The organism is Pseudomonas sp. FYR_7, from assembly GCF_043106155.1.
Classification (GTDB): domain Bacteria; phylum Pseudomonadota; class Gammaproteobacteria; order Pseudomonadales; family Pseudomonadaceae; genus Aquipseudomonas; species Aquipseudomonas parafulva_B.
Map to the genome: position 1 here is coordinate 1 of NZ_JBICMI010000075.1, position 57,671 is coordinate 57,671.

Below are 57,671 nucleotides of genomic sequence, written 5' to 3' on the forward strand. Positions count from 1 at the left end.
TCTTTATCACTCATACAGCAGGCCCTGCCCGTTTGCCAATGTGCCCTCAAGCCGTGTACAAACAGCCGTAGCAAATAAAACACAGCGATACAGTGCCCTGCGAAACCCCTTGCAACATCGCCGGGGGTGCCAAGCGGTTTCACCCCTTGGTTTCAGGCGACATTTAATTATAGTATTGCGCCTTTCCCTATTCGTCCGCCCCGTGCGGCTTACGCCGCAGGTCACCGCCGTTGTCAAAAAAAACCGCACGGTCGGCCTGCATACTGTTGCAGATAAGGTAGTCAATCATGAGCGCTAGGCACTTTCTCTCCCTGCTGGACTTCACCACCGACGAATTGCTCGGGGTGATCCGCCGCGGCATCGAGCTGAAGGACCTGCGCAAGCGGGGCGTGCTGTTCGAGCCGCTGAAGAGCCGTGTGCTGGGCATGATCTTCGAAAAATCGTCGACCCGCACCCGCGTGTCGTTCGAAGCCGGGATGATTCAGCTTGGCGGCCAGGCCATTTTCCTGTCCCCGCGCGATACCCAACTGGGCCGGGGCGAGCCGATCGGCGACAGCGCCATCGTCCTGTCGAGCATGCTCGACGTGGTGATGATACGGACCCACGCCCACAGCACCCTGACTGACTTTGCCGCCAAGTCCCGCGTACCGGTGATCAACGCCCTGTCGGACGAGTCGCACCCCTGTCAGCTTCTGGCCGACATGCAGACGTTCCTCGAGCACCGTGGGGCAATCGAGGGCAAGACCGTCGCGTGGATCGGCGACGGCTTCAACATGTGCAACTCGTACATCGAAGCGGCCCGGCAATTCGGTTTCCAGCTGCGCATCGCCTGCCCCGAGGGATATGAGCCCGACCCACGGTTCCTGGCCATCGGCGCTGAGCACGTGCAGATCGTGCGCGATCCCCGTGAAGCGGTAAAAGGTGCTCACTTGGTGACCACCGACGTCTGGACTTCCATGGGCCAGGAGGAGGAAACTGCTCGTCGCCTGGCGCATTTCGCGCCGTACCAGGTCACCCGCGACATGCTCGACCTGGCAGCACCCGACGTCTTGTTCATGCATTGTCTGCCCGCCCACCGTGGCGAGGAAATCAGCCATGATCTGCTCGATGACCCCCGTTCGGTCGCCTGGGATCAAGCTGAGAACCGTCTGCATGCACAAAAGGCACTCCTGGAATTTCTTGTCGAACCGGCTTACCACCACGCATGAGTCAACCTCTACTGCTCAACCTGCGCAACCTTGCCTGCGGCTATGGCGACCAGCGCATCGTCCAGAACCTGAACCTGCATCTGAATGCAGGCGACATTGGCTGCCTGCTGGGCTCGTCCGGCTGCGGCAAGACCACGACCTTGCGAGCCATCGCAGGTTTCGAGCCGGTGCACGAAGGCGAAATCCAACTGGCCGGCAACGTCATTTCCAAGGCCGGTTTCACCCTGGCGCCGGAGAAGCGCCGCATCGGCATGGTGTTTCAGGACTATGCCCTGTTCCCCCATCTGACGGTGGCGCAGAACATCGCCTTCGGCATCGCCAAGCACCCGCGCCAGGCGGCGGTCATCGACGAGATGCTGGACCTGGTCAAGCTGGGTGGGCTTGGTGGCCGTTACCCTCACGAGCTGTCCGGCGGCCAGCAGCAGCGGGTGGCACTGGCACGGGCGTTGGCGCCAGAGCCGCAATTGCTGCTTCTGGACGAGCCATTTTCCAACCTTGACGTGGAGCTTCGTCGCAGGCTCAGCCACGAGGTGCGGGATATCCTCAAGCAGCGCGGTACCAGCGCCATCCTGGTCACCCATGATCAGGAAGAAGCCTTCGCGGTCAGCGATCAGGTTGGGGTGTTCAAGGAAGGCCGGCTTGAGCAGTGGGATACACCCTACAACCTGTACCATGAACCGCAGACACCTTTCGTGGCCAGTTTCATCGGCCAGGGCTATTTTATCCGTGGCCAGATGACCAGTGTGGAAGCCGTCAGCACCGAGCTGGGCGAGCTGCGAGGCAACCGCGCCTATCGCATGGCTGCCGGCAGCTCGGTGGATGTGTTGCTACGTCCGGATGACATCGTGCATGCCCCCGACAGCCCGTTGCGCGCAGTGATCGTGGGCAAGAGTTTTCTCGGCGCCTCGACCTTGTACCGCCTGCAACTCCCCACCGGCAGCCAGCTCGAAGCGATCTTCACCAGCCATGTGGATCGTCAGCCAGGAGAAGAGGTGGGCATCGCAGTAAAAGCCGATCACTTGGTGGTGTTTCCGGTGCCAGGCAGCATTGCAACCCAGACGGTGCAGCAGGCAACAGGCGTTCGTCGCCACAGTGGGCCGAACTGACGCCAGGCCCGGGCTACGTCTTGAGCGGGCCCGCTACCGGCTCAACCCGAGCAGGTAGCAAGGATGAATGGGCATCACGTTCTGCCAATACTGGCAAAGGTGGCCTGGGTATGCTCGGCCAGGGTCGTTGCCGCCAGTTCCACCTCCAGCCCACGTCGCCCAGCGCTCACATGGATAGTCGCAAAACGCTGCGCCGCCTCGTCGATGAAGGTGCGCAGACGTTTCTTTTGCCCTAGCGGGCTGATCCCACCTACCAGATAGCCTGTTGCCCGCTGCGCCTTGACAGGGTCGGCCATCTCGCACTTTTTCACCCCCGCCGCATGCGCCAAGGCCTTGAGATCAAGGGTACCCACCACAGGCACCACCGCTACCAGCAACTCCCCTTTCTCGCTACAAGCCAGCAGCGTCTTGAATACCTGCTGCGGGTCCAGGCCGAGCTTATCTGCAGCTTCCAGTCCATAGGACGCTGTCTTGGGGTCATGCTCGTAGCTGTGAACGTGATAGTGCGCGTGATGCTTTTTCAGCAGGTCCAGAGCGGGCGTCATACGAAGTTCCGGTGTAAGACAGATCGGCAGCTACTTTAGGTCAATTCCCACATTCCAGCCAAGAAGCCCGTGCGCCCCGCTCTACGATGGGGCATCACGCTGGTGGCCGTTGCCCAAAACGTGACTGACCGTTCACTTTCGACCTTTGACATCAGCGTTTCTTGTCTATATTTTTTCGTTTCTGAATGCCGGGGGTGCACCTTCACGGTGCACCTCATATCCGCCCAGGACCATCCGGAAGGTCCGGGCCTTGCTGTCGAGCCCCGCGCGACTCACAACAAAAACAACGAGGTCATACATGACAATTGCCCAAGGCCAACCCACGCTGTCCAGTCAGTGCCTGGCCGAATTCCTCGGTACTGCGCTGCTGATCTTCTTCGGTACCGGCTGCGTCGCCGCGCTCAAAGTCGCAGGCGCAAGCTTCGGACTCTGGGAAATCAGCATCATTTGGGGGGTGGGAGTCAGCATGAGCATCTACCTCACCGCCGGGATCTCCGGTGCACACCTGAACCCTGCCGTCAGCATCGCGCTGACCCTGTTCGCCGGCTTCGAGCGGCGCAAGCTGCCTTTCTACATGCTTGCCCAAGTGTGTGGTGCCTTCTGCGGCGCGGCGCTGGTCTACACCCTCTATAGCAGCCTGTTCTTCGATTTCGAACAAGCGCACGCCATGCTGCGCGGTAGTGAATCCAGCCTGGACCTGGCAGCGGTTTTCTCGACCTATCCCCATCCTTCCTTGTCTACGGCGCAAGCGCTGCTGGTGGAGGTGGTGATCACGGCGATCCTCATGGCCGTCATCATGGCCCTGACCGACGATAACAACGGCCTACCCCGCGGCCCGATGGCGCCGCTGCTGATCGGCCTGCTGATCGCGGTGATTGGCAGTGCCATGGGGCCCTTGACCGGCTTTGCCATGAACCCGGCACGCGACCTGGGCCCGAAAATCATGACGTTCCTGGCAGGCTGGGGCGAAATCGCCTTTACCGGCGGCCGAGATGTGCCTTACTTCCTGGTGCCGATATTCGGCCCTATCATCGGCGCCTGCCTGGGTGCTGCCACCTATCGTGGCTTGATTGCCCGCAATTTGCCCGCAGCTCCAACGTCCACGCCTGCGGCAAGCGATGGTCGCCAAGGCGATACGCAAGTCAACTGAGCACGGCAGACAGACCCGCCACGACCCCTATTTTGCAAGGCCAACACCATGACAGACACTCAGGACAAGCAGTACATCATCGCCCTGGACCAGGGCACCACCAGTTCGCGTGCGATCATCTTCGACCGCGACGCCAATGTGGTCGGCACCTCCCAGCGTGAGTTCGTCCAGCATTATCCGCAGGCAGGTTGGGTCGAGCACGACCCCATGGAAATCTTCGCCACCCAGAGTGCGACCATGGTCGAAGCACTGGCCCAAGCTGGCATCAGCCATGCCCAGGTCGCGGCCCTGGGCATCACCAACCAGCGCGAAACGACCGTCGTCTGGGACAAGGAAACCGGCCGCCCGGTATACAACGCCATCGTCTGGCAATGCCGGCGCAGCACCGAAATCTGCGCCCAGCTCAAGCGCGACGGCTTTGAGGACTACATTCGTGAAACCACGGGTCTGGTCACCGACCCGTACTTTTCCGGTACCAAGCTCAAGTGGATCCTGGACAATGTCGACGGCGCCCGGGAACGCGCCGAGCGTGGCGAGCTGCTGTTCGGCACCGTCGATACCTGGCTGATCTGGAAGTTTTCCGGCGGCAAGGTGCATGTCACCGACTACACCAACGCCTCGCGAACCCTCATGTTCAACATCCACACGCTGCAGTGGGATGAAAAGCTGCTCGACATCCTGGGCATCCCTGCGCAAATGCTGCCAGAGGTGCGCTCCTCTTCCGAGGTCTATGGGCATACCAAAAGTGGCATCGCCATCGCCGGCATCGCCGGGGACCAGCAATCGGCCCTGTTCGGGCAGATGTGCGTGGAACCGGGGCAGGCGAAGAACACCTATGGCACTGGTTGTTTCCTGCTGATGAACACGGGCGACAAGGCCGTCACTTCCTCCCATGGCCTGTTGACCACCATCGCCTGTGGCCCGCGCGGTGAAGTGGCCTATGCCCTGGAGGGGGCCGTGTTCAACGGCGGCTCGACGGTCCAGTGGCTGCGCGATGAACTGAAGATCGTCAATGACGCGTTGGATACCGAGTACTTCGCCAGCAAGGTCAAGGACAGCAATGGCGTCTACCTGGTGCCTGCCTTTACCGGCCTTGGCGCCCCCTACTGGGACCCTTATGCCCGCGGCGCGCTGTTTGGCCTGACCCGCGGCGTCAAGGTGGATCACATCATCCGCGCAGCACTGGAGTCCATCGCCTACCAGACCCGCGACGTGCTCGATGCAATGCAGCAGGACTGCGGCCAACGCCTGTCCGAACTGCGGGTTGACGGCGGCGCGGTGGCCAACAACTTCCTGATGCAGTTCCAGGCCGATATCCTCGGCACGTGCGTCGAGCGCCCCAAGATGCGCGAGACCACGGCGCTGGGTGCAGCCTACCTGGCGGGCCTGGCTTGCGGTTTCTGGAGCAGCCTGGACGAATTGCGCAACAAGGCGATCATCGAGCGGGAGTTCAGCCCGCAACTGGATGAAGCGCAGAAAGAGAAGTTGTACGGTGGCTGGAAAAAAGCCGTCGATCGCACCCGCGATTGGGAAGAACACGACGCCTGATCACCGTAGGCAACGGCGCAGTCCGCTCCATGGCCTGCGCCGGATCCACCCTTCGGACGCCACGCTGGTCGTCATCCCCGTCCTACGGCATCATTGCAGCATTTGTCAGGCTGCTCCGAAGGACGTCCATGAATTTGCCTCCACGCCAACAACAAATCCTCGAACTGGTCCGCGACCGCGGCTACGTCAGTATCGAGGAAATGGCGCAGCTGTTCGTCGTTACCCCGCAAACGATCCGCCGCGACATCAATCAACTGGCAGAGCTCGACCTGTTGCGCCGTTACCACGGGGGCGCAGCCTACGATTCAAGCGTCGAGAACACGGCGTATGCCATGCGCGCCGACCAGATGCGTGATGAAAAGCAGCGCATCGCCGAGGCTGTCGCTCGGCAGGTGCCCGATCATGCCTCACTGTTCATCAATATCGGCACCACCACCGAATCCATCGCGCGTGCCTTGCTCAACCACAGCCAACTGAAGGTCATCACCAACAACCTGCACGTCGCCTCCATCCTGGCGGCCAAGGATGACTTCGAGGTCCTGGTGGCGGGCGGTACCGTGCGCCGTGACGGCGGCGTCGTAGGCCAGGCCAGTGTCGACTTCATCAATCAGTTCAAGGTCGATTACGCCCTGGTCGGTATCAGCGGCATCGATGAAGACGGGAGCCTGCTGGATTTCGACTATCAGGAAGTGCGCGTATCCCAGGCGATCATTGCCAATGCTCGGCAGGTGATCCTGGCAGCGGACTCCAGCAAGTTCGGGCGCAATGCCATGGTGCGCCTGGGCGCCATCAGCCTGGTCGACTGCCTGGTGACCGATCAGACCCCAACCCCTGCCCTGGTCCAACTGCTCAATGAACACAAGGTGCGTGTCGAAGTGGTTTAGGTTGTCTAGACCGGCACTGCAACTGTGGGCGCGGCACAAGCCCGCGCCGCACTGGCTTTTTTCGTTAATGTTCATTTGCTTGTCACCTGATCAGTATTTTCTATGAATACGGACTGGCGAGTCGCGTCCTCTTGCGCTAGTATTTTCGGAAACGAACATAAATGTTCACTTTCGATACAAATTGCTCCAGGAGGCCTTCCCTGTGTCCCAGCCCGATTCGACCAGCGCTCCCGTCGCCGATTGCTATGACCTGGTGGTGATAGGCGGTGGCATCAACGGTGTGGGCATCGCCGCCGACGCTGCCGGCCGCGGCCTGAAAGTCTTTCTGTGTGAAAAGGACGACCTGGCCCGGCACACCTCATCAGCCAGCAGCAAGCTGATTCACGGTGGTCTGCGCTACCTTGAGCATTACGAGTTTCGTCTGGTACGTGAGGCCCTGGCCGAACGCGAAGTCCTGTTGGCCAAGGCACCGCACATTGTTAAGCCCATGCGCTTCGTGCTGCCCCACCGCCCCCATCTGCGCCCTGCCTGGATGATCCGTGCTGGCCTGTTCCTGTACGACCACCTGGGCAAGCGCAAGCGCCTGGGCGCCTCGCGCAGCCTGCGATTTGGCGCGGGCTCCGCGCTCAAGCCGGCCATCACCCGCGGTTTCGAATATGCCGACTGCTGGGTTGACGACGCTCGCCTGGTGGTCCTCAACGCCATGGCCGCCCGTGAACATGGCGCGCATATTCACACCCAGACACTGTGCCTGGGCGCCAGGCGTGTCGGCGCCATCTGGGAAGTGGATGTGCAGCACGCCGACGGCAGCACCCGGATGGTGCGGGCCAAAGGGCTGGTGAACGCCGCCGGCCCATGGGTTGCGCAGTTCATCAAGAACGACCTGAAACTGGACGCTCCTTACGGCATTCGCCTGATTCAGGGGAGTCACCTGATCGTCCCCCGGCTGTATGAAGGCGAGCACGCTTACATTTTGCAGAACGAAGACCAGCGCATCGTTTTCTGCATCCCGTATCTTGATCGTTTTACGCTGATCGGCACCACTGACCGTGAATACACAGGCGACCCCGCCAAGGTAGCGATCACCGATCAGGAAACCGACTATCTGCTGAAGGTGGTCAACGCCCACTTCAATCACCAGCTGCAGCGCAGTGACATCTTCAGCACCTATGCAGGCGTTCGCCCCCTGTGCAATGACGAGTCGGACAACCCGTCGGCCGTTACCCGTGACTACACCTTGGCACTGTCCGCCGCCCACGGTGAAGCCCCCCTGCTCTCGGTCTTCGGTGGCAAGCTCACCACTTACCGCAAGCTGGCCGAATCGGCCATGGCCGAACTCAAGCCATTCTTCAGCCAGATGGGCGGCAGTTGGACGGCCGAAGCAACCCTGCCGGGCGGCGAGGACATGACCACGCCCCAGGCACTTGAAGAAGCCTTGCTTGCTCGGCATACCTGGCTCGCCCCGGCCATTGCCCAGCGCTGGGCACGCACCTATGGCAGCCGCGTCTGGACACTGTTGGCAGGCGTCGAAGGCCCGCAGGACCTGGGTCAGGCCATTGGTGCGGGGCTCTTTGCCCGCGAGGTGGATTACCTGTGCGAGCATGAGTGGGCAACCTGCCTTGAAGATATCCTGTGGCGTCGTACCAAGCTTGGGCTGTTTACCACGGAGGCGGAACAGAACACCCTCGCCCAGTACCTGAAAAAGGCAACGCAGCGCAGCCACGCCGCCTGACCCAGGTGCGCCGCCTGTCAGCCCATGCTCACAGGCGGTTGTAGGCCTCAATGGCGAGCTCATGGTAAAGCGCCTGCTCCTGGGCATCGAGTTCAGCCTTCAAGGCAGCAGCTTGCTGTAGATAGACCTGCTCCCCGTGCTCGCCGGCGGTGCGCTCGGCGGCCTCGAGCCGTTCGTGAAACGGTGCCGCCAGCGCCTCGAAACGTTCGCGATAATAGCTGCGCACAAACGACTGCCAGAACTCGCGTTGCGCCAGCGCTGCTGCCAGCACATCCAGACTTTCACCCGCCAGTACCCGGTCTCCGGCCAGCCTGACCTGCCGACTGATGACGTCGCTGAATTCCGGGTAGTTCATGTAGCTCGGCTGAGCCGGCAACCCCAAGCGACTCGCCAGATTGACCCGATAAGCCAGGTACACTTCGATGTCATCCACCATCGCATAGGGATCGCGTCGCATTTGCTCGATGTGCCGAGCGGCAATACTGTCCACCTGGTCCAGGCGGTACAGCGAACGGCCAAGTCGCAAGAGTTCGCGCTCAGTCTGCCCGGCACTCGTCCCAGCCGTATGCATGGCGATATGCGCCCTCACCTCCAGTTGACTGAGCAGCAGCAACAGACGGTCATCGCAGGTTTGCGGACCTTGGGTCTGCAAGTAGACCGATTCGCGGACATCCGTACTTTCAGCACACAACTCCAGGATGTGCCATATACGTGCGCGGTAGTACTGCGGCCGTTCGTCAAAATCGTCAGACTCGGCAAAGTCGGCGAGGAACCGGAACAGATCGGCCGACCCCTCATCGTCGAGCAAGGCGCTCCAGATGCGTTCATACCGATGGCGTATCTCTGGCTTGGCCGGCCCAATCCAGCTGTCTCGCAGTTCGTTGTCAACGGACACTCGGGCATGGTGGCGTGGGGCGCGTGAGCCCTCGTTTGCAGTGGCGAGTGCTTGCTGACTGGCTTCGTCCAACGGATTGTCGTGCAGGGACAGTTGCTGGATGCGGTCTCCAAGCGCGCGCAGGTGCTCGTTGACCTCACGAATCTGGTTTTCACGGATGTCCATCAGGCCGCGCCACAGCACTTGATGGGGCTGCGGGGGGTTCAACAGGCCCGTGTTGCGCAGTGAAATCGCACGCAGATGACGCAGGGCAGACAGGTTCGGTACGCGGCCGATCGGATTACCGCTCAAGCTGATGTGTTCAAGGTGGGTCAGCCCGGTCAGCACCGTGTCACTGTCGGGTTGCAGTACGATCCGATTGTCATCAAGGCGCAGTGTGCGCAACTGCCCCAGACCGCTGAGTCCTGTAGGCAGCTGCGTCAACTGGTTGCCGCGCAAATCGAGCACCTGCAAGTGCGGGAAGCGTCTGAGAAAGGCATCGCTGACATAGGTAAGCGCCAGGTTGCGCAAGGCCAGTTGCCGCACGTGATTGAAATCGATGTCACCAGGCAGGTCAGGTAGCGTGCCTACCTGCTCGCCCTCTAGACGCAGCACATACTCATCATTCTCGGACGCGACCGTCTTGCGTCGCCAAGCGCGACGAATGTGGGTGGCCACCCTGCGTCGGCGGCGCCGATCAATGAAGCCATTGCCCTGGCGCTCCCAGGAGGCGAGGGACTGACGCAGACGTTCCAGTCGCCCTTCGAGATCGCTCAGGTGGTCCCAAAGGTTCACGTCGCGCTCGATCAATTGCGCCAGATAAGCGTCCATCTGGTCATCGGTCAGTGTCGGGTAAATGCGGCGTATGCCCCGACGCAGTGCTTGCCGACTGCTCTCGCCCCGCCCGCTGAGGGGATAACCGACACGGCCATCCTGGAGTCGGCGAGGCGGATTGAAGCGACCACCCAGCGCCGTCATCCCCAGCGACTGGGCCGTCTTCCCACGGTCGGCAGCCGCCCTATGCAGCAGATCTGCCCCTAATTCGGCTGTCGTAACCGATGGGCCGCCGAAAGCGGTTTTCTGGGTTTCATCCAGGGTCTGCAGCAGGCATGCCAGCAGCCCTTGGTCCCGGGCCTGGATAGGATGTGCTTGCAACTGATATCCCCCGATGGTCTGCACGATCACCTCGGTGCGCTGTGCATCAGCCGGGCCGTGGAAGACCACTAGCTGGCCCTGAGCCTCCCCCAAACGCACCTCGATACGTGTTGACACGGGCCATGGCGATGTTTCATCGATCAGCGCCAGGGCCAGGCGCAGTGTGTCCAGGTTGGCGGCATGCTCATGCTCGAGCCCCAACAACGCGCGATCAATGCGGCTTTCACGCAAAGCCCAACGCGCTCGCTCAGCAAGCGGCAGGGGTACCTTGCCGCTCATCAGCGTCGCCAATTGTTCGGTGGTGGCGCACTCCACGATTTCTTGCGCCAGTGGCACTGACAGGCCGGTGAAGTCGCGAGTGAGCGTATCCACGCCAACGCCTGGCTCGCCCACTGAAAGTGCCAGCGCTTGCTCGACCAACAGCTCGGAGGTCGGCCCTTGGCTATGCAGCAGGTGCCGTGCCTGCGCTTCCCTGAGCCGTGCTGGCGCCGGCTCCTCGTGTAAACGCAAGCTGCGCAAGTGTTCAGGCGACAGACCCGTGACCTGCATCAGCACGTCGGCATCCAGGTTGGATACCTGCTCAAGATCGGCGCCAAAACTGCGCATCAATTCACCCGGATGCTCCAGGCTGTGGGCCGACGCCGGCATCTTTTTCAGACGCAACCCCCTGTTGGCCACCCTCACCGGCGTGAGGCCGTCGACCAAACCGATGCGCTCTAGCGCGCCGCCGATCGTAGACTGCGCAGCCCCAAGCACTGCGCCCGTGGCCACGACCTGCGCCACATTGAACACATGGGCCAGCGCTTGCTGCCTGTCGCCTATCTGCCAAGCCTCGTAACCGTCGTAGACTTCGCGCGCGACGTCTACGGCTGCCGCTACGAACAAAACTTCGCCCAAGCCGGGAACGAACTGCGCGGCCAGGGTGAGCGCATCGAGCCCTGCCCCTTTCAAGGCGTCGATGCGCTCGTGCCGCTCAAGTTGAGTCAAATCGCCCGTAGGGACGGCCAGCACCCGGGCATCGTCGATCATTGTATTGAGCAAGCGTTTACGCAGGCAGGCAAAGACAGAGCCTTTTATTGCGAAATGGCGACCATCGATGGCGAGCGGTGTAGATCCACCAGAGGATTTGTTCAATTGCGCCAACTGGGCCAGGAACGCAGGCTGCTCGCGCTGGGCGATCAAGCTGACGAAATACCGTCTATATTGACGCTCACGCAGCCGCTTGCCGAGGTGCTCGTAAAATCCAGCCCAGTCCGCATGCCGCCCGATGGGCTCGGCCGGGTCATCGGAAAACCAGCTTATCAAGCCGTGCATGGGCCCATTGGCCGCTGCGCGAAGCTCAATGACCAGGCAACGCTGAACGGGCTTGCCTAGGACAAATAGCTCGAACGGCTGGAACCCCTGAGTCACGGCCGGTACGGTCGGCTTCTGGGCTATCAGTGGCAGAAGTGCCAGGTAATCTTGCTCGGTCAACTGCCCTTTGAGCCTGGCCATCCTGACTGCAACATCGAGTGCCGCACGTAGACGCTCCTCGAAAATCTGTTCTACCGCACGCTGCCCAAAATCGGCGGGTGCTGGGGGGCGCGCCTTGGGGAACAAGCACGTACGCAGCTGCTGCTGGTACTGCCCGCCCAGGTCCAGCTGCCGGCAGAGCCGAGCAAACGCTTCGAAGGAGAGCGGCAATACAGTGCCGTTTGCCTCTTGCAAGTGAGCGCGCCGGTGCAGGCCGGGAAAGGTCTCGCTTTCATGAAAGTTGTGCAGCGCGGCCACCAGCAGCGACTCTTTGCTGTAAAGCGCTCTCATAGGTGTCTGCAGTCGAGGCGCGGCACTGGGTATCGCAACTTTGTCATGCAGCACCACCTGGGCGGTGTCTACATTCACCTCACCCAAGCCCCTGGCTCGCAGCGCCTCCTGAAGTAATGGGCGGGCAAAGGTCTCTAGCCCAGGCAACGTTTTCAAACGCGCCCTGACCGCCTCGCTCGACAACTGTTCAAGATCGAGCGCCCGGTGGAATGTGCTCAGCAGGTCCGGATCAGCGCTGGTCAGCCAAGCCGGCAACGCCTTCGCCACACATGCATCAACGGAAAGGTGAGGTAGTGCGTTATCTGCCACAAATCTTCCTCTGGTCTGGAAAATGGCGTAGCAGAACATCGGGCTGTCATGGGCAGGTGTTACATATGGCTGGGTACACAAGCATGAACACTCATTCGGATAACCGAACATGAAATTGAAGGTCATTCGAATTTCCGACTCTGTTGAAAAACTCGAATTAGTCGAACAAGGCTAACGCCCTCGCTTTCAGCGGGGCTAACATGCTTCACGGACCTTGGCACGACTTCTGCTCATATCCATCAACCGGATGCAACAGCTGCCGTATCCGTTGAACGAAAGAGTCCGCCAACGGCTCCATAAAAAAAACAAACACGTCGAGGAAAATTTGATGCGTATCGTTCGTCAATTGCTGGGCGCCGCCATCGCGGCTGCTGTAATCGCTTCGCCGGCCATGGCCGAAGAACTCACCGGCACCCTGAAGAAGATCAAGGATTCAGGCACCATCACCTTGGGCCACCGCGACTCCTCCATCCCGTTTTCCTACCTGGCCGGCAAGCCAGAGCCTGTAGGCTATTCCCACGACATCCAGCTGGCCGTCGTCGAGGCCCTGAAGAAGCAACTGGGTACCGACATCAAGGTCCGCTATAACCTGGTCACTTCCCAGACCCGCATCCCGCTGGTGCAGAACGGCACCGTCGACCTGGAGTGCGGCTCCACCACCAACAACGTCGAGCGTCAGCAGCAAGTCAGCTTCTCGGTGGGTATCTTCGAGGTTGGCACCCGTCTGCTGACCAAGGTCAAAGACGGTCAGCCGGCCTACAAGGACTTCGCAGACCTGGCTGGCAAGAACGTAGTGACTACCGCAGGCACGACCTCCGAGCGCATTCTCAAGGCCATGAACGCCGACAAGCAGATGAAGATGAACGTGATCTCCGCCAAGGACCACGGTGAAGCCTTCAACATGCTCGAGAGCGGCCGCGCCGTGGCCTTCATGATGGATGACGCGCTGCTGGCTGGCGAAATGGCCAAGGCTCGCAAGCCGTCGGACTGGGTCATCACCGGTACGCCGCAATCCTATGAAATCTACGGTTGCATGGTGCGCAAGGGTGATGAGCCCTTCAAGAAGGCCGTGGATGATGCGATCGTTGGCTACTTCAAGTCCGGTGAAGTCAACAAGAGCTACGACAAGTGGTTCCAGCAGCCAATCCCGCCAAAAGGCCTGAACCTGCAATTCCCGATGAGCGACGAGCTCAAGAAGCTGATCGCCGAGCCGACCGACAAGGCGGCAGACGAGAAGAAATCCTGACCCCCAGCCTGGAGCCTGCCGCGCTGCAAGGCGCGAATTAAACCGGCAGGCTCCCCGTTAGTGTCTAACCTTTCATCCGAGGGCAGTTTGCCCTCGGAAGCTGGAAGGTGCCCGTGAAACAATCGTCTGAGGGGAAATCCCGATGAATTACAACTGGGACTGGGGCGTATTCTTCAAGTCCACTGGCGTGGGCAGCGAAACCTATCTGGACTGGTACATCACCGGCCTGGGGTGGACCATCGCCATCGCCATTTCCGCCTGGATCATCGCCTTGCTGCTGGGATCGATCCTGGGCGTGATGCGTACCGTGCCTAACCGGCTCGTTTCCGGTATCGCCACCGCTTACGTCGAGCTGTTCCGCAACGTGCCTTTGCTGGTGCAGCTGTTCATCTGGTACTTCCTGGTGCCGGACCTGCTGCCAGAGGGGCTGCAGGAATGGTTCAAGCAGGACTTGAACCCGACCACGTCGGCCTTGATCAGTGTGGTCGTGTGCCTGGGCCTGTTCACCGCCGCACGGGTGTGCGAGCAGGTTCGCACCGGCATCCAGGCCCTGCCACGTGGCCAGGAATCGGCAGCGCGGGCGATGGGCTTCAGCCTGTCGCAGATCTACACCAATGTGCTGCTACCACAGGCTTTCCGCATCATCATCCCGCCACTCACCTCCGAATTCTTGAACGTGTTCAAGAACTCCTCGGTGGCTTCGTTGATCGGCCTGATGGAACTGCTGGCGCAAACCAAGCAGACCGCCGAGTTCTCGGCCAACCTGTTTGAAGCGTTCACCTTGGCCACGTTGATCTACTTCACCCTCAACATGGGCCTGATGCTGCTCATGCGCGTCGTCGAAAAGAAAGTGGCGGTACCTGGCCTGATCTCTGTAGGGGGCAAGTAAATGGACCTGGATTTCAGCGAAATCATCCCCGCCCTGCCCGCCCTTTGGGATGGCATGGCCATGACCCTGCAACTGATGGTGATGGGCGTCATCGGCGGCATCGTGCTGGGCACCCTGCTGGCGCTGATGCGCCTGTCGTCGAATAAACTGCTGTCCAGGTTGGCCGGCGCCTACGTCAACTATTTCCGCTCGATCCCCTTGTTGCTGGTGATCACCTGGTTCTACCTGGCGGTGCCGTTCGTGCTGCGCTGGATCACCGGGCAGGACACGCCGGTGGGGGCCTTCACCTCCTGCGTGGTCGCCTTCATGATGTTCGAGGCGGCCTATTTCTGCGAAATCGTGCGTGCCGGTGTGCAATCGATCTCCAAGGGCCAGATGGGCGCGGCCCAGGCATTGGGCATGACTTATGGCCAGACCATGCGCCTGATCATCCTGCCCCAGGCCTTCCGCAAGATGACGCCCTTGCTGCTGCAGCAAAGCATCATCCTGTTCCAGGACACGTCCCTGGTCTACACGGTAGGCCTGGTCGACTTCCTCAACTCGGCACGCTCCAACGGCGACATCATCGGGCGCTCCCATGAGTTCCTGATCTTCGCCGGCGTCGTGTACTTCATTATCAGCTTCTCCGCTTCGTGGCTGGTCAAGCGCCTGCAAAAAAGGATCACCGTATGATTTCCATCAAGAACGTCAACAAGTGGTACGGGGACTTCCAGGTGCTGACCGACTGCAGCACCGAGGTCAAGAAAGGTGAGGTGGTGGTGGTGTGCGGGCCTTCGGGGTCGGGCAAGTCCACCCTGATCAAATGCGTGAACGCGCTGGAGCCTTTCCAGAAAGGTGACATCGTGGTCGACGGCACTTCGATCGCCGATTCCAAGACCAACCTGCCCAAACTGCGCTCGCGCGTGGGCATGGTCTTCCAGCATTTCGAGCTGTTCCCCCACCTGACCATCACCGAAAACCTGACCATTGCCCAGCGCAAGGTATTGGGCCGCAGTGAAGCCGAAGCCACCAAGAAGGGCCTGGCCCTGCTCGACCGCGTCGGCTTGAGTGCCCATGCCAAAAAGCACCCCGGGCAGTTGTCCGGCGGCCAGCAGCAACGGGTCGCCATCGCGCGGGCATTGTCCATGGACCCGATCGTCATGCTGTTCGACGAGCCCACGTCGGCCCTGGACCCGGAGATGGTCAACGAAGTGCTGGACGTGATGGTCGAGCTTGCCCACGAAGGCATGACCATGATGTGCGTGACCCACGAAATGGGCTTTGCCCGCAAAGTGGCCAACCGCGTGATTTTCATGGACAAGGGGCACATCATCGAGGATTGCCAGAAGGAAGACTTCTTCGGCAACCCCGAAGGCCGTCACGAACGCACCCAGCACTTCCTGAGCAAGATCCTTCAGCACTGATCCTGCCTCATCGAGCCGCTCGGCCCCGCCGCCCTTCCGGGCAGCGGGCGCTGGCCGTGACGAGGTCACTGTGATGAAATGCGACCCCTCGCTCCTGTTACCTGCCAAGCCTGCCGTGAAAGCCCGCCTTGTCCGCCAACTGCTGTTACCTCCGCTGATCATCTTGCTGATGATCGGGCTGGGCATGGCCGGGTTCCTGATCAGCGAGAGCAACGGCATACGCGTGCTCAGTGAAAATGGCGAGCGCCAGTTGGAATTGCATGCGCGTACGGTCGAGAGCGAAATCAGCAAGTACACCTACCTTCCCAGCCTGCTGGAACTCGAAGACAGCGTGTCGCACCTGCTGACAGACCCTGATGGTGGCTCACGGCAAACCGTCAACGAATACCTCGAAGGCCTCAACCGGCGCAGCCGCAGCCGCGCGATCTTCGTGCTCGATACCCAAGGGCGGGTGCAGGCCACCAGCAACTGGCGCGATACCGACTCGTTCCTGGGCGAGGACCTGTCGTTTCGCGCGTATTTCCAGACCGCCGTGCGTGGCGAACCCGGGCGCTTCTACGGCATCGGCAGCACCACGGGCGAAGCTGGCTACTACTTGGCCCACGGGCTTGAGGAGCACGGCAAAATCATCGGCGTTGCCGTGATCAAGGTGCGTCTCGATACCCTGGAGGAACGTTGGCAGCGGGCCCGCCTGGAAGCGTTCGTCAGCGACGAGAACGGGATCATCATTCTTTCCAGCGATCCGGCTCGACGCCTCAAATCGGTGCGTCCACTGACCCCGCAAACCAAGGAGCGCCTGGCGCGCAGCCTGCAATACTACTGGTGGCCGCTCAATGAGCTGCAACCGCTGGGGCGCGAGACCCTGGCCGACGGGGTAGAAAAGCTGACCTTCCCGGCCAACAGCGAAACGGCCCAGGGCAACCCCGATGAGGTGGCCTACCTGGCCCAGACACGTCGTCTGGTCGATACACCCTGGCACTTTACGCTGCTCACGCCGCTTCAGGATCTGCGTCGCGAATCCATGGTGCAGGGCATCCTGGTCGGTGTGGCGTTTGCCTTGCTGACCATTCTGGGCATCGCCTGGAACGAGCGACGCAAAGTCATCGCTACCCGCCTGGCAGCCCGCGAGGCGCTGGAGCAAGCCAATAGCCAGCTCGAGCGCCGCATCGCCGAGCGTACGGCCGACCTGCGGGCCAGCAACGAACGGCTCAAGGGGCAGATACGCGAGCGCCGTCATGCCGAGCAGACCCTACGCCAGGCGCAAGACGAACTGGTTCAGGCTGGCAAGCTGGCAGCCATCGGACAGATGTCCACCAGTATCGCCCACGAACTCAATCAACCCTTGGCGGCGCTGCGTACCTTGTCGGGCAACACCGTTCGGTTCATCGAACGCGGCGCACTGGAGACCGCCAGTACCAATCTGCGTACCATCAATGGCCTGGTCGACCGCATGGGCCGCATCACCGCCAGCCTGCGTTCATTCGCCCGACGCAGTGACGACAGCGGCCAGGCCGCGGTGGCCAAGGCGGTCGAAGCCAGCCTGCAGGTGCTGGCAGAACGGATCAACAGCAGCCACCTGCAGGTGCACCGCCATTACCAGGACCTGCAGTTGGCCATCGACCAGACCCGGCTGGAGCAGATCCTGGTCAACCTCATCGGCAACGCCCTGGATGCCATGGCTGTCCAGCCCCAACCGGCCTTGTGGCTCGAAGGCGAACTGCAGGGGGATAAATACCGCTTGCAGGTGCGCGACAACGGCCATGGCATCGATCCAGAGGCACGCAAGCATCTTTTCGAACCGTTCTTCACCACCAAGCCGGGCGACAATGGCCTTGGCCTGGGCCTGACCCTCTCGGCTAGCCTTGCTGCGGCCGCCAAGGGCAGCCTCAGTGTCGAGCACCCTGCCAGCGGCGGTACAGCTTTCGTGCTGATCCTGCCCTTGGCCTCCACCCCCAGCGAATCGGCAGACTCTCCATGACCCAAGCGCCCCTTACCGTTCTGATCGTCGAAGACGACCCCCATGTCCTTCTTGGGTGCCAGCAGGCACTGGCGCTGGAGGACATCGGTTGCGAAGGCGTAGGCAGTGCCGAACAGGCGCTCGAGCGCATTGGCGATGACTTTGCCGGCATCGTGGTCAGCGACATTCGCTTGCCGGGTATCGACGGCCTGGAACTGCTCAACCGTCTCAAGGCGCGCGACCGCAGCCTGCCGGTGGTATTGATCACCGGGCACGGTGATATCGACATGGCCGTCGGCGCCATGCGCAACGGCGCGTATGACTTCATGGAAAAGCCCTTCTCTCCCGAGCGGCTGGTCGATGTGGTGCGCCGTGCGCTCGAGCAACGCGGCCTGTCCCGTGAAGTCTCGGCGCTGCGCCGCCAGCTTGCCGGGCAGAGCAGCCTGGAGGGGCGCATCATCGGTCGTTCGCCCGCCATGCAGCACCTACGCGAACTGATCGCCAACGTGGCCGATACCTCCGCCAATGTGCTGATCGAGGGTGAGACAGGCACCGGCAAGGAACTGGTGGCCCGCTGCCTGCATGACTTCAGCCGTCGCCAGGTCCAGCCCTTCGTGGCATTGAATTGCGGTGGCCTGCCCGAGAACCTGTTCGAAAGCGAGATATTTGGCCATGAAGCCAACGCCTTCACCGGTGCTGGCAAACGGCGTATCGGCAAGATCGAGCACGCCAACGGCGGCACGCTGTTTCTCGATGAAGTGGAAAGCATGCCGATCAACCTTCAGATCAAACTGTTGCGGGTGCTCCAGGAGCGCACCCTGGAACGGCTCGGCTCGAACCAGAGCATTCCAGTGGATTGCCGGCTCATCGCGGCGACCAAGGCCGACCTCGACAGCCTGGGTCAGAGCGGGCAGTTTCGCAGCGACCTGTATTACCGCCTGAACGTGGTGACCCTCGAACTGCCCCCACTGCGCGAACGCCGCGAAGACATCCTGCAGCTGTTCGAACACTTCCTGCAGCAATCGGCGCTGCGGTTCGACCGGGAGACACCCACCCTGGACAGCCAGACGCTGTCACGGCTGATGGCCCATGACTGGCCAGGCAACGTGCGCGAACTGCGCAATGTGGCCGAACGCTATGCACTAGGGCTGCCCGCGTTCAAGAAAGGCCCCACGGGCACCAGCAGCCAAGGGCTGGGCTTTGCCGAGGCCGTGGAGGCCTTCGAGCGCAACCTGCTCAGTGACGCCTTGCAGCGCACCGGGGGCAACCTGAGCCAGGCCAGCCAGGAATTGGGCATGGCAAAGACCACGTTGTTCGACAAGGTCAAGAAATACGGGCTAGGTTGATGGACCGAGGCGCTGCAATGCGCCAGTCAACAGGCAAGGCACAGTCGACAGCGGCGGTAACATGAGGGAAACTCAACTCCAAGATGTTTACCCTCAGCCCTACCCTCGGAGTTAGCTGTGCTGGAGATCCGCCACCTGAAAACCCTTCATGCCCTGCGTGAAGCAGACAGCCTGGTCGAAGCGGCCGAGCGGCTGCACCTGACCCAGTCGGCCTTGTCCCACCAGTTCAAGGAACTGGAAGAGCGCCTGGGCCTGACGTTGTTCGTGCGCAAGAGCAAGCCCATTCGCTTCACCAGCGCAGGGCTGCGCCTGCTGCAACTGGCCGACGCCACGCTCCCCTTGCTGCGTGGCGCCGAGCGGGATATCGCCAGACTGGCCGGCGGCACTGCCGGTCGCTTGCACATGGCCATCGAATGCCACAGTTGCTTCCAGTGGCTGATGCCCACCATCGATCAGTTCCGTGATGCCTGGCCTGAAGTGGAACTGGACCTGGCCTCAGGCTTTGCGTTCGCGCCCCTGCCCGCCTTGGCCCGTGGTGACCTGGACCTGGTGGTGACCTCCGATCCCCTGGACCTGGCCGGCATTACCTACGTTCCCCTGTTCACCTACGAAGCCATGCTGGCGGTGGCCAACCAGCATCCGTTGGCCAGCAAACCCTACATGGTGCCCCAGGACCTGGCGGACCAGACCCTGATCACCTATCCGGTGGAGCGTGACCGTCTGGACATCTTCACCCGCTTCCTGGAGCCAGCCGACATCGAGCCTGCGGCCGTACGCACCTCGGAGCTTACGGTCATGATGATGCAGTTGGTGGCCAGCGGCCGAGGCGTGTGCGGCATGCCCCATTGGGCCTTGCACGAATACAGCTCGCGCGGTTACGTCAAGGGCAAGCGCCTGGGCGAAAAAGGCCTGTTCGCGACACTCTACGCAGCCGTGCGCACCGACATGCTAGATGCACCCTATATGCGCGATTTTCTGCTGACGGCCAAAGACACTTCGTTCGCCACCCTCGACGGGGTCAGCGCGGTGCGCTGAGCAACTGGCGGTACAGCGGCAGGATCAGGTCACGGGTCAGGGGCGCCAGGGGCATTTCTGGCGTCTGGTCAGCGGCCAACCAAGTGATCTCGTCGATTTCAGCCGCCGGCATTACCGATGCCGCGCAGTCCACCCGGAACAACTCGGCCTGCACCTCGAACCCTGGCTCATTGGCTGCCGGAGCGCTGAACTGACCAAGGCGCACGGCCTTGGCGGGGTCGATCTGCAGGCCCAGTTCCTCGTGCAGCTCACGGGCCAACGCTTGAACCGGGGTTTCTCCGGCATCGATCTTGCCGCCCGGCTGCATGAATGCCTGAGTGCCGCGCTTGCGCACCAGCAGCGTGCGACCTTGCGAGTCCAGCAATAAGGCGGCGGCAATGCGGATGGTATTGGCCATGGGTGATCTCCCTGAAAATGGGCGGCGAGCATCCCATGCCTCCCCAGCCGTGACAAGGCCACTGCCAGGTTTGGACGTGGGCAGACGAATGGCCACTTGCCAACCCGGCCGGGACCCTTCATAACCTTCCCAATGACGCTTCCTGCCGCCAACCATCCCGTATTCGAGCTGTTCCATCCAGGCGTTGCGGCCTGGTTCTCAGGCCGTTATCCGTCGGTGACCGATGCCCAGGCTCAGGCCTGGCCGCTCATCCAGGCCGGTCAGTCCGTGCTGCTGGCAGCGCCGACCGGCTCAGGCAAGACGCTCAGTGCGTTTCTGGCGGTGCTCGACCGGCTGTTTCGCCAAGGGCTGGAGCAGGGCGGCACATTGCCCGCCCACACGCAGGTCGTCTACGTATCGCCTTTGAAAGCCCTGTCCAACGACATCCGCTTGAACCTGCAAATACCGCTGGAGGGCATCCAGCGCACACTCCAGGCGCAAGGGCACGCAGCCCCCACCATCACCACGGCGGTGCGCACTGGTGATACGCCCCAGAAAGAACGCATCGCCATGCGCAAACAGGCACCGCATATTCTGGTCACGACCCCTGAGTCCCTGTACGTGCTGATGGGTTCGGCCTCTGGGCGTGAAGGCCTGCGTACGGTGCACACCGTCATCGTCGATGAGATCCATGCCCTGGCCGGCAACAAGCGCGGTTGCCACCTGGCGCTGACCCTCGAACGCCTGCAAGCGTTGTGCGACCGTCCGCTGCGACGCATCGGCCTGTCTGCTACCCAGCGTCCGGTCGAGCGGGTGGCGCAGTTTCTGGTGGGCAGCGGGCGCGCCTGTGCCATCGTCGATGTAGGGCACGCCCGCCAGCGTGACCTGGCCATCGAAATCCCGCCGGTGCCACTGGGGGCGGTGCTCGACCAGGATGCCTGGGGGCTGGTGTACGATCGTCTGGCCGAACTGGCCCGTGCGCATCGCACCACCTTGGTGTTCGTCAACACCCGGCGGCTGGCCGAGCGCATCACCCGTCACTTGAGCGATCGGTTGGGCGCGGCTGCGGTGGCCGCTCACCACGGCAGCCTTTCCAAGGAAAGGCGCCTGAGCGCCGAGCAGCGCCTGAAGGCGGGCGAGCTGCAGGTGCTGGTGGCCACGGCCTCGCTGGAACTTGGCATCGACATCGGCGACATCGACCTGGTGTGCCAGATCGCCTCACCCGGCTCGATCGCAGCGTTCCTGCAGCGCGTGGGGCGTGCAGGACATCAGGTGGACGGGGTGCCCAAAGGACGCCTGTTCGCGACATCGCGAGACGACTTGATCGAGTGCGTGGCGCTGCTCGATTGCGTGCGCCGCGGCGAGTTGGATGAAGTGCAGGTACCGAAGGCCCCGCTGGATGTGCTGGCCCAGCAGATCGTCGCCGAGGCCAGCAACCAGCCCTGGCACGAGCGAGCGCTGTTCGACTGCCTGCGCCAGGCCATGCCGTTCGAAACGTTGGCGTACGAAGATTACCACGCCTTGCTTGGCATGCTTGCCGAAGGCTACAACGGCCGCCAGGGCGTGCGCGGCGCCTACCTGCACCGTGATGCCGTCAGCGCCATGGTGCGAGGGCGCCGTGGCAGCCAACTCACCGCCTTGACCAGTGGCGGGACGATTCCCGACAACGCCGACTACGCCGTCGTGCTCGAACCTCAGGCGCTGAACATCGGCAGCGTCAACGAAGACTTTGCCGTGGAGAGCATTGCTGGCGACATCTTCCAGCTAGGCAACGCGTCTTATCGCATCCTGCGCGTGGAGGCCGGGCGGGTCCGGGTCGAAGACGCCCACGGCCAGCCCCCCACGATTCCGTTCTGGCTGGGCGAAGCCCCTGGCCGCAGCCGCGAGCTCAGCGCCGCCGTGGCCAGGCTGCAAGGGCAGATCGATGAGCGCCTGCAACACGCCGATGGCTCGCTGGCGCATGTGCTGGCCTGGCTGCAAGCCACATTCGAACTGGACGCCAGCTGTGCCGAGCAGTTGCTGGACTACCTGGCCCGCACCCAGCAGGTATTGAGCGCCCTGCCCTCCCAGGACACCCTGGTGATGGAGCGTTTCTTCGACGAGTCAGGCGGCACGCAGCTGATCATCCATTCGCCGTTCGGTAGCCGCATCAACCGCGCCTGGGGTTTGGCCCTGCGCAAGCGGTTCTGCCGTACCTTCAATGTCGAGCTGCAAGCGGCAGCCAGTGAAGATGCCATCGTGCTGTCGCTGTCTACCAGCCACAGCTTTGCCCTCGACGAGGTGTGGCGCTACCTCGACAGCCGCAGCGCCGAGCAGGTGCTGATCCAGGCTGTGCTCGATGCCCCGCTGTTCGGTGTCCGCTGGCGCTGGAACGCGGGTGTGGCCATGGCCTTGCCGCGCTTTGCCGGTGGTCGCAAGGTTGCACCGCAGATCCAGCGCATGAAGAGCGAAGACCTGATCGCCTCGGTGTTTCCCGATCAGATCGCCTGCCTTGAAAATCTGTCCGGCGAACGGCACGTACCGGACCACCCGCTGGTTCGTCAGACCCTCGACGATTGCCTGCACGACGCCATGGATTGCGACGGTTGGCTGGCGTTGCTGCGGCGCATGGAAAGCGGTGCCGTGCGCCTGCTGGCGCGCGACCTGCCGGCGCCCTCGCCGCTGGCGTCAGCCATTCTCAACGCCAGGCCCTACACCTTTCTGGATGACGCCCCGCTCGAAGAGCGCCGTACCCAGGCGGTGCTCAATCGCCGCTGGGCGGATGTGCAGTCAGGTGATGAGCTGGGTGCGCTGGATGCGGACGCCATTGCGGCAGTGGCAGCCGAGGCCTGGCCGCAGCCGGTCAACGCAGATGAAATGCATGAAGCGCTCATGAGCCTGGGCGCCATCAGCCAGCCCGAAGCTCAGGCAGGCGCACGCTGGCGTACGCTGCTTGATCAGCTTGCCAAGCGGGGCCGAGCCGTCTACCTGCCCGAGCAGAAGTTGTGGCTGGCCCGTGAGCGCCTGACGCTGTTGAAAGCCGTCTACCCCGATTGCCGCCTGGCGCCCGTGGTCGAGCCACTGCCAGGCTTCGATCAGCCAGTGGACCATGACCTGGCGCTGCCCGAACTGCTGCGTGCCCGGCTCAGCGGTCATGGGCCTGCCACCGTTGCCCAGCTTGCGACGCCGCTGGGCAAGTCCATCGCTGATGTGGAGCAGGCATTGGCCCGGCTCGAGGCCCAAGGCCATGTGCTCAGGGGGCATTTCAGCCCAGATGCAATTGACACTCAATGGTGCGAACGCCACCTGCTGGCGCGTATCCACCGCTATACCGTCAAACGTCTGCGCCGGGAGATCGAGCCGGTCAGCCTGCAGGACTTCATGCGTTTCCTGTTCCACTGGCAACACCTTGATCCGGGGCAACGGTTGCAAGGGCCGCAGGCGCTGCCTGTTGTGCTGGCCCAACTGCAGGGGTTTCCAAGTGCGGCCGGGGCGTGGGAAGCCGAAGTGCTGCCTGCACGCGTGCGCGATTACAGCCCCAGCTGGCTCGACGAGGCCTGCCGCAGCGGGCAGTTCGCCTGGAGCCGGTTGGCAAGTACCGTGTCAGCCAGCACGGTGGCCAGCACGCCCGTGGTGTTGCTGCCTCGCGAACACCTGCAGCTGTGGCGAAGCCTGGCCCCACCCCCGTGCCTCGACACCTTGGGACCACGTGCCCAGCGGGTGCATGACGCCCTGAAAACCCGGGGTGCACTGTTTTTCGACGAGCTGGCCCAAGAGGCCCGTCTGCTCCCCGCCGAACTGGAAACGGCCTTGCAGGCGCTGGTTGGCGCTGGCCTGGCCAATGCCGACAGCTTCACCGGGCTGCGTAGCCTGATCGCGCCGGCCGCCCGGCGCACCGCGCGTCGGCCGCGCTTCGGTCACCTGCCCTTGTCCAACAGCATGGCTTATGCAGGGCGCTGGGCCCTGCTGCCGCGCAGCGAAGCCGCGCCGGATCAGGATCAGCACATCGAAAGCATCGCTCGCCTGCTGCTGCAGCGCTACGGGGTGATGTGCTGGCGCCTGCTGGCGCGTGAGAGCGATGTGCTGCCGCCCTGGCGTGACCTGCTGCGCTGCTACCAGCGCCTGGAGGCGCGTGGGGAAATACGGGGTGGGCGCTTCATTGCCGGGTTGTCCGGCGAGCAGTTCGCCTTGCCCGAGGCCGTGGCCATGCTGCGCCAGGTTCGCCGGCAAGCGGCGGACGGCACGTTGGTGCTGGTCAGTGCCAGCGATCCGCTGAACTTGATCGGCACGTTGCTGCCGGGGGCCAAGGTACCGGCCACCAGCGGCAACCGCCTGCTCTACCGCGACGGCGTACCGGTGGCTGCGCGGGTGGGCAAGCGCTACGTCTATCTGGTCGAAGCTTGCGCAGCGCAGCAAACGCAGTGGCGACAGCTGCTGCTGCGCGACACGGCCTTTGCAGCGACGGACAAGTTGGCTATGGTCGGGGCTCACCTCAGGCCGTGAGCCTGACCGAGCCATCGCAAGGACCCTGTATGAGCCTGTCACTTCTCAGCCGTTATGCGGTGTTCGCCGTCTGCATCGTGTTTACCCTGGCCACCCTGCCATTGATTCATCACCACTGGCTTTGGCCGTTCACCCTGACAACAGGCTTGCTCAGCCTGATAGGCCTGTTCGACCTGTTGCAAAAACGCCACGCCGTGCGTCGCAACTACCCGATCCTGGGCAATATTCGCTACCTGGTGGAAACCATTCGCCCGGAAATCCGCCAGTATCTGCTCGAAGCAGACAGCGACGCCCTGCCCTTCTCCCGTGCCCAGCGCTCGCTGGTCTATTCCCGGGCCAAGAACCAGGTCTCGGACAAGCCGTTCGGCACCCTGATCGACGTCTACGCGTCGGGCTTCGAGTTCATCGGTCACTCCATGCGCCCGGCGCCTCTGGCTGACCCGGCGAGCTTTCGCATCACCATCGGCGGCCCGCAGTGCAGCCAGCCGTACTCAGCCTCGATCTTCAACATCTCCGCCATGAGTTTTGGCTCGCTCAGCGCCAACGCCATTCGCGCGTTGAACCAAGGCGCGAAGCTGGGCAACTTTCACCACGACACCGGTGAGGGCAGCATCAGCCCCTACCATCGCGAGCACGGCGGCGACCTGGTATGGGAACTGGGCAGCGGGTATTTCGGGTGCCGTACCTCGGACGGTCGTTTCGATCCGCAGGCATTTGCCGCGCAGGCGCGCAGCCCGCAGGTGCGCATGATCGAGGTCAAGATGAGCCAGGGCGCAAAGCCTGGGCATGGCGGCATTCTGCCCAAGCACAAGGTTACCCAGGAAATTGCCGAAACCCGCGGCGTGCTGCTGGGCGAAGACTGCGTCTCGCCGTCGCGGCACAGCGCGTTTTCAACACCCATCGAAATGATGCAGTTCATCGCCCAACTGCGTGAGCTGTCGGGCGGCAAACCGGTGGGGTTCAAGCTCTGCCTGGGTCACCCGTGGGAATTCATGGGCATTGCCAAAGCCATGCTGGAAACCGGCATCCTGCCCGACTTCATCGTGATCGATGGCAAGGAAGGCGGCACCGGGGCCGCCCCCGTGGAGTTCACCGACCATATCGGTGTGCCGCTGCGCGAAGGCCTGTTGTTCGTGCACAACACCTTGGTGGGCTTGAACCTTCGCGACAAGATCAAGCTCGGTGCCAGCGGCAAGATCGTCAGCGCCTTCGACATTGCCAGCGTCCTGGCCATCGGTGCGGACTGGGCCAATGCTGCGCGGGGGTTCATGTTCGCCATCGGCTGCATCCAGTCCCAGAGTTGCCACACCAACAAGTGCCCCACCGGCGTGGCCACGCAGGATCCGCTGCGCCAGCGTGCCCTGGTGGTGCCGGACAAAGCCGAACGGGTGCTCAACTTCCATCGCAACACCCTGCGTGCCTTGGCCGAAATGCTGGCTGCTGCCGGGCTGGAACACCCGTCGCAGCTCGAAGCCAAGCACTTGGTACGCCGCATTTCAGCCACCGAGATCAAGCTGTTCTCGCAAATGCATGTGTTCCTAAAGCCCGGCGAGCTACTGACCGGCGAGGTCGATGGGCAATTCTATTCGCGTATGTGGCAACTGGCCCGGGCGGACAGCTTCGAGCCCAACAGCGAGGTAGCCGCCTGAATGCTTGAGCGCGGCCAAGCCGCGCACCCGCTTTATTGCGCAGTTTCCACAAAATTTTCACATACCCGGCGCAACGTCTAAGCTCCAGGCAAGCAAGATGAAAATACCTGGTTGGATAGACGATTATGGGCGCACTGTGGCAAACGGAACCAAACACCAAGCAAGCCCCCGCACAAACGCCTGCCGAGACGCCAGAACCCAAGTCCCCTCGTCAGCGCCGGCTATGGTGGCGCCTGATCATCCTGATTCTGCTGGTGGCAGCTGGCACGGTCGGCTTCGCGGCCTATGAAGAATTCCGCACCTCCGAGCTGCAATCGCGCGAGTTCAGCAAGCTGGCAAGCACCTTGACTTACTCGCTGCAGCCCGGCCCCAGCGATTCGATCGTGTACCCAGGCGAAGGGCCGTTCGACAAGCGCCTGGGCTACAGCTCGCTCGGCGAGTTCCTGCCTCGCCTGCTCAAGCGCGATTACCTGATCAGCCAACAAGTGCGGTTCTCGCCGGCGCTGGTCAACTACGTCGATCATGGGCTGTTCGCGCCCTACATCGAAAAGGTCCAGGCAGGCCTGGCGATCACCGATTGCCGGGGCGACATGCTGTACCAGTATCAGTATCCCCAGTACCTGTACCCGGACTTCGCCTCGATTCCCTCGGTGGTGGTCAACAGCTTGCTGTTCATCGAGAACCGCGACCTGCTCGATACCCGTGATCCGCGCAACAACCCGGCGGTGGACTGGCCCCGTTTCGCCAAGGCGGCCTACAGCCAGATCGCGCGCTACCTGGCCCTGCCTGGCCAATCTGCCGGTGGCAGTACCCTGGCTACCCAGCTGGAGAAGTATCGCCATTCACCTGACGGGTTGACCGTGTCGGGCGCCGAGAAGATCAGGCAGATGATTTCTGCCAGCGTGCGCGCCTACCAGGGCGGGCCGGACACCACCGAGGCGCGCCAGCGCATCGTGCGTGACTACCTCAACAGCGTGCCGCTGTCCGCCGTGCCGGGTCATGGAGAGGTGCACGGTATGGCCGAAGGCCTGCGCGTGTGGTACGGGGCAGACTTCGAGCAAGTCAACAAAGCGCTCAATGACACCGCCACGGACGCACAGAGCTTGGCGGCCCGTGGCCTTGCGCTGCGTCAGGTGCTGTCGTTGATGATCGCCCAGCGCCGGCCCTCGCACTACCTCTCCAAAGGGCGACTCGAACTCGCCGAGCTGACCGACGCCCATGTCCGGGTGCTGGCCGCGAACCAGATCATCCCTCAGGCGCTGGCCGATGCCGCATTGGCCAGCAAGGCTGTCTACCGTGACTGGGTCGCGCAACCGACCATCGTGCCGATCGTCACCAACAAGGGCATCAGCCTGGCCCGCAACCGTCTTTCGGCCATGCTCAACCGCCCGCTGTACGACCTCGATCGCCTGGACCTTTCTGCCACCAGCACCTTGCAGGCTGACCTGCAGCTGCAAGTCAGCGAGTACCTCAAGCATCTGGCCGACCCGGCCTTTGCCGCGCAGATCGGCCTGATCGGCGAACGTCTGCTGACCGCCAAAACCACCGACCAGGTCAGCTACAGTTTCACCCTGTTCGAACGCACGGCCGATGGCTCACGCGTGCGGGTACAGACGGACAGCACTGACCAACCCTTCGACATCAACGAAGGCAGCAAGCTGGAACTGGGGTCCACCGCCAAGCTTCGGGTGCTGACCACTTACCTGGAAATCGTCGCCGAGCTGCATGACAAGTACGCCGGCAAGCCTGTGGCCGAGTTGAAGAACGTCGAGGTCGCCGACCTGGATGTCATCAGCCGCTGGTCACTGGGCTGGCTGATGCAAAACAGCAAAAACCAGAGCCTGGATGCCATGCTCGATGCCGCCCTTGAGCGCAAGTACTCGGCCAGTACCGGAGAATCGTTCTTCACCGGGGGCGGTATGCACGTGTTCAACAACTTCCGCAAGGAAGACAACGGCCGCAACCCTACCCTCAAGGACGCCCTGCGCGAATCGATCAACCTGCCGTTCATCCGCCTGATGCGCGACGTGGTGCGCTACGTCACCTATCAGCAGCCACTGAACGCGGTGCCGCTGCTCAAGGATGATGCTGACCCGCGCCGACAGGAGTACCTGGCAAAGTTCGCCGACAAGGAAGGGACAAGCTACCTGATGCGTTTCTGGCGCAAGTACCAGCGCAAGACCTCGCAGCAGCGCCTGGACACCTTCCTCGACAGCATGCGCGTGACACCCCAACGTCTGGCGGCCGTGCACCGCTACCTGTTCCCCGAGGCCGGTCAGGCCACGTTTAACGCCTTCGTACGGGCCCATAGCAAAGACAGCAAGCTCGCACAAAGCAAACTGACCGACGATCGCCTGGTACAGATGTACGATGCCTACGGCCCGGGGCGTTACAACCTGCCTGACCAGGGCTTCATCGCCAAGGTCCACCCGCTGGACCTGTGGCTGCTGGGTTACTTGCTCAAGCATCCGGCATCGACCTTGAGCGAAATGATCAACGCCAGCCGCTTCGAGCGCCAGGAGGTCTACAGCTGGCTGTTCAAGAGCCGTCACCAGGGCGCACGGGACAGCCGTATCCGAACCATGGTGGAAATCGAGGCGTTTCTCGACATTCACCAGCGCTGGAAGCGGGTCGGCTATCCCTTCGATCACCTGGTCCCGTCGCTGGCGACTGCTATTGGCAGTTCCGGTGACCGGCCTGCCGCGCTTTCCGAACTGGTGGGCATCATCCAGAACGACGGTGTACGGCTGCCGACACTGCGCATCGATACCCTGCACTTTGCAGCGGATACGCCCTACGAAACCAAACTGATCAGCGACCCGGACCGTGGTGTGCGGATACTGCCGGTCGAAGTGGCGCGAGCCCTCAAGGGCGCCATGTCGCAAGTGGTGGACGCGGGTACCGCGCGGCGCATCTCCGGCAGCTTCATGCTCAAGGACGGCACGCCTCTGGTCATGGGCGGCAAGACCGGAACGGGCGACAACCGCATCGAAAGCTTTGGCGCCGGGGGCCGCCTGATAGGCTCACGGTCGCTGAACCGCACCGCGACGTTCGTGTTCTTCCTGGGCGACAACCACTTCGGCACCTTGACCGCCTTCGTGCCTGGGCGCTCGGCGGAGGCCTTCAAGTTCACGTCTGCATTACCGGTGCAGGTGCTCAAGGGCATGGCGCCGATCCTCATGCCGTACTTGCAGCCTGGCAACCCTAACGAATGCATCCCCCCACAGCGGTCAAACGCCGTCGCGGGTTCACCTGAGGATATATCGAACGGGTAGATAAGAATCATCAGCATTTGTGGCTTGCCGAAGAGACATCTTGAGATATATCTTGAGATATATCTTGAGATATATCTTAAACAGGCACTTTCCAGCATGCGCGATTCTGAGTACTTCGAACGCAAACCCGGCCGCGGCGAACGCGGCCCTCGGGTGTTCGCCCCGGGCGATCTGAAACTACTGCTGCTCTCACTGTTGGGCGAACAGCCAGGACACGGTTACGACCTGATCAGGCAAATCGAAAAGCGCTTCGAAGGCAGCTATACGCCAAGCCCAGGTGTGATCTATCCCACGCTCAACTTTCTGGAGGAGGCCGAACTCATCCAGGGCCAACCTCAAGGCAGCAAGCGGCTGTACACCATTACCGACACGGGTCGCAGCGCCTTGACCGAGCAGGCCGTGGCACTGGACGGGTTACGCGTGCGTATCGAAGTCAGCAAGCATGCCCTGCGGGGCCACGACCGCCCTGCTGAGATTCACGAGGCCGTGGGCAATCTGCGCCACGCCTTGCACATGCACCATGGCCGCTGGACACCCGAGGAAATCGAGCGAGTCCGCGACCTGCTCAACGTGACCGCCAAGGCCATCGCTGGCGGCCCCCATGCCCCTGACCAGGAGAGCGTCGATGAGTGAAGCCATTCACCGCGTCAACCACGAGATTCGCCAGCGCCGCCTGAACGTGCTGCGCGTGACCGACCTGACCCCGCGAATGCGGCGCGTGACATTGGGCGGCGCTGAGCTGCAGGGCTTCATCAGCCTAGGCACGGATGACCATATCAAGCTGCTGTTTGCCGAGACTGCCGAGCAGCAGCAAGCCATTGATGCCCGGGCACTGGGTCGGGAAGGTGGCGAGCGGCCCATCATGCGCGAATACACCCCCCGGCGCATCGACTTGCAGGCCAACGAACTGGACATCGACTTCGTGCTGCACGGCGATGGCCCTGCTTCGACCTGGGCGGCGCAAGCGGCACCGGGGCAAACCCTGGATATCGCCGGGCCGCGCGCCTCGATGGTGGTCCCGGACATTTTCGATGCCTACCTGCTGATCGGCGATGAAACCGCCTTGCCCGCCATCGGCCGCCGTCTTGAAGCCCTGCCTGCGGGGCGACGGGTGGTGGCCGTCATCCAGGTTCACGATGAGCAGGAGCGTCAGCCCTTGCCGAGCCAGGCGCAGGTGGACGTGATCTGGTCGGTACGGGGGCGGGACGACCTGGTGGCCACGGTCGAGGCTTTGCCATTACCCGAAGGGGCCTTGTACGCCTGGGTGGCGCTGGAAAAGAGCCTGACGCGTGAGGTCAAGACGCTGCTGATCAGCAAAGGCGTAGCTCAAGACGCCCTCAAAGCCGCCGCCTACTGGCGCGCGGAAGGTTCAGCGAGCGATGACTGAAAGGGGCCGGGCCGGCCGGTCCGGCGCCTCGGCAATGTTCGTTGCGAAGCTCAAACCCCAGGGCAGCCTGAGAAGCTTGAATGACGGCATGCCCTTGCTCACCCCGCCCGCCACCTGTCCAGAATGAGCAGCACCCCGGCGATTGCCCAAAACCCTGCCAGCACACCCAGCGCATTGATCATCACCTGGCCGAACCCCAAGGTGGCGACGTCGATGAAAGGATAGGCGTAGACGCCAATCTCACTGCCGCGCCACAACGCATAGGCGAAATAGACGGCAGGATAGAACGCCCATAACCCAAGGTGGTGCAGCCGTAACCGCCCCGCGGGCACCTCGAACCACCAATACAAGACGTAAAGCGCTGGCATGACGTCATGCAACAGCTCGTCTGCCAACCATTGCCAACCCTCCGGCTGCCACAGATGGCGCAACAACAGGCTATACGCCAACGCCACCAGCACGATGCTCGCCGCCACTGCCGAGCTGACCACAGGAGACAGGAAAAAGCGCTTGCTCGCCCCTTCCCGGCCAAATGCGGCGTAGCTCAGGACAGTGGCCACCAGCGTATTGGTCAGCACCGTGAAGTAGCCGAACACGTTGATCAGCCCACCTATCAGACTCGCCTGCTCCTGCCATCGCCCCCACAACACCAGGTACACCTGCACGCTCAGGCCCAGCCAGCCCAGCATGGCCAGGGTGCTCAACCACGGGTGACGCCGCATGTCAGGCCTGGCGCTGCAGCTTGATGTACAGCTGCTCGACCTTCTCGCGGGCCCATGGGGTCTTGCGCAGAAAGGTAAGGCTCGACTTGACCGTCGGGTTGCTCTTGAAGCAGCGCACATCAATGCGCTCGGCCAGCCCCTGCCATTGATAGTGGGCGACCAGCTCGGTGAGGATCTGCTCGAGGGTCTTGCCGTGCAACGCGTTGTGTTGGGCAGTGCTCATGCCAAGGCTCCGGTACAAAGATGCGCACCTTACACCAGTGCAGGCATCGTCGCGCACCCTGCGCTGGACAAATAAGGCTGGCGGCGTGGGACACGGCTGTGCTGAAATAGAGATGTTATATTGTAACAATTAACATCTCTGCCAAGGATCGCTACAGCTCATGGTGCACTCACCGCTTCGCCTGTCTCCGCTTGCACTCGCACTTTGCATGGTCACCTCCTACAGTCAGGGGGTTGAACTTTCGCCCCAAGTCATCACTGCCAACCCGCTAGGCAGCGCCCAGTTGGCCAGCCCCAGCACGGTGCTGGAAGGCACCGACCTGCTGCAACAACAGCACAGCAGCCTGGGGGAAACCCTGAACCGACAGCCAGGTGTGGCCTCCACTTGGTTCGGGCCAGGGGCCAGCCGCCCGATCATCCGAGGCCTGGACGGGGATCGCATTCGCCTGCTGCGCAATGGCGTAGGCGCGCTGGATGCCTCGTCGTTGTCCTACGACCACGCCGTGCCCCTTGACCCCGTCACCGTCGAACGCATCGAGATCGTCCGGGGCCCCGCTGCCCTGCTGTATGGTGGCAATGCCATTGGTGGCGTGGTGAACACGTTCGACAACCGCATTCCTGATACCCCTATCGACGGCATCCAGGGAGCCGGCGAGTTGCGCTACGGTGGCGCCGACACCACACGCAGCAGTGCCGGCAAGCTGGAGGCCGGCAACGGCGCCTTCGCTTTGCACGTGGATGCCAATGCCCGTCAGTACAATGACTTGCGCATCCCAGGCTTTGCTCGCAGCGCTCAGGTACGCGATGCCGACACCCCAGGCAGCAAGCATCGCCTGGAAAACAGCGACGGTCGCCAGGACGGCGGCGCGCTGGGCGGTGCCTATCACTGGGACCACGGTTATGCTGGCCTGTCCTACAGCCGTTATGACAGTAACTACGGTTCGGTGGCCGAGCCCGGCGTTCGGCTGGACATGGAGCAGGACCACTATGCTTTCGCCTCGCAGTTTCGCGACCTGGACGGCCCGTTCAGCTCGGTGAAGCTCGATGCCGGGTATACCGATTACCAGCACCGTGAAATCGAAGAAGGCGAAGTCCACACCACGTTCAAGAACAAAGGCTACGAGGCCCGTGTCGAGGCCCGCCACCAACCCCTGGGTCCCGTCGAAGGCGTGCTGGGCGCGCAAGTCAGCCGCAACGAATTCTCAGCCCTGGGCGAAGAAGCGTTCGTGCCGCATACCGATACCGACACCTTTGCACTGTTCTTGCTGGAGCAATGGCACGCCACTGATCGGTTGGACTTGAGCCTCGGGGCTCGGATGGAACACACCCGCGTCGACCCGGACGGCAAGGGTAACGCGCAGTTTGCAGAAGCCGACAGCGCCAGTAGCTTCAATGCCTTTAGCCTGTCGTCGGGCGCCGTGTATCAACTTGACTCGATCTGGTCGCTCGCCGCCAACCTGGGCTACACCGAGCGGGCGCCCACCTTTTATGAGCTCTATGCCAACGGCGCGCATGTGGCCACCGGTGCCTATGAAGTGGGCGATGCCAGCCTGAGCAAGGAAAAAGCGTTCTCGGGGGACTTGGCACTGCGCTTTGACAACGGCACGCACAAAGGCAGCGTGGGCGTTTTCTACAGCCATTTTCGCAACTATATCGGCCTGATCGGCACCGGCAACCTGCGCGAAGGTCACGATCATGAGCATGAAGGCGAAGACCATGATCATGACCATGACGGCATTCCCGAATACCAGTACCAAGGTGTTCGAGCCCGCTTCTACGGCATCGAAGCGCAAGACCGGTGGCAGTTGGCGCAGAACCGCTATGGCAGCTTTGCGCTTGAGCTGTCGGGTGACTATACCCGTGCCAAGAACCTCGATTCCGGCGAGCCCCTGCCACGAATCGCACCGTTGCGCTTGAACAGCGGGCTGGTGTGGGAGCTTGACCGCTGGCAGGCGCGGGTGGACGTTGAGCACGCCGCCGCTCAACACCGCAAGCCGGCCAATGAAACCCGCACCGATGGCTATACCACCCTGGGCGCCAGCGTGGGGTATCGCTTCGACGTGGGCCACAGCCAGTGGCTGGCATTCGTGCGTGGCGAGAACCTGACGGATCAGACGGTGCGTTATGCCAGCTCGATCCTGCGCGATATCGCACCTGCGCCGGGACGAAGCGTGGAAGTCGGCCTGCGCACCACCTTCTGAGGTAGCCCGCTCGCCATGATGGGACGCATGGGGCGTCATCCGCCCCATTCAGCCGCACTGTTACTCAAGGGGTAACAATGCACTGCGACATTTTGTCTTTTTTTCCCGCGCTTTACCCTATATCCTCCCCGCCGCAAGCTGAATCGCTTCACCCAACCCCCTTTTTCGTCAACCCATTGCCAGGGCTGCCTGTCGATGCGCTTGCCGTTTTTCCAACAACCAGAAGATAGCGCTACCTCATGCTTCAACTGCCAAAATCCTGCTACCTCGGCCTCGCCCTGGCGACCCTGGCCAACGCAGCCCATGCCAACGAGCCATTTGCCAGTGACTCTCCCTGGATGTTTGGTGACTGGGCCGGGCACCGTACCGCCTTGCTTGACCAGGGTTACGACTTCACCTTGGGCTACACAGGCGAAATGGGTAGCAACCTGCGCGGTGGCTACGACCACGACCGCACTGCCCGCTACAGTGATCAGTTCACCTTCGGCAGCCACATGGACCTGGAAAAGATCTTCGGCTGGCACGACGCCGAATTCCAGCTCACGGTCACCGAGCGCCACGGCCAGAACATCAGCAACGACCGCATCAATGACCCCCGCGTGGGTGGCTTCACCTCGGCGCAGGAGGTATGGGGCCGCGGCCAGACTTGGCGCCTGACGCAGCTATGGGTCAAGCAGAACTATTTCGACGGCGCGCTGGACGTCAAGTTTGGCCGCTTTGGCGAAGGCGAAGACTTCAATAGCTTCCCCTGCGACTTCCAGAACCTGGCCTTCTGTGGCTCTCAGGTGGGCAACTGGGTAGGCGGCATCTGGTACAACTGGCCCGTCAGCCAGTGGGCCTTGCGCGTGCGTTACAACCTCAGCGACAGCCTCTTCGCCCAGGTTGGCGTATTCGAGCAGAACCCGTCCAACCTGGATTCGGGCAACGGCTTCAAACTCAGCGGCAGTGGCACCCAGGGCGCCGTCATGCCAATCGAACTGGTGTGGAGCCCGCGCATCAAAGGCATGAAGGGGGAATATCGCGCCGGGTACTACTACAGTAATGCCAAGGCAAGCGATGTACTCAAGGATAACGACGGGCAGGCGGCAGCGATCAGCGGTGCCGCCTACCGCAGCAGCTCAAGCAAGCACGGCGTGTGGCTGGGCGCCCAGCAGCAGGTGACTGCGCTGGCATCGGACGGCTCGCGTGGTTTGAGCGTATTCGCCAACGCCACGATGCATGACAAGAAAACCAATGCCATCGACAACTATGTGCAGGCTGGACTGGTATTCAAAGGGCCGTTCGACAGGCGGGCCAAGGACGACATCGGCCTTGCAATCGCCCGTGTGCATGTCAACCCGGCCTATCGCAAGAATGCTCGGCTGGCCAACAAGGCCGCTGGGCTTTACGACTATGACAACCCAGGCTTCTTACCCGTACAGGACACCGAATACAGCGCTGAGCTGTATTACGGCATCCATCTTGCCGACTGGCTCACGGTGCGACCTAACCTGCAATACATCCGCCACCCCGGAGGCGTGTCGCAGGTCGACAACGCCCTGGTCGGCGGCTTGAAGATTCAAAGCACTTTCTAAAAACACATACCAAACGGAGAACATGCGATGAGCACTGAAGGTGCCAAAACGGGAAGCCGCTGGCTCCCCCGCCTGATCGGCGTCCTGCTGTTGTTGATGGGGCTGGCACTGCTGGCCGGCGGCATCAAGTTGAGTCAGGTGGGCGGGTCGCTGTATTACCTGATCGCCGGCATCGGCTTTGCCGTGTCTGGCGCCCTGCTGCTGGCCCAGCGCCGTATCGGCCTGGGTGTCTACGCCGTCGTATTGTTGGGCAGTACGGTCTGGGCACTGCTCGAAGTGGGCCTGGACTGGTGGCAACTGGTGCCGCGTCTGGCCCTCTGGTTCGCCATCGGCGTGGTGCTGTTGCTGCCCTGGTCGCGCCGCCCGTTGATCGGGCCAGCCAGCAAAGCCAACACGGCGCTGCTCACCGTTGCCGTGGTGGCTTCGGGTGCCTGCGCCGTCGCCAGTCAGTTCACCCACCCCGGTGAGGTGTATGGCGAACTGGGTCGCGACACCAGCGAAATGGCCAGCACCGCCCCGGCCATGCCCGACGGCGAGTGGCATGCCTACGGCCGCACCGAGCACGGCGACCGTTACTCACCGCTGCGCCAGATCACCGCGCAAAACGCCCATCGCCTTGAAGAGGCCTGGCGTATCCGCACCGGCGATTTGCCCAGTGACAACGACCCGGTGGAACTGACCAACGAAAACACGCCGCTCAAGGCCAACGGCATGCTCTATGCCTGCACCGCGCACAGCCGCGTGCTGGCCTTGGATCCGGATACCGGTGCTGAAATCTGGCGCTACGACCCGCAGATCAAAAGCCCGGTAGGCACCTTCAAGGGTTTCGCCCACATGACTTGCCGTGGCGTTTCGTACTATGACGAAAACCGCTACGTAAGCCTTGACGGTAGCGCTGCGCCTACTATCAGCGAGGCTGGCAAGGCCGTGGCTCAGGCCTGCCCGCGCCGTCTTTATCTGCCAACTGCCGACGCACGCCTGATCGCCATCAATGCCGACAACGGCAAGGTCTGCGAAGGCTTTGCCAACCAGGGCAGCGTCGACCTGACCACCGGCCTTGGGCCATTCACGCCAGGTGGCTACTACTCCACGTCGCCTGTGGCCATCACTCGCGATCTGGTGATCATTGGCGGTCACGTGACCGACAACGAATCGACCAGCGAGCCGTCCGGCGTGATCCGCGCCTACGACGTACACGACGGCCGCCTGGTGTGGAACTGGGACAGCAACAACCCCGACGACACCGCACCACTGGCACCGGGCAAGATGTACAGCCGCAACTCGGCCAACATGTGGTCGATTGCCAGCGTCGACGAAGACCTGGGCATGATCTACCTGCCACTGGGCAACCAGACGCCGGACCAATGGGGTGCTGACCGTACGCCAGGCGCCGAGAAATACAGCGCCGGCGTGGTCGCACTGGACCTGGCGACCGGCAAGGCACGCTGGAACTACCAGTTCACCCACCATGACCTGTGGGACATGGACGTGGGCAGCCAGCCTACCCTGGTATCGCTGAAGACCGACGATGGCGTCAAGCCAGCGGTCATCGTGCCGACCAAGCAGGGCAGCCTGTACGTGCTGGACCGTCGTGACGGTACGCCGATCGTGCCGATCCGTGAAATCCCGACGCCACAAGGCGCGGTCAAGGGCGATCACACCTCGCCAACTCAGGCCCGTTCGGACCTCAATCTGCTCGGCCCTGAGCTGACCGAACAGGCCATGTGGGGCGCCACGCCGTTCGACCAGATGCTGTGCCGCATCCAGTTCCGCGAACTGCGCTACGAAGGCCAGTACACCCCGCCGTCCGAGCAGGGCTCGCTGATCTACCCAGGCAACGTAGGTGTGTTCAACTGGGGCAGTGTCTCGGTCGACCCGGTGCGCCAACTGCTGTTCACATCGCCCAACTACATGGCGTTCGTCTCCAAGATGATCCCCCGTGAGCAGGTTGCTGACGGTAGCAAGCGTGAGAGCGAGACCAGCGGCGTGCAACCGAACACCGGCGCACCTTATGCCGTGACCATGCACCCGTTCATGTCGCCGCTGGGCGTGCCGTGCCAGGCGCCTGCCTGGGGCTATGTAGCGGCCATCGACCTGTTCACCAACAAGGTGGTCTGGAAGCACAAGAACGGCACCACCCGCGACAGCACGCCGGTGCCGATCGGCCTGCCGGTTGGCGTACCCAGCATGGGCGGCTCGATCGTCACCGCCGGCGGCGTAGGCTTCCTGAGCGGTACGCTGGACCAGTACCTGCGCGCCTATGACGTCAACAACGGCAAGGAATTGTGGAAAGCCCGCCTGCCAGCAGGCGGCCAGGCCACTCCAATGACCTACACCGGCAAGGACGGCAAGCAGTACGTGCTGATCGTGGCCGGCGGTCACGGCTCGCTGGGCACCAAGATGGGCGACTACATCATCGCCTACAAACTCGCCGAGTAACCGGCACGGTGTCACAAAAAGCGGAGCCTGACGGGCTCCGCTTTTTCATGCGCGCGCGCCACTGCCCGGCAGCGGCTTGAAACCCTTCCTGCCTTGCCCCATCTAAGCACCATAGTCATTCACGCAGGTGCCCCATGAGCGACCAGCAGGATTACCCTGAACACGCCGACGATTCCAACGAAGTCGAACACACCAGTAGCCAGCCGATAACCGGCCATGCCTTGGCCCTGCCTGGACAGCAACTGCCGGACAAGGTCTATGTGATCCCCATTCACAACCGCCCATTCTTCCCGGCACAGGTGCTACCGGTCATCGTCAACGAAGAGCCGTGGGCCGAGACGCTGGACTTGGTGGCCAAGTCTCCCGACCACTGCCTGGCGCTGTTCTTCATGGACACGCCGCCTGAAGACCACCGCCATTTCGACACCAAGGCCCTCCCGGAGTACGGCACCCTGGTCAAGGTGCACCATGCCAGCCGGGAAAACGGCAAGTTGCAGTTCGTGGCCCAGGGCTTGACGCGGGTACGTATTCGGACCTGGCTCAAGCACCATCGTCCGCCCTACCTGGTTGAAGTCGATTACCCGCGCCAACCGGCCGACCCCACCGACGAGGTCAAAGCCTATGGCATGGCCCTGATCAACGCGATCAAGGAGCTGCTGCCCCTCAACCCGCTGTACAGCGAAGAGTTGAAGAACTACCTCAACCGGTTCAGTCCCAACGACCCCTCCCCGCTGACCGACTTCGCCGCCGCACTGACCTCGGCGACCGGCAGCCAGCTTCAGGAGGTGCTCGACTGCGTGCCCATGCTCAAGCGCATGGAAAAAGTGCTGCCCATGCTGCGCAAGGAAGTCGAAGTCGCTCGCCTGCAAAATGAAATTTCCGCCGAGGTGAACCGGCAGATCGGCGAGCATCAGCGCGAGTTCTTCCTCAAGGAACAACTGAAGGTCATCCAGCAGGAACTGGGGTTGACCAAGGATGATCGCAGCGCGGATCTGGAGCAGTTCGAGCAGCGGCTCGAAGGCAAGACCCTGCCGGATCAGGCACGCAAGCGCATCGATGAAGAGATGGGCAAGCTGGCGATCCTGGAAACAGGTTCGCCCGAATACGCCGTGACCCGGAACTACCTGGATTGGGCGACAGCCCTGCCCTGGGGTATCTACGGCGATGACAAGCTCGACCTCAAGCACGCTCGCAAGCTGCTCGACCAGCATCATGCGGGACTGGACGATATCAAGGAACGCATCCTCGAGTTTCTGGCCGTTGGGGCATGGAAAGGCGAGATCAGTGGCTCCATTGTGCTGCTGGTAGGCCCGCCAGGCGTGGGCAAGACCAGCGTAGGCAAGTCCATCGCCGAATCGTTGGGCCGCCCATTCTATCGCTTCAGCGTGGGCGGCATGCGCGACGAAGCCGAGATCAAGGGGCATCGCCGCACCTACATCGGGGCCCAGCCCGGCAAGCTGGTACAAGCCCTGAAGGATGTGGAGGTGATGAACCCGGTCATCATGCTCGATGAAATCGACAAGATGGGACAAAGCTACCAGGGCGACCCTGCCTCGGCGCTATTGGAAACCCTGGACCCCGAGCAGAACGTCGACTTCCTCGATCATTACCTGGACCTGCGCCTGGACCTGTCCAAAGTGCTGTTCGTATGCACCGCCAACACCCTGGACTCCATCCCCGGCCCGCTGCTTGACCGCATGGAGGTCATTCGCCTGTCCGGGTACATCACCGAAGAAAAATTGGCGATCGCCAAACGCCACCTCTGGCCCAAGCAACTGGCCAAGGCGGGCGTGGCCAAAAGCAGCCTGAGCATCACCGACAGCGCCTTGCGCCTGGTGATCGAAGGCTATGCCCGTGAAGCCGGCGTGCGACAGCTGGAAAAACAGTTGGGCAAACTCGTGCGCAAGGCCGTGGTGAAGCTGCTTGAAGACCCTACCGCTAAGCTCAAGATCGGACCAAAGGACCTTGAAGGTGCATTGGGCATGCCGGTGTTCCGCAGCGAGCAGGTGCTGGCGGGCAAGGGTGTGATCACAGGCCTTGCCTGGACGAGCATGGGCGGTGCGACCCTGCCGATCGAAGCGACGCGCATTCATACGCTAAACCGCGGTTTCAAACTCACCGGCAAGCTCGGCGACGTCATGAAGGAATCGGCTGAAATCGCGTACAGCTATGTCAGCTCCAACCTCAAGCAGTTTGGCGGCGACCCGGCGTTCTTCAACGAAGCGTTCATTCACCTGCATGTACCGGAGGGCGCCACGCCGAAGGACGGTCCGAGCGCCGGCATCACCATGGCCAGCGCGTTGCTGTCCTTGGCAAGGGATCAGGCACCGAAGAAAGGCGTGGCCATGACCGGCGAGCTGACCTTGACTGGGCAGGTGCTCCCTATCGGTGGGGTGCGCGAAAAGGTCATCGCGGCCCGTCGGCAGAAGATCCACGAGCTGATCCTGCCCGAACCCAATCGCGGCGATTTCGAGGAGCTGCCCGAATACCTGCGTGAAGGGTTGACGGTGCATTTCGCCAAGCGCTTTGCAGATGTCGCGAAAGTGCTTTTCTAAAGCCCAGGAACAGGGGCTGTGCCACAGCCCCTGGTTCATTCGTAACTTGGTATGACTGCCGTGGCGCTTAATCGGTTATCCTCGGGCGTTCGACAACCCGTGGAGCCCCTATGTCCACCTCACGCCTTCTTGCCCCATTGGGGCTGACCCTGCTAACCGCCTGCGCCCAACATGGGTTCGAGCCTGTCACTCTGGATGCCGACAGTGAGTGCCCGGTCTACCTTGAAAAAGGGCAGGTGTTGAACTTGACCCTACCCAGCAACCCTTCCACTGGCTACCGCTGGCGCGTGGAAGCCGCAGCCAGGCCTGTGCTCGTCAGTCTCGGGCCTGAGGTCTACAGCGCGCCTGATCAGGAGGATGTGGTCGGCAACGAAGGCCTCTCGACGTGGCGCTATCAGGCCGATCAACCCGGCAAGGCGGCATTGAAGCTGGTCTACCAGCAGCCCTGGGCTACGCAGGTGGCGCCTGTGCAAACCTTCGATTGCACTGTCGTCGTGCGCTAACGCTCGGCGCTGACGTACGTGGGCGTGCCTGCTCTTACATACGCATGGTTCAGGCCAATCGGCGCCAAGCTGGCATGGCAAGATCAACCGCCATTCGATAAAATGCGCGCCCCGTTTTACCCAGCCCCGAGCCCGCCGTGACCACAGATCCCGATCGTCTTTTCGCCCAACCGTTGGCGCAGGTCCCCGACTTCGTTTTCAACGAGGATGTGGTGCGCGTGTTCCCGGACATGATCAAGCGCTCCGTGCCGGGCTACCCGACCATTGTCGAAAATGTGGGCGTACTGGCCGCGCGCTTCGCCAAGCCCGGTACGGCGCTGTATGACCTGGGCGCCTCGCTCGGTGCGGTAACGCAGGCCTTGCGCCGGCACGTGCGCGGGGAAGGTTGCCGAGTCATCGCCGTGGACAATTCCGCCGCCATGGTCGAGCGCTGCCGGGAATACCTCGCGGCCCAGGATTCGATGTTCCAGGAGTTGTTGCCTGTCGAGGTGCTGGAAGCGGACATCCTCAACCTGGCGTTCGAACCGGCCTCGGTGGTAGCGATGAACTTCACCCTGCAGTTCATCGCACCCCCTCAGCGCCTGGCGCTATTGACGCGCATCCGCCAGTCACTGCTACCCGGCGGTGCCCTGATTCTTTCGGAAAAGCTGTGCTTTGCCGACACCACCGCGCAGGCACTGCTCAATGACCTGCACCTGGACTTCAAGCGTGCCAACGGCTACAGCGAACTGGAAATTGCCCAGAAACGCAGCGCCATCGATAACGTGATGAAGCCCGACACCCTGGAAACCCACCGCCAGCGCCTGTTCGATGCAGGGTTCTCGACCGTGGTGCCCTGGTTCCAATGCCTTAACTTTGCCTCGTTGATAGCCCTACCATGATCGACCTTTCTCCTCTGGCACGCCGCCTGGCGGGCACCCCCCTGGCTGCATGGTCGCAAGGCCTGCAGGCGCAGCTCGATACCAAGCTGGAAAAAGGTCATGGCGACCTGGACCGCTGGCGCGGTGCACTGGACGCGCTTCCGGCGCTGCAACCGAGCGAAATCGACCTGGTAAATGGATTACGCCTGGACTGCGACTGCGATGACGCCAGCCGTGTGCAGATGCGCCAGGCATTGATGGGGCTGTCGCCCTGGCGCAAGGGCCCCTTCGATCTGTTTGGCGTGCACGTCGATACCGAATGGCGCTCGGACTGGAAGTGGTCTCGCGTCGCACCGCACCTGGACCTCAAGGGCAAGCGGGTACTGGATGTTGGCTGCGGTAATGGCTATTACCAGTGGCGCATGCTAGGCGCCGGCGCCGACATGGTCATCGGGGTCGACCCGAACTGGTTGTTCTTCTGTCAGTTTCAGGCGGTGCAACGGTACTTGCCGGACCTGCCCGCCTGGCACCTCCCCTTTGCCCTGGAAGACCTGCCTGCCAGCCTCGAAGGCTTCGACACGGTGTTTTCGATGGGGGTGTTTTATCACCGTCGCTCGCCTATCGAGCACCTGCTGGCGCTCAAGGACTGCCTGGTAAAGGGCGGCGAGCTGGTGTTGGAAACATTGGTGATCGAAGGCGACACACAACAGGTGCTGGTGCCCGAGGACCGTTACGCGCAGATGCGCAACGTGTGGTTCCTGCCCTCGGTCCCAGCCCTGGAACGCTGGCTGCGCCGGGCTGGGTTCAGTGATGTGCGCTGCGTGGATGTCAGTGTCACGAGCCTGGAAGAACAGCGCAGTACCGAATGGATGCGCTATCAGTCGCTCAGTGATTTCCTCGACCCCTGCGATTCAGGCAAAACCATCGAGGGCTTGCCTGCCCCGCGTCGCGCCACGCTGGTGGCGCGCAAGTAACCATTGGCTCAACGCGAGGCCGCGAGAATCAACGCCTTCATTTCTGAAACGGCGGCCTTGAAGCCCACGAACAATGCGTGGGCGACCAGTGCGTGGCCGATGTTCAGTTCGTTGATGCCCTTGATGGCCGCCACGGCCTCGACGTTATGGTAGTGCAGACCGTGACCGGCATTGACGATCAGGCCCTGCCCAATGCCAAACGCAACGCCATCGACAATGCGCTTGAGCTCCTCGGCCACTTCGGTAGGTGATTGCGCGTCGGCATAACGGCCGGTGTGCAGCTCGATGGCCGGCGCGCCCACCCGGTGCGAGGCCTCGATCTGGCGTTCGTCAGCATCGATGAACAGCGACACTTCTGCGCCGATGCGCGACAGGCGTTCGACGGCCGCCTTGATCCGCGCTTCCTGGCCTGCCACATCCAACCCACCTTCTGTGGTGAGTTCCTGACGGGTTTCAGGTACCAGGCAGATGTGTGCAGGGCGGATCTTTTCGGCAAAGGCCATCATCTCTTCGGTAACGCCCATTTCGAAGTTCATGCGCGTCTGCAATACATCCTTGAGCAGCAGCACGTCGCGCTCCTGGATGTGGCGGCGATCCTCGCGCAGGTGCACGGTGATGCCGTCGGCACCCGCCTCTTCAGCATCCAGCGCCGCCTTGACAGGGTCTGGATAGCGCGTACCCCGGGCCTGGCGCAGGGTGGCCACATGATCGATGTTCACGCCGAGAAGCATGCGGTTGCTGTGAGTCACGAAAGGCTCTCCTTGGATTGAGCCCTACAGCATACGTCGTGATCAGCGCTTGCGAAACAGTTCGCGGCTGACCAGCGGCTTGCCACCCAGATGAACGGCCAAGGCCTGGCGCATCAAGCGCTTGGCCGCCAGCAAAGCACCTGGCGTTTCCCAGTCCGCCTCGGCCAGGGCCAGCAACTCGGTGCCACCGAACAGCCCAGGCTGGGACAGTTCGACCCGCTCCAGCCCAGCGTCCACGCGCAGGCGGTACAGCCCCTCGGCGGCAATGGGCTGATCAACGACATCCCTGTGCAGCGAGAAGGCGTAACCCAGCTCATCGAGCAGCCGCCATTCAAAAGCCCGCAACAGCGGCTCAAGCGGGCGGCCGGCGAGTAGGGCTTGCAAGGTTTGCGCGTAATGATCGAACAATCCAGGCGAAGGTGCCTCTGCCGGTAGCAGGCGCATGAGCAACTCATTGAGGTACAAACCGCTGAAGACAGCGTCCCCGTGCAGCCAGGGTGCCATGCCGACCGTTTCCAGCCTGCCAACGTTCTTCAGCTCCCCTCGCCCGCGCAGCTCAAGCTCCAGTGGCACGAAGGGGCGCACCAGGCTGCCACCCTTGCCACGCGCACGGCGCAACACGGCACGCACGCGCCCCTGGGGGGTGAAGAAGTCCACCAGCGCGCTGGTTTCCTTGTAGGCACGGCTGTGCAGCACGTAGGCTGGCTGACCGACAGGTTGTTCCATGAAATTCACCAGCCCGCGTGAGGCAGACGCTGGCGAGAACGCACCGACCGGGGCGTACTCGCATCAGGCCGCGTGAGCCTTAGAGGTCGCCGTAACCCAGCGAGCGCAGGGCGCGCTCGTCATCGGACCAGCCGCCTTTGACCTTGACCCAGAGGTTGAGCATCACCTTGGCGTCGAACAGCACTTCCATGTCCTTGCGCGCGTCGGAACCGATGCGCTTGATGCGCTCACCCTTGTCGCCGATGATGATTTTCTTCTGCCCGTCGCGTTCGACCAGGATCAGTGCATGGATATGCAACACATGCCCCTGCTGCTTGAACTCCTCGATCTCGACCGTGATCTGGTAAGGCAGCTCGGCGCCCAGTTGGCGCATGATCTTTTCGCGCACCAGCTCGGCAGCCAGAAAGCGGCTGCTGCGATCGGTGATCTGATCTTCCGGGAAGAAATGCTCGTTTTCCGGCAGGTGCTTGGCAATCAGCGCTTCGAGCGACTCGAGGTTGTGGCCCTGCTGTGCGGAAATGGGCACGATCTCGGCATTGGGCAGCTGGCCTTGCAGCCACTGAAGGTGCGGAATGAGCTCGGCCTTTTCATCCATGCGGTCAGTCTTGTTCACCGCCAGGATCACCGGGCCGGTCACATACTGGACGCGCTCGAGCACCAACTGGTCCTCATCCGTCCAGCGGGTGCGGTCCACCACGAAGATCACCACGTCGACGTCCTTCAAGGCCGCCGAGGCGTTGCGATTCATGTAGCGGTTCAGGGCCTTGTCGTTGGCTTTGTGCATGCCGGGGGTATCGACGTAGATGGCCTGCACCTGGCCTTCGGTCTTGATGCCAAGCATGTTGTGGCGCGTGGTCTGTGGCTTGCGCGAGGTGATGGCCAGCTTCTGACCGAGGATGTGGTTCAACAGGGTCGACTTGCCGACGTTGGGGCGACCGACAATGGCGACGTAGCCGCAACGGGTAGTGGTGTTCTCAGTCATTGCCATTCTCCACGCCCAGGGCGATCAATGCGGACGCAGCGGCTACCTGCTCGGCGATACGCCGGCTGACACCCTGGCCACGACTCTTGTTATTCAGCAGCGCCACTTCGCATTCGACGAAGAACGTACGGCAGTGAGGTTCGCCCTGGATATCCACCACTTCGTAACGCGGCAGCTCGCAACTGCGCGATTGCAGGAACTCCTGCAGGCGCGTTTTAGGATCTTTGTTGGTATCGACCAAGGTCAGCCCTTCGAACTCGTTGGCCAGCCAGGCAAGCACGCGCTCGCGGGCCGTGTCCATGTCGGCGTCCAGGTAAATGGCCCCGATCAAGGCCTCCAGCGCATCGGCCAGAATGGACTCGCGGCGAAAGCCCCCGCTCTTGAGCTCGCCGGAACCCAGGCGCAGGTATTCGCCCAGGTCGAACCCGCGGGCCAGACGGGCCAGGGTCTCGCCCTTGACCAGGCGGGCGCGCAGCCGTGACAGCTGCCCTTCACGGGCCTGAGGGAAGCGCTCGAACAACGCCTCGCCGGCGACGAAGTTGAGAATGGCGTCACCGAGGAATTCCAGACGCTCGTTATTGCGTCCGGCATAGCTTCGGTGGGTCAACGCCAGGAGCATCTGGTCCTGGTCCTTGAAGGTGTAACCGAGCTTTCGCTCCAGGCGGGTAAGGGAAGCAGTCATGCGGCCACCCGATCGTTGTTAAACGCGTTGTTCAAATCAGCATCCTGAAAGACGGTTTGGCCATGGTCACCGCACGCTGGGCGGCGAATCTCCCATCCCTGAGACACAGCCTATGTCAGAAAAGCATTCGGCGCTGTATGGACAGCGCCGAAGGGTATCAATGGATCAGTCCGACCCGCGACAAGTTAGGCAGGTGGCTGAGTTTCGGCTCAGGCCAGCTCATCCATACGGCGAAGGCCTTGCCGACGATGTTGCGGTCCGGAACCATGCCGTGCAGTTCCTTGGGAATATTGGGGTCATCCCAGTAGCGGCTGTCGTTGGAGTTGTCGCGGTTGTCGCCCATCATGAAGTAATGGCCGGCTGGTACCGTCCATTGCTGGTCCGGCGGCATGCGATAACGGCTCATCTCCTTGCGAATCAGGTGCTCTGCAGCACCGAGCTTCTCCTTGTACAGCTGAGCGCTGCCCAGGGTCCCAGGCTCGGTACCCACCAGTTGCTCGGCGACCCGCTGACCGTTGACAAACAACTGCTTGTCGTTGGTGTAGCGGATCTGGTCACCGGGCAAGCCGACGACGCGCTTGATGTAGTTGACGTTCGGGTCGCTGGGATAGCGGAACACCATGACGTCGCCGCGCTGCGGGTCGCCCACCTCGATGACTTTCTTGTCGATCACCGGCAAGCGGATGCCGTAGGAGAACTTGTTCACCAGGATGAAGTCACCCACTTCCAGCGTGGGTTTCATCGATCCCGACGGAATCTGGAACGGTTCGACCAGGAACGAGCGCAGCACCAGCACGATGAACAGCACCGGGAAGAACGACTTGCCGTATTCGACCAGCAAGGGTTCCTTGTTCAAGCGCTCGACCACCGCCGGTTCCGGCTGGCTGACACTGCCCTGGTAATTGGCGATCGCCGCACGTCGGCGCGGCGCCAGGAACAAAAGGTCGATCAGGCCCAACAGACCGCACACGAACACGGCAATGACGAGCAACAGCGGGAAATTTAGCGACATAGGACCTAACTATCCAACCTGAGCACGGCGAGGAAGGCTTCTTGTGGAATTTCCACGTTGCCCACCTGTTTCATGCGTTTCTTACCGGCCTTCTGCTTCTCGAGCAGCTTCTTCTTACGGCTGACGTCGCCGCCATAACATTTGGCCAGTACGTTCTTTCTGAGCGCCTTGACAGTGGTACGCGCGATGATCTGGCCACCAATGGCTGCCTGGATCGCCACATCGAACATCTGCCGCGGGATCAGCTCCTTCATCTTCTCGGTCAACGCGCGGCCTTTGTATGCAGCGTTGTCGCGGTGCACGATCAATGCCAAGGCATCGACCTTGTCGCCGTTGATCAACACATCCAGCTTGACCAGGTTGGCCGACTGGTAACGATCGAAGTGATAGTCCAGCGAAGCATAACCACGGCTGGTGGACTTCAAGCGGTCGAAGAAGTCCAGTACCACTTCATTCATCGGCATGTCGTAGCGCACTTGCACCTGGCTGCCCAGGAACTGCATGTCGCGCTGAACGCCACGCTTCTCGATACACAAGGTGATCACGTTACCCAGGTGTTCTTGCGGCACCAGGATGGTCGCGGTCACGATCGGCTCGCGGAAGTCGATGACCGACGAGACGTCTGGGAGCTTCGACGGGTTGTCGACGACAATGGTTTCACCCGTCTTGAGTTCCAACTCGTAGATCACGCTGGGCGCGGTGGTGATCAAGTCCAGGTTGTACTCGCGCTCCAGGCGCTCCTGGATGATCTCCATGTGCAGCATGCCCAGGAACCCGCAGCGGAAGCCAAAGCCCAGGGCGTCGGAGCTTTCGGGCATGTACTGCAGGGACGAATCGTTGAGGGTCAGCTTCTGCAGGGCATCGCGGAAGTCTTCGAAGTCATCGGAACTGACCGGGAACAGGCCGGCGTATACCTGCGGCTGGATCTTCTTGAACCCAGGCAGCACTTCGACTTCCGGAGTGGACGACAGGGTCAGGGTATCGCCAACCGGGGCACCGTGGATGTCCTTGATGCTGGCAATGATGAAGCCTACTTCGCCGGCCTTGAGGTCGGCGGTCTGGGTGTGCTTGGGCGTGAATACGCCCACGCTGTCGACCAGGTGCAGCTTGCCGGTGGACTTGACCAGAATCTTGTCGCCTTTCTTGACGCGACCGTGGCGCACGCGCACCAGCGAGACCACCCCCAGGTAGTTATCGAACCAGGAGTCGATGATCAGGGCTTGCAGCGGCGCGTCGATATCGCCAGTCGGGGCGGGAATGGTATGCACCAGGCGCTCGAGCACCTCGTCCACCCCCATGCCGCTCTTGGCACTGCAGGCCACAGCGTCGGTGGCATCGATGCCGATGATCTTCTCGATCTCGTCCTTGACGCGATCGGGATCGGCCTGTGGCAGGTCCATCTTGTTCAGGACCGGCATGACTTCCAGGCCTTGCTCGATGGCCGTGTAGCAGTTGGCGACGGACTGAGCCTCGACGCCCTGACCGGCATCGACCACCAGCAACGCCCCTTCGCACGCCGCCAGCGAGCGCGAGACTTCATAGGTGAAGTCGACGTGGCCGGGGGTATCGATGAAGTTGAGCTGGTAGACCTTGCCGTCCTGGGCCTTGTAGTTGAGCGTGACGCTGTGGGCCTTGATGGTGATCCCGCGTTCGCGCTCCAGGTCCATGGAGTCGAGCACCTGGGCTTCCATTTCGCGCGCTGTCAGGCCACCGCACATTTGAATGAAACGGTCGGCCAGCGTCGACTTGCCATGGTCGATGTGGGCGATGATGGAGAAATTGCGGATATGACTCAAATCACTCACGGGTCAACACTCGGAAAAGGCTGCGAGCCGGACGCCCGCCGAAAAATAGCCGGCAATTGTACCTGAAGCTGCCAGGATGTGGGAGATTCCTCTGCCCGGCCGTCACCTGCAGCTTGGCAGGGGAGTCTCACTGCACATGAAAAAGGGCAGCTGTCGCTGCCCTCCTCCCGTATCCGCCGCGCTTACTCGGCGAGCTTGAAGGTAATGAAGCTGGCGCGCCCCTGGCGCAACACGCGCATGGACACAGAGCGGTTCTTCGGCAGTTCCTTGGCGATCTGCGTGAATTCCTTGGCCGAACCGATGGCCTGGTTGTTCAGGTGACTGATGACGTCACCCGGACGCAGGCCGATCATCGCGGCCGGACCATCCTGCACTTCCTTGATGACCACGCCGCCCTTGAGCTCCAGGGACTTCTTCTGCTCGGCAGTAAGGTCGGCCACCGAGACGCCCAGGCGATTGCTGCTGCGCTCGACATTGCTGTCGCCGGCACCGGCACCGATGTCGGCATCGTCGTCTGGCAGTGCGCCAACGCTGACATCGAGGGTTTGACGCTTACCGTTGCGAATGATGTCCAACTTGGCCTTGGCACCATCCTTCAAGCCACCTACCAGGTGCGGCAGGTCGGCCGACATGATGATTGGCTGGCCATTCATGCTCAGGATGACATCACCGACCTGCAGGCCGCCTTTGGCAGCAGGCCCATTTTCAAGCACCTGGGCGACCAGCGCACCGGCCGGTTTGTCCAGGCCGAAGGACTCAGCCAGGTCCTTGTTGACCTCCTGGATGACAACGCCCAGCCAGCCGCGGCTGACCTTGCCGTCTTTCTTCAACTGATTCGAGACATCGATGGCCACGTCGATCGGGATCGCGAACGACAGGCCCATGAAGCCACCGGAGCGCGTGAAGATCTGCGAGTTGATCCCCACCACTTCGCCGTTCATGTTGAACAGCGGCCCCCCGGAGTTACCCGGGTTGATCGCAACGTCGGTCTGGATGAATGGTACGTAGGTGTCGTTAGGCAGCGTGCGGCCTTTGGCACTGACGATACCTTTGGTCACCGAGTGGTCGAAACCGAACGGCGAACCGATGGCCAATACCCATTCGCCGACCTTGAGCTTTTCCGAATCCCCCAGCTTGACGGTAGGCAGGTTCTTGCCCTCCACCTTCAGCAGCGCGACGTCGGTGCGCGGGTCGGTACCGACCAGCTTGGCTTGCAATTCGCTACGATCGGACAGGCGCACGATGATTTCGTCGGCGTCGGCGATTACATGGTTATTGGTCAGCACATAGCCGTCGCTGGAGATGATGAAGCCCGAGCCCAGTGACTGCGCTTCACGCTGGCGATCACCACGCGGCGCACGCGGTTGCTGCGGAAGGTTGCGCTCGAAGAATTCGCGGAACATTGGCGGCAGGCCTTCAAGATCCGGCATTTGACCCGCAGCGATGCGACGGTCCGGAAGCTTCTGCTTGGTACTGATGTTGACGACTGCCGGCGAGGCTTGCTCGACCAGTGTCGTGAAATCCGGCAAGGCTTCTTCAGCCTGGACCGTCAGCACTTGCCCGAGCATCAGCACGGCCGCGAAGAACGATAGATAGGGTTTCAAGCGAGGTATTGACATACGGCTCCCGTCACAACGAGCGGTAATTAAAAAACGACCCTGCACAACGCAGCAATGGCCAGGCTCCCAGAAGCCTGACCTATAGAAAATTTGCCGTCAGATTGCAAATGACAATGCTTTAATTTCATTTCAAAAAGCCACGCTCTGCACAAGAACGCTCGCCATCAGCCTTCGATCAATGACTCGCCTGGGCGTCTTGAGGGCGCATCGACAAGGCGACGCGTTCGGCCGTGCCGAGCGGGATCTCGCCAACAACGGTCACCATCATCTGGCCCTTGGGTGTACTCAGACGCCGCGATACCGCCGATGTCGGGCCCAACTGGGTACGCACATCGGCGCCAGCCTCGCCTTTCACAGGCTCGATGAAAACAGAGAACCGCGCCAGACCGTCGTCATACATCAAGGTGCTGACCGGGCCACCCTGCCCAGGTTCGCGGCGGATGGTGCTATTGACCACTTCAAACCCCGAAGGCAGCCAATCGGAACGCCACCCAGACACAGCCCCGCCGGCAGGGGCTGCCGCCACCACGGGCTTGCAGGCGGAACTGGGGCGCAGATCGTCGTCGGTTGGCACACGCGCTTCGAGCCGAGTCATCTGGAAGCGCTCCAGCAACTGACCTTTCTCGTTGAGCATCAGCGAGCGCAGCGGCAAGCCCGTCACACGGTCCAGGTGCAGTTCGTAGCCATAGCGGTGCTGATCACGCGGCGAGAGTGACACGACCACCGCGTCCCGGCCTGCAACGCGAGATTTGCCGGACACGGACAGGTCATACCAACTCATGAGCTTGAGGGGGTCAAGGCGGCGTGGCGCACTGTCGGGCGGCGCCGAGATACCCTCGGCAAGCCCGCCACTGACGCACTGTACCTTGCCATCGACGCGCACGATTTCCTGGGCGGTGCCATCGAGCTGCAGCAGCCGCTCGCTGACCTTGCCCTCTTGGACACGGTGCCAGATATCGTGGGTTGAAAAGCTGCCGTTGCGTTCGTAAACGAAGGCGCCCAGGTAGCTCTGTCGTTGCTCGGCCTGTGCCAGCTTGTTCAGCCACTCGTTCGCCTCGGGCGAAGAATTGGCTGCCAATGCTGGCACCGTCATGCAGCTGCCGAGCAGCAGCGACAGGAGAGGTAGCGCGCGCATGAGCCTCCCTAATTAGCGGTTTTCCAGGCTGGCGGCGCGGGCGTAAGGCAAAGCGGTTTCAGAACCCTTCAGAGCGGACTCCTGGGCATGTTGACGCAGGTAACCTGGCAGGCGCTGATCCCAGCCAGCCTGGTTCTGCAGCACGCCGTTGGCCATTGGGCCGGTCGGCTGATCACTGCTTTCGCTGTAGCCGGCCAGCACGGCAGGGCCTTGGGCCTGAGGCACGGTCACACCCTGCTGAACAGGCTGCTGGGCAGCCAGCTGAGCACCGGTGATATCGTCCTGGTTGTACAGGCGCACACCTGCCAGTACGGCGAGGGTAACCGACGCGGCAACGGCCACACGGCTTACAGTGCGCCATGGGCCTTGCTTGGCCTTGGCAGGTACGGCCTCATCGGCCAGTGCCGCGGATACCGCCGAGGCGATGTCCAGGTTAGGCAGCAGCAGCTCCTTGTGCATGGCTGCGCGGGCTACCTGGTAACGCGACCAGGTGGCACGGGTTTCGGCATCGTCGACGGCGTTCAATACCCGACGCAATTCCAGTTGGTCCGCTTCGTTATCCATTACCGCGGACAGCGATTCCTGCAAAGCTTCACGACTCATGGCGGTTCCTCTTTTGGCTGTAGCCGCTGTCTCAGGTTTCCTGCAGCAAAGGCTGCAAGGCTTTGTCAATGGCCTCCCGAGCGCGGAAGATCCGAGAGCGCACGGTACCCACTGGACATTGCATGACGCTGGCAATGTCTTCGTAACTCAGGCCATCGAACTCTCGCAGGGTCAGCGCCGTACGCAAGTCTTCTGGCAGTTGCTGAATGGTGCGATGGACAGTGCCTTCGATCTCATCCCGCAACAACGAGCGCTCCGGGGACTCAAGATCCTTGAGGCCATGATCGCCGTCGTAAAACTCCGCATCCTCGGAGCTCACATCGCTGTCTGGCGGCCGTCTTCCACGGGACACCAGGTAGTTCTTCGCCGTGTTGATGGCGATGCGGTACAGCCACGTGTAAAACGCACTGTCACCGCGGAAATTACCAAGCGCACGGTACGCCTTGATGAACGCTTCCTGTGCTACGTCCTGGGCTTCGTGGGTGTCATGGACAAACCGCACGATCAACCCGAGAATCTTGTGCTGGTACTTCAGCACCAATAGATCGAAAGCTCGCCTGTCGCCGCGCTGTACGCGCTCGACCAGTTGCTGATCTTCTTCCTGGGTTAGCATGAACACTCCTCGGTGAACTCGAAGGAGTATTGCAGCGGCCATTGCTCAGGCTTGCAACCATAGACTCGGGCTTTGCGCAAAAGTTCTCCCCTCCAAGCAAGTTTCCTGCAGACCTTGAGCGGCGTGCACGGAAGACGCGGTACGGCAGCAGCCGACAACGTCGATAATCAGGTTACGAATACGCAGGTGAGCCCAATGTCGAGCTACCGCCCTGCGTCGCCGCGGCAAATTGTTGGCGTGCGGGCAGCCTTCATAGGATTTCCAGGCACGCTGGAAAGTTCCCACAATGCCTGCCGTTACCGGGCGAGCGGCATGGAAAAGGGCCACCCGAGGCTGCTATAAAGGCTACCCGGCCAGTAAACGATAGTTTCACAATGCCATCGACGCGTGGCTATTGTGCCGTGCCCCTTCCGAAGATTACTAGTGTCCTGACATGAGCCAACAATTCCAACATGATGTCTTGGTTATCGGCAGCGGCGCAGCGGGCCTTAGCCTGGCCCTGAACCTGCCTGCGAATCTGCGCATTGCGGTGCTGAGCAAAGGTGACCTGGCCAGCGGCTCGACCTATTGGGCCCAAGGGGGCGTAGCGGCGGTGCTCGATGGCGCCGACACGATTCAGTCTCATGTAGAGGACACCCTCAATGCCGGTGGCGGCCTGTGCCACGAAGACGCCGTTCGCTTTACCGTTGAGCACAGCCGCGAAGCCATCGAGTGGCTGATCGAGCAAGGCGTGCCGTTCACCCGGGACGAGCCCCACGGCGTGGTCGACGCAGGCTTCGAATTTCATCTAACGCGTGAAGGTGGCCATAGCCACCGGCGCATCATCCATGCCGCCGATGCCACGGGCGCGGCCATCTTCAACACCTTGCTGGCCCAGGCCAGGCAGCGCCCGAACATCGAGCTGCTGGAGCAGCGTGTGGCCGTGGACCTGATCACCGAGCGGCGCCTGGGCCTGGACGGCGAGCGCTGCCTGGGCGCCTACGTGCTGGACCGCAACACGGGCCAGGTGGACACGTTCGGTGCGCGGTTCACGGTGCTGGCCACGGGGGGTGCGGCGAAAGTGTACTTGTACACCAGCAACCCGGATGGCGCGTGCGGCGATGGTATCGCCATGGCCTGGCGGGCCGGCTGCAGGGTCGCAAACCTTGAATTCAACCAGTTCCACCCTACGTGCCTTTATCACCCGCAGGCCAAGAGCTTTTTGATCACCGAGGCCCTGCGTGGCGAAGGCGCCCTGCTTCGCCTGCCCAACGGCGAGCGCTTCATGCCCCGCTTCGACCCGCGCGAGGAGCTTGCCCCGCGCGACATCGTGGCGCGGGCGATCGACCATGAAATGAAGCGCCTGGGGGTGGACTGTGTCTACCTGGATATCTCGCACAAGCCTGTCGAGTTCATCAAGAGCCACTTCCCCACCGTTTACGAGCGGTGCCTGAGCTTTGGCATCGACATCACGCGCCAGCCAATACCTGTCGTGCCGGCAGCGCATTACACCTGTGGTGGCGTCATGGTGGACGACAGAGGACACACGGATGTGCCGGGGCTGTATGCGATTGGCGAAACCAGCTTCACGGGGCTGCATGGCGCCAATCGCATGGCCAGCAACTCGCTGCTGGAGTGCTTCGTCTACGGCCGGGCGGCGGCGGCCGACATCCAGGCGAACCTCGAAAATGTGGGCATGCCTGAGGCCTTGCCGGGATGGGACGCCAGCCAGGTCACGGACTCGGACGAGGATGTGATCATCGCGCATAACTGGGATGAGCTACGGCGCTTCATGTGGGATTACGTGGGGATCGTGCGGACCAGCAAGCGTTTGCAACGGGCGCAGCATCGCGTGCGGTTGTTGCTGGATGAAATCGATGAGTTCTACAGCAACTACCGAGTAAGTAGGGACCTGATCGAACTGAGGAACCTTGCTCAGGTAGCGGAGCTGATGATTAGGTCAGCCATGCAACGCAAGGAATCTCGGGGTCTCCACTACACGCTGGACTATCCAGGGCTGCTTTCAGAAGCGAAGGATACGATCCTTACACCGACCGAATGAGGCACGTTAGGAAGCCTCAGCGTAGCACGGTAAGGCCCCGGTTTGTTACAGCTTTGGCGCATCTTTGTCCCATCGCTGGGGTCCTTATCGCCTGCCCGCGAGGGTCCTTAACGCGCCCACGGGCACCCATGCGAGGGCCTACGGGGGAGCCTGCGCGGGAAGTCTTGTAATGGTGACCTTTCAGATTTTTCTGTCAGATTCTCAAGGGGGCCTATGCGACCACAACCAGAACCCCAGTTGAACGGCCAGACAGACCCAGTAGAGGGCCTGTAGGTGGTCCATGGGGTTCTCCTTGAAGGGTTAGAGTGACTTGTGAAAGCGAACGTCTGTGAGTTCGTGTTGCAGGGCTACCTCAAGGAGGCGCTCATAGGTATGCGGCCAACTCCCTTGAGATTGGTCATTAGAAGCGCCTGATTGAAGCAAGGCATAGCATAGCGCCGCATGTGGTGTCAGAGACTGGACAGGCACCTTAGTGACTACCCGTTTGCCCTTGTAGGTGTAGCACAGTGTGACACTCATCGCGGGACCTTTTTGTGGGCAACTTAGCTATTGAGCATAGCCCGTCACGCTTCGTTTGAGGAAGTATCAATCAACGACCTCAGCGGGCCTTGAGACGCCTTGCAGCGGCCTTGATGTCCCTCATTGCGATTCGATAGTTGTCCTTCTCTCGTTCGAGCAGGTGAACCACAGCAGCCTGTATCGACACACGTTCAAACCCTGAGCCTTCCAGTTCAAGCCAGCGCTTGACGATCATGTTGGACAGCTTGAAGGAATACCGGGAGAGCAGCGTAAAGGTCAGCTCTTTGTCGAGGATGGTCAGCGGTAATAACTTGCTTTGACTGGACTGGTAGCTGGCCTCGACCCATTGAGGTGCCCCCAGATTTGGGGTCTCCCTTTCCAGCTCGTTGAGCATCTTTCGGATGTCTCTGAGTACATGGTCATGGCGCTTACCGGTGATCTCAGCGATCTCCAAGGACGACATACCGGGTAAGCCGTTGAGAGTCGTTGAGGATACCGCTCCGGCCTTGGAGATGTTCTCGAAGATGGTCGCTGTATTGGTGGTCATGGTCATAGTCTGTTTTCCTCTTGTTTGCTCCCTCAAGTTCGCTCCCACCGGCAGCCGAAAGACCCGACCAAGGGTTCTGCCGGTGGCATGAAGGAACAAACAGAAAGACTTTCGGTTAGATAGATGCCCAGCGACGGGCGATGATGCGGATAGGTGAAGCTGTGCCCCTGCCGGTCCCTCTTTAGGTCCGGCCTTACGGGGCTATCAGGGTTTCCCTTAGATCAGCTCAGGGTTTCCCTTCGATCAGCTCAGGGCAATGCGAGTGACCAGCGGGAACGGCACTTGAACGGTCTGAAGACGATCCTCGGTCAGAGCTACCTTGACCATGCCATTGGCGATGATGTCCACCACAGCCACGATCTCAAGGTCCCAGCCTTGGGCGTTTGGGTTGCGAGTCGCTTCAATCTTCCAGATGCTACCGTCTTGGCGCTCACGGTAGCTCAGCGAGGTGAAAAGCTTGGGCAACATGAAGACGCCGTGGTCAGTGCCTGTATACGGCTGTACGCCTGCGCCAATGAGGTCCTCGATAGAGTCCTGACCAGCACGTTGAGCAGCACGCTCAAGAACAGCCACCAGTGACACGGGCAGCAGGATCACGAAGTCGCTCAGCGAGGTCCCTACAGTCTGGTTAACGTGGGTCGTGAGGATGTCGATGAGGTCCTCAGCGATCTCAGCAGGCTTACCCGTTGGTTTGGCCTCAGAGACGCTCTCAGTGCTTGGGGCAGTCGCCAAGATGGCAGCGACCTTACCGGCTGCGCTGTGCTCAATGTCACGAAGCATCTTGTCAGCGGTTTGCTCCATAGACTGGACGGTGAAGCCTGCCATCAGGTTGTGGTCAAAGATCGTAGCTCGGTGGCTGATGACCAATGCCTTGTCGGTCGCCTCGGTGAAGATCACAGAACCGGCCAGGACCTCGCCCTTCTCGACGGTCTGGTTATCCCAGTTCTTACGAGGGTCGAAGGTGACAGAGCGGTCGGCCATGGTGATGATTTGTTGCCCAGTGGCCTCAGAGCCAGCCGGACGGAACTCGCAAGGGGTTGCCTCCATGGCAGCCTCTCGCCACTCATCGCCGTTCAAATAGTCCTCAGCGGCTTCCACAAGGGCCTCCACATAGACGGATACATCGGTGGCCGCTTGGGTCTCTGGGCGAACATCAGCAGTGTTGAATCGAATCGACCCAGTGTGCTCATCGGTGATGGCGGTGGTGTAGGTCGAAGGTTTGGTGTACT

At 61.8% G+C, this 57,671-nt stretch carries 43 protein-coding genes (1 of these 43 running past the window's edge); 26 read left to right on the top strand and 17 right to left on the bottom strand.

Annotation, left to right across the window (positions count from 1 at the left end; genetic code table 11):
* Window positions 1-287 precede the first annotated feature (287 nt).
* Both argF and ACF8R3_RS18235 read left to right on the top strand, forming a co-directional pair.
* Window positions 288-1,208: an ornithine carbamoyltransferase gene (argF, locus tag ACF8R3_RS18230; protein WP_058605178.1), complete on the top strand. Its 921-nt coding sequence runs from the start codon at window positions 288-290 to the stop codon at window positions 1,206-1,208.
* On the top strand, window positions 1,205-2,314 hold the full coding sequence (locus ACF8R3_RS18235) for an ABC transporter ATP-binding protein (protein WP_058605179.1): 1,110 nt from the start codon (window positions 1,205-1,207) through the stop codon (window positions 2,312-2,314). Before argF ends, ACF8R3_RS18235 begins: the two co-directional genes overlap by 4 nt.
* A gap of 74 nt (window positions 2,315-2,388) precedes the next feature.
* On the opposite strand, the gene ybaK is transcribed toward ACF8R3_RS18235, so the two are convergent.
* Complete coding sequence (gene ybaK, locus ACF8R3_RS18240; RefSeq protein WP_058605180.1) at window positions 2,389-2,859, bottom strand: Cys-tRNA(Pro) deacylase; 471 nt, start codon at window positions 2,857-2,859, stop codon at window positions 2,389-2,391.
* A gap of 298 nt (window positions 2,860-3,157) precedes the next feature.
* On the opposite strand from ybaK, the gene ACF8R3_RS18245 reads away from it, so the two are divergent.
* The 4 genes from ACF8R3_RS18245 (at window position 3,158) to glpD (ending at window position 8,173) form a co-directional block, all read left to right on the top strand.
* Window positions 3,158-4,009 carry an MIP/aquaporin family protein gene (locus tag ACF8R3_RS18245; protein WP_058639698.1) on the top strand — a complete coding sequence of 284 codons (852 nt, stop codon included), beginning with the start codon at window positions 3,158-3,160 and terminating at the stop codon, window positions 4,007-4,009.
* A gap of 48 nt (window positions 4,010-4,057) precedes the next feature.
* The gene (glpK, locus tag ACF8R3_RS18250) at window positions 4,058-5,557 is read left to right on the top strand and encodes a glycerol kinase GlpK (protein WP_058639697.1); all 1,500 of its coding nucleotides are present in this window, start codon (window positions 4,058-4,060) and stop codon (window positions 5,555-5,557) included.
* A 128-nt stretch (window positions 5,558-5,685) separates the two neighbouring features.
* Window positions 5,686-6,441 (top strand): DeoR/GlpR family transcriptional regulator, encoded by a 756-nt coding sequence (locus tag ACF8R3_RS18255; RefSeq protein WP_058639696.1) that lies wholly within the window; start codon window positions 5,686-5,688, stop codon window positions 6,439-6,441.
* A 202-nt stretch (window positions 6,442-6,643) separates the two neighbouring features.
* The gene (gene glpD / locus ACF8R3_RS18260) at window positions 6,644-8,173 is read left to right on the top strand and encodes a glycerol-3-phosphate dehydrogenase (protein ID WP_058639695.1); all 1,530 of its coding nucleotides are present in this window, start codon (window positions 6,644-6,646) and stop codon (window positions 8,171-8,173) included.
* A 28-nt stretch (window positions 8,174-8,201) separates the two neighbouring features.
* On the opposite strand, the gene ACF8R3_RS18265 is transcribed toward glpD, so the two are convergent.
* Window positions 8,202-12,353: an NEL-type E3 ubiquitin ligase domain-containing protein gene (locus ACF8R3_RS18265; RefSeq protein ID WP_392515983.1), complete on the bottom strand. Its 4,152-nt coding sequence runs from the start codon at window positions 12,351-12,353 to the stop codon at window positions 8,202-8,204.
* A 289-nt stretch (window positions 12,354-12,642) separates the two neighbouring features.
* On the opposite strand from ACF8R3_RS18265, the gene ACF8R3_RS18270 reads away from it, so the two are divergent.
* The 7 genes from ACF8R3_RS18270 (at window position 12,643) to metR (ending at window position 20,190) form a co-directional block, all read left to right on the top strand.
* Complete coding sequence (locus tag ACF8R3_RS18270) at window positions 12,643-13,560, top strand: glutamate/aspartate ABC transporter substrate-binding protein (protein ID WP_058639693.1); 918 nt, start codon at window positions 12,643-12,645, stop codon at window positions 13,558-13,560.
* 142 nt (window positions 13,561-13,702) lie between these two features.
* A complete protein-coding gene (locus ACF8R3_RS18275) occupies window positions 13,703-14,449 on the top strand; it encodes an amino acid ABC transporter permease (protein ID WP_058605186.1) in 747 nt (248 codons plus the stop codon).
* Complete coding sequence (locus ACF8R3_RS18280) at window positions 14,450-15,121, top strand: amino acid ABC transporter permease (RefSeq protein WP_023535230.1); 672 nt, start codon at window positions 14,450-14,452, stop codon at window positions 15,119-15,121.
* Window positions 15,118-15,852: an amino acid ABC transporter ATP-binding protein gene (locus ACF8R3_RS18285; RefSeq protein WP_058605188.1), complete on the top strand. Its 735-nt coding sequence runs from the start codon at window positions 15,118-15,120 to the stop codon at window positions 15,850-15,852. The genes ACF8R3_RS18280 and ACF8R3_RS18285 overlap by 4 nt, the downstream gene beginning before the upstream one ends.
* A 73-nt stretch (window positions 15,853-15,925) precedes the next feature.
* Window positions 15,926-17,830 (top strand): ATP-binding protein, encoded by a 1,905-nt coding sequence (locus ACF8R3_RS18290; RefSeq protein ID WP_058639300.1) that lies wholly within the window; start codon window positions 15,926-15,928, stop codon window positions 17,828-17,830.
* Window positions 17,827-19,155 carry a sigma-54-dependent transcriptional regulator gene (locus ACF8R3_RS18295; RefSeq protein ID WP_392515984.1) on the top strand — a complete coding sequence of 443 codons (1,329 nt, stop codon included), beginning with the start codon at window positions 17,827-17,829 and terminating at the stop codon, window positions 19,153-19,155. The genes ACF8R3_RS18290 and ACF8R3_RS18295 overlap by 4 nt, the downstream gene beginning before the upstream one ends.
* 117 nt (window positions 19,156-19,272) lie before the next feature.
* Window positions 19,273-20,190, top strand: a complete 918-nt coding sequence (gene metR, locus ACF8R3_RS18300; protein ID WP_023535218.1) for a transcriptional regulator MetR — start codon at window positions 19,273-19,275, stop codon at window positions 20,188-20,190.
* Here the strand turns inward: metR and ACF8R3_RS18305 are convergent.
* Entirely contained in the window at window positions 20,174-20,587 is a 414-nt protein-coding gene (locus ACF8R3_RS18305) for an NUDIX domain-containing protein (RefSeq protein ID WP_196185211.1), read from the bottom strand. The genes metR and ACF8R3_RS18305 overlap by 17 nt on opposite strands.
* A gap of 132 nt (window positions 20,588-20,719) precedes the next feature.
* Here ACF8R3_RS18305 and ACF8R3_RS18310 point away from each other — a divergent pair, with 132 nt between their 5' ends.
* From ACF8R3_RS18310 to ACF8R3_RS18330, 5 genes are all read left to right on the top strand, one after another.
* Complete coding sequence (locus ACF8R3_RS18310; protein WP_392515985.1) at window positions 20,720-25,048, top strand: DNA glycosylase AlkZ-like family protein; 4,329 nt, start codon at window positions 20,720-20,722, stop codon at window positions 25,046-25,048.
* Between the two features lie 29 nt (window positions 25,049-25,077).
* Window positions 25,078-26,697: an FMN-binding glutamate synthase family protein gene (locus ACF8R3_RS18315; RefSeq protein ID WP_392515986.1), complete on the top strand. Its 1,620-nt coding sequence runs from the start codon at window positions 25,078-25,080 to the stop codon at window positions 26,695-26,697.
* Between the two features lie 125 nt (window positions 26,698-26,822).
* Entirely contained in the window at window positions 26,823-29,972 is a 3,150-nt protein-coding gene (locus ACF8R3_RS18320) for a transglycosylase domain-containing protein (RefSeq protein ID WP_196185209.1), read from the top strand.
* Window positions 29,973-30,068: 96 nt separating this feature from the next.
* The gene (locus ACF8R3_RS18325) at window positions 30,069-30,605 is read left to right on the top strand and encodes a PadR family transcriptional regulator (protein ID WP_078478089.1); all 537 of its coding nucleotides are present in this window, start codon (window positions 30,069-30,071) and stop codon (window positions 30,603-30,605) included.
* The gene (locus ACF8R3_RS18330; RefSeq protein WP_078478088.1) at window positions 30,598-31,359 is read left to right on the top strand and encodes a siderophore-interacting protein; all 762 of its coding nucleotides are present in this window, start codon (window positions 30,598-30,600) and stop codon (window positions 31,357-31,359) included. The genes ACF8R3_RS18325 and ACF8R3_RS18330 overlap by 8 nt, the downstream gene beginning before the upstream one ends.
* Before the next feature lie 98 nt (window positions 31,360-31,457).
* Here the strand turns inward: ACF8R3_RS18330 and ACF8R3_RS18335 are convergent, their stop codons facing one another.
* Both ACF8R3_RS18335 and ACF8R3_RS18340 read right to left on the bottom strand, forming a co-directional pair.
* Window positions 31,458-32,081 carry a Pr6Pr family membrane protein gene (locus ACF8R3_RS18335; protein WP_392515987.1) on the bottom strand — a complete coding sequence of 208 codons (624 nt, stop codon included), beginning with the start codon at window positions 32,079-32,081 and terminating at the stop codon, window positions 31,458-31,460.
* Window position 32,082: 1 nt separating this feature from the next.
* Window positions 32,083-32,304 (bottom strand): VF530 family DNA-binding protein, encoded by a 222-nt coding sequence (locus ACF8R3_RS18340; protein ID WP_027915371.1) that lies wholly within the window; start codon window positions 32,302-32,304, stop codon window positions 32,083-32,085.
* A gap of 160 nt (window positions 32,305-32,464) precedes the next feature.
* On the opposite strand from ACF8R3_RS18340, the gene ACF8R3_RS18345 reads away from it, so the two are divergent.
* The 7 genes from ACF8R3_RS18345 to cmoB all read left to right on the top strand — a co-directional run bounded on the left by ACF8R3_RS18345 (window position 32,465) and on the right by cmoB (window position 43,409).
* Entirely contained in the window at window positions 32,465-34,504 is a 2,040-nt protein-coding gene (locus tag ACF8R3_RS18345) for a TonB-dependent receptor (RefSeq protein WP_078478087.1), read from the top strand.
* Window positions 34,505-34,743: 239 nt separating this feature from the next.
* Window positions 34,744-36,078, top strand: coding sequence for a carbohydrate porin (locus ACF8R3_RS18350; protein ID WP_058639308.1), 1,335 nt, complete (start codon window positions 34,744-34,746; stop codon window positions 36,076-36,078).
* A 27-nt stretch (window positions 36,079-36,105) separates the two neighbouring features.
* A complete protein-coding gene (locus tag ACF8R3_RS18355; protein ID WP_392515988.1) occupies window positions 36,106-38,517 on the top strand; it encodes a glucose/quinate/shikimate family membrane-bound PQQ-dependent dehydrogenase in 2,412 nt (803 codons plus the stop codon).
* Between the two features lie 134 nt (window positions 38,518-38,651).
* Complete coding sequence (lon, locus tag ACF8R3_RS18360; protein WP_058605200.1) at window positions 38,652-41,072, top strand: endopeptidase La; 2,421 nt, start codon at window positions 38,652-38,654, stop codon at window positions 41,070-41,072.
* A gap of 110 nt (window positions 41,073-41,182) precedes the next feature.
* Complete coding sequence (locus ACF8R3_RS18365) at window positions 41,183-41,575, top strand: protease inhibitor I42 family protein (RefSeq protein ID WP_392515989.1); 393 nt, start codon at window positions 41,183-41,185, stop codon at window positions 41,573-41,575.
* A 137-nt stretch (window positions 41,576-41,712) separates the two neighbouring features.
* The gene (cmoA, locus tag ACF8R3_RS18370) at window positions 41,713-42,456 is read left to right on the top strand and encodes a carboxy-S-adenosyl-L-methionine synthase CmoA (protein ID WP_196185208.1); all 744 of its coding nucleotides are present in this window, start codon (window positions 41,713-41,715) and stop codon (window positions 42,454-42,456) included.
* On the top strand, window positions 42,453-43,409 hold the full coding sequence (gene cmoB, locus ACF8R3_RS18375; RefSeq protein WP_326383899.1) for a tRNA 5-methoxyuridine(34)/uridine 5-oxyacetic acid(34) synthase CmoB: 957 nt from the start codon (window positions 42,453-42,455) through the stop codon (window positions 43,407-43,409). Before cmoA ends, cmoB begins: the two co-directional genes overlap by 4 nt.
* 8 nt (window positions 43,410-43,417) lie before the next feature.
* Here cmoB and pdxJ read toward each other — a convergent pair whose 3' ends face one another.
* The 10 genes from pdxJ to rpoE all read right to left on the bottom strand — a co-directional run bounded on the left by pdxJ (window position 43,418) and on the right by rpoE (window position 53,335).
* The gene (gene pdxJ / locus ACF8R3_RS18380) at window positions 43,418-44,140 is read right to left on the bottom strand and encodes a pyridoxine 5'-phosphate synthase (RefSeq protein WP_219857981.1); all 723 of its coding nucleotides are present in this window, start codon (window positions 44,138-44,140) and stop codon (window positions 43,418-43,420) included.
* A 60-nt stretch (window positions 44,141-44,200) separates the two neighbouring features.
* Window positions 44,201-44,884: a DNA repair protein RecO gene (gene recO, locus ACF8R3_RS18385; RefSeq protein ID WP_058639314.1), complete on the bottom strand. Its 684-nt coding sequence runs from the start codon at window positions 44,882-44,884 to the stop codon at window positions 44,201-44,203.
* 79 nt (window positions 44,885-44,963) lie between these two features.
* Window positions 44,964-45,866, bottom strand: a complete 903-nt coding sequence (era, locus tag ACF8R3_RS18390) for a GTPase Era (protein WP_058605208.1) — start codon at window positions 45,864-45,866, stop codon at window positions 44,964-44,966.
* Window positions 45,859-46,548, bottom strand: coding sequence for a ribonuclease III (rnc, locus tag ACF8R3_RS18395; RefSeq protein ID WP_078478083.1), 690 nt, complete (start codon window positions 46,546-46,548; stop codon window positions 45,859-45,861). Before rnc ends, era begins: the two co-directional genes overlap by 8 nt.
* Window positions 46,549-46,705: 157 nt before the next feature.
* Complete coding sequence (gene lepB / locus ACF8R3_RS18400) at window positions 46,706-47,560, bottom strand: signal peptidase I (protein WP_058605209.1); 855 nt, start codon at window positions 47,558-47,560, stop codon at window positions 46,706-46,708.
* A 5-nt stretch (window positions 47,561-47,565) separates the two neighbouring features.
* A complete protein-coding gene (lepA, locus tag ACF8R3_RS18405) occupies window positions 47,566-49,365 on the bottom strand; it encodes a translation elongation factor 4 (protein ID WP_392515990.1) in 1,800 nt (599 codons plus the stop codon).
* Between the two features lie 182 nt (window positions 49,366-49,547).
* Window positions 49,548-50,933 carry a DegQ family serine endoprotease gene (locus tag ACF8R3_RS18410; protein WP_372239223.1) on the bottom strand — a complete coding sequence of 462 codons (1,386 nt, stop codon included), beginning with the start codon at window positions 50,931-50,933 and terminating at the stop codon, window positions 49,548-49,550.
* Window positions 50,934-51,159: 226 nt separating this feature from the next.
* A complete protein-coding gene (locus tag ACF8R3_RS18415) occupies window positions 51,160-52,119 on the bottom strand; it encodes a MucB/RseB C-terminal domain-containing protein (protein WP_058639318.1) in 960 nt (319 codons plus the stop codon).
* 12 nt (window positions 52,120-52,131) lie between these two features.
* Window positions 52,132-52,722 carry a sigma-E factor negative regulatory protein gene (locus tag ACF8R3_RS18420; RefSeq protein ID WP_023535291.1) on the bottom strand — a complete coding sequence of 197 codons (591 nt, stop codon included), beginning with the start codon at window positions 52,720-52,722 and terminating at the stop codon, window positions 52,132-52,134.
* A 31-nt stretch (window positions 52,723-52,753) separates the two neighbouring features.
* Window positions 52,754-53,335 carry an RNA polymerase sigma factor RpoE gene (gene rpoE, locus ACF8R3_RS18425; RefSeq protein ID WP_003252049.1) on the bottom strand — a complete coding sequence of 194 codons (582 nt, stop codon included), beginning with the start codon at window positions 53,333-53,335 and terminating at the stop codon, window positions 52,754-52,756.
* A gap of 433 nt (window positions 53,336-53,768) precedes the next feature.
* Between rpoE and nadB the strand changes: the two genes are divergently transcribed.
* Window positions 53,769-55,376, top strand: a complete 1,608-nt coding sequence (gene nadB / locus ACF8R3_RS18430; RefSeq protein WP_392475570.1) for an L-aspartate oxidase — start codon at window positions 53,769-53,771, stop codon at window positions 55,374-55,376.
* A gap of 598 nt (window positions 55,377-55,974) precedes the next feature.
* Here nadB and ACF8R3_RS18435 read toward each other — a convergent pair.
* Window positions 55,975-56,448 carry a Rha family transcriptional regulator gene (locus ACF8R3_RS18435; RefSeq protein ID WP_054903677.1) on the bottom strand — a complete coding sequence of 158 codons (474 nt, stop codon included), beginning with the start codon at window positions 56,446-56,448 and terminating at the stop codon, window positions 55,975-55,977.
* A gap of 237 nt (window positions 56,449-56,685) precedes the next feature.
* Window positions 56,686-57,671: the 3' portion of a hypothetical protein gene (locus ACF8R3_RS18440; RefSeq protein ID WP_061202907.1), read on the bottom strand. 16 nt of this gene lie beyond the right edge of the window; only the last 986 of its 1,002 coding nucleotides appear in the window; its start codon lies beyond the right edge, outside the window; its stop codon occupies window positions 56,686-56,688.

Excerpts from the sequence above, each read along its gene's own strand:
- lepB (WP_058605209.1), bottom strand. The coding sequence starts at position 47,560 with ATGTCGCTAAATTTCCCGCTGTTGCTCGTCATTGCCGTGTTCGTGTGC.
- ACF8R3_RS18335 (WP_392515987.1), bottom strand. The coding sequence starts at position 32,081 with ATGCGGCGTCACCCGTGGTTGAGCACCCTGGCCATGCTGGGCTGGCTG.
- nadB (WP_392475570.1), top strand. The coding sequence starts at position 53,769 with ATGAGCCAACAATTCCAACATGATGTCTTGGTTATCGGCAGCGGCGCA.
- ACF8R3_RS18330 (WP_078478088.1), top strand. The coding sequence starts at position 30,598 with ATGAGTGAAGCCATTCACCGCGTCAACCACGAGATTCGCCAGCGCCGC.
- recO (WP_058639314.1), bottom strand. The coding sequence starts at position 44,884 with ATGGAACAACCTGTCGGTCAGCCAGCCTACGTGCTGCACAGCCGTGCC.
- ACF8R3_RS18415 (WP_058639318.1), bottom strand. The coding sequence starts at position 52,119 with ATGCGCGCGCTACCTCTCCTGTCGCTGCTGCTCGGCAGCTGCATGACG.
- ACF8R3_RS18315 (WP_392515986.1), top strand. The coding sequence starts at position 25,078 with ATGAGCCTGTCACTTCTCAGCCGTTATGCGGTGTTCGCCGTCTGCATC.
- ACF8R3_RS18340 (WP_027915371.1), bottom strand. The coding sequence starts at position 32,304 with ATGAGCACTGCCCAACACAACGCGTTGCACGGCAAGACCCTCGAGCAG.
- ACF8R3_RS18310 (WP_392515985.1), top strand. The coding sequence starts at position 20,720 with ATGACGCTTCCTGCCGCCAACCATCCCGTATTCGAGCTGTTCCATCCA.
- ACF8R3_RS18275 (WP_058605186.1), top strand. The coding sequence starts at position 13,703 with ATGAATTACAACTGGGACTGGGGCGTATTCTTCAAGTCCACTGGCGTG.
- ACF8R3_RS18365 (WP_392515989.1), top strand. The coding sequence starts at position 41,183 with ATGTCCACCTCACGCCTTCTTGCCCCATTGGGGCTGACCCTGCTAACC.
- ACF8R3_RS18295 (WP_392515984.1), top strand. The coding sequence starts at position 17,827 with ATGACCCAAGCGCCCCTTACCGTTCTGATCGTCGAAGACGACCCCCAT.
- pdxJ (WP_219857981.1), bottom strand. The coding sequence starts at position 44,140 with ATGCTTCTCGGCGTGAACATCGATCATGTGGCCACCCTGCGCCAGGCC.
- ACF8R3_RS18235 (WP_058605179.1), top strand. The coding sequence starts at position 1,205 with ATGAGTCAACCTCTACTGCTCAACCTGCGCAACCTTGCCTGCGGCTAT.
- ACF8R3_RS18305 (WP_196185211.1), bottom strand. The coding sequence starts at position 20,587 with ATGGCCAATACCATCCGCATTGCCGCCGCCTTATTGCTGGACTCGCAA.
- ACF8R3_RS18285 (WP_058605188.1), top strand. The coding sequence starts at position 15,118 with ATGATTTCCATCAAGAACGTCAACAAGTGGTACGGGGACTTCCAGGTG.
- ACF8R3_RS18345 (WP_078478087.1), top strand. The coding sequence starts at position 32,465 with ATGGTGCACTCACCGCTTCGCCTGTCTCCGCTTGCACTCGCACTTTGC.
- ACF8R3_RS18270 (WP_058639693.1), top strand. The coding sequence starts at position 12,643 with ATGCGTATCGTTCGTCAATTGCTGGGCGCCGCCATCGCGGCTGCTGTA.
- ACF8R3_RS18350 (WP_058639308.1), top strand. The coding sequence starts at position 34,744 with ATGCTTCAACTGCCAAAATCCTGCTACCTCGGCCTCGCCCTGGCGACC.
- lon (WP_058605200.1), top strand. The coding sequence starts at position 38,652 with ATGAGCGACCAGCAGGATTACCCTGAACACGCCGACGATTCCAACGAA.
- ACF8R3_RS18320 (WP_196185209.1), top strand. The coding sequence starts at position 26,823 with ATGGGCGCACTGTGGCAAACGGAACCAAACACCAAGCAAGCCCCCGCA.
- ACF8R3_RS18420 (WP_023535291.1), bottom strand. The coding sequence starts at position 52,722 with ATGAGTCGTGAAGCTTTGCAGGAATCGCTGTCCGCGGTAATGGATAAC.
- ACF8R3_RS18410 (WP_372239223.1), bottom strand. The coding sequence starts at position 50,933 with ATGCTCGGGCAAGTGCTGACGGTCCAGGCTGAAGAAGCCTTGCCGGAT.
- glpK (WP_058639697.1), top strand. The coding sequence starts at position 4,058 with ATGACAGACACTCAGGACAAGCAGTACATCATCGCCCTGGACCAGGGC.
- ACF8R3_RS18265 (WP_392515983.1), bottom strand. The coding sequence starts at position 12,353 with ATGTTCTGCTACGCCATTTTCCAGACCAGAGGAAGATTTGTGGCAGAT.
- ybaK (WP_058605180.1), bottom strand. The coding sequence starts at position 2,859 with ATGACGCCCGCTCTGGACCTGCTGAAAAAGCATCACGCGCACTATCAC.
- ACF8R3_RS18255 (WP_058639696.1), top strand. The coding sequence starts at position 5,686 with ATGAATTTGCCTCCACGCCAACAACAAATCCTCGAACTGGTCCGCGAC.
- ACF8R3_RS18245 (WP_058639698.1), top strand. The coding sequence starts at position 3,158 with ATGACAATTGCCCAAGGCCAACCCACGCTGTCCAGTCAGTGCCTGGCC.
- ACF8R3_RS18325 (WP_078478089.1), top strand. The coding sequence starts at position 30,069 with ATGCGCGATTCTGAGTACTTCGAACGCAAACCCGGCCGCGGCGAACGC.
- ACF8R3_RS18290 (WP_058639300.1), top strand. The coding sequence starts at position 15,926 with ATGAAATGCGACCCCTCGCTCCTGTTACCTGCCAAGCCTGCCGTGAAA.
- cmoB (WP_326383899.1), top strand. The coding sequence starts at position 42,453 with ATGATCGACCTTTCTCCTCTGGCACGCCGCCTGGCGGGCACCCCCCTG.
- rnc (WP_078478083.1), bottom strand. The coding sequence starts at position 46,548 with ATGACTGCTTCCCTTACCCGCCTGGAGCGAAAGCTCGGTTACACCTTC.
- era (WP_058605208.1), bottom strand. The coding sequence starts at position 45,866 with ATGACTGAGAACACCACTACCCGTTGCGGCTACGTCGCCATTGTCGGT.
- ACF8R3_RS18355 (WP_392515988.1), top strand. The coding sequence starts at position 36,106 with ATGAGCACTGAAGGTGCCAAAACGGGAAGCCGCTGGCTCCCCCGCCTG.
- argF (WP_058605178.1), top strand. The coding sequence starts at position 288 with ATGAGCGCTAGGCACTTTCTCTCCCTGCTGGACTTCACCACCGACGAA.
- ACF8R3_RS18280 (WP_023535230.1), top strand. The coding sequence starts at position 14,450 with ATGGACCTGGATTTCAGCGAAATCATCCCCGCCCTGCCCGCCCTTTGG.
- rpoE (WP_003252049.1), bottom strand. The coding sequence starts at position 53,335 with ATGCTAACCCAGGAAGAAGATCAGCAACTGGTCGAGCGCGTACAGCGC.
- ACF8R3_RS18435 (WP_054903677.1), bottom strand. The coding sequence starts at position 56,448 with ATGACCATGACCACCAATACAGCGACCATCTTCGAGAACATCTCCAAG.